The following is a 55533-nucleotide window of genomic DNA, read 5'->3' as shown; positions in this document are numbered from 1 at the left end:
GGGCGCAACAGGCCAAGGAGCGGGAGACGGCGGGCGCGAGGTGGAAGGAGAACGATCTCGTCTTCGCCTCCCTGGTCGGCACTCCCCTGGACTCCCACAACGTACGGCGGGCGTTCCGGAAGATTGTGAAAGACGCCGGGCTGCCCGCGAAGGACTGGACACCTCGGGAGATGCGGCACAGCTTCGTCTCGCTGCTGTCCGACTCCGGCGTGCCCCTGGAGGACATCGCGCGACTCGTCGGCCACAGTGGGACGGCGGTGACGGAGGCGGTCTACCGCAAACAGATCCGCCCGGTCCTGCTCGGCGGCGCGGAAGCAATGGACCGGATCTTTACGTGACGGGAGCGATAGTCACTCAGTTAGTCACTCAGAATGCAGAAAGGGCGTCTCCCTTTCGGGTGACACCCTTGCCGACCAGCGAAAACCTGGTCGGGACGACAGGATTTGAACCTGCGACCCCTTGACCCCCAGTCAAGTGCGCTACCAAGCTGCGCTACGTCCCGGTTGTCCGGCGCCCTCTCGGGCGGGACGTCATAACCTTAGCGCAGATCGAACGGGCCTGTGCACGCCAGGACGTTCGCCGGGCATATGTGATCATCGAAGGACAGGGTGCACGTGGGACGTAAAGCGTTGATCGACCAGGATGAGCTGCGACGACTTGTCCGGGAAGGACTGTCCAACGCCGAACTGGCCATGCGGTTCGGGGTGAGCGAGTCCGGAATCCTTCAGGCCAAGAGGGCCGCGGGGCTCTCCAAGCCGATGCTCGATCACTCACGGGCGCTCCCGTGGAAGCTGGACCGCTCGCACGGCCAGTCCGGCCCGGCGACGAATCTACGCAATCTGTCCTCTGTCGCGCAGGGGCGCTCGATCCCCGCGGAGAAGCTCAACACCGCGCTCCGCTGGGCCGACCGGCTGGTCTCCGGCGGGTTGGACATCGCCTACGAACCGGGCCGGGGGTTCCGGGAGGTCCCGGTCTCCGCCGGGCAGTCGCTCGTCGAGGCGGTCCTGCTCGAAGCCCGTAGAGCGCTGGGTGCGACGAGCCGTCCGGGGGATCAAACCGAAGGCCAGTGATTACCTGATAAAGATTAACAAAACGCCGATCCAGTTTTTTTCAATGGTGGATCACTGACATGCGTAACCGGTTTCGAGGCTTGTTCCCAGGGCAGCGCACGGGAACAACCGCTTATACAACCGGAGGCAGACATGTCCACCGTGATCTGGGTGGTCGTCGTTGCGGTCGCGGTGGTGGCGATCATCGCAGTCGGCTACGCCGTACTGCAACAGCAACGCCGGCACCGGCTCCGCGATCGATTCGGCCCCGAGTACGAACGCACTCTGCAAGAACGCGAAACACGGCAGGAAGCCGAGCAGGAGCTCCTCGCCCGTGAGGAACGTGTCAATTCTCTCGACATCCGCTCGCTCGATCCCGAGACGCGTGACACCTATGCCAAGAAGTGGCTGGAGGTTCAGGAGCGTTTCGTCGACGCCCCCGGCTTCGCGGTGACCGAGGCGGACCACCTGGTGACCTCCGTGATGGCGGAGCGAGGCTATCCGACCGAGAACTTCGAGCAGCGTGTCTCGGACCTGTCTGTCGTGCACGGCCGCACGCTCGACCACTACCGCCAGGCTCACGAGATCAGCAGCCGCGCCGCGCACAAGGAGGCCTCCACCGAGGAGCTCCGGCAGGCCATGGTCCACTACCGCGTCCTGTTCGAGGAGCTGCTGACGGGTAACCAGGGCACGGCCAACGGCGACCACCCTTCGCGGCACACCGGTCCGCGCTACGAGGAGACGAGCGGACCGGCCCCCACGACCCCCGAGGACGGTGACCCGATATGACTGACCGGAACGACGACCGGCCCGGCCCGACGCACGCCACGGGCGTGCCCGCCACCGACGGATCCCTTTTCGACCACGACACCGAGCAGCTCCGTACGGCCCTGCGCGACTACCGGGCGATGCTGGAGCAGCTCCTGGACCCGTCTAACGGGACGAGGTGACCCATGCTCGCGATCGCTGCCGCAGTCGTCTTCGGCCTCGGTCTTCTGCTTGACCTCATCAACACCCGGATCGGCGGCATCACCGGCACGACCTTCCTGCTCCTCGGCCTGCTCCTCCTGGCGCTGCACCAGGCCGGAGTCGGCACGGCGGGGGTCCGGAGCGGAGGCGGAGGAGGCAACTGGCGCCGTAGGCGCTGAGGCTTTCACGGAGCCGGATGCGAACGGAGAAGGGGGCGCCGCCCGCGGGGACGGCGCCCCCTTTTCGGGCGCGTGACAGCTGGAGTGTCCGGAAGGAGCGGGAACCTCCATCCGTGAGAGGCACGGCCCGGATCACCGAGTGGAGGCGAAGGTGGAATCTGTCCGGACGGCGATCTCGAACTCCTCACGGGGACGGGTTACCGCCCCGAGCGAGATGATCTCCCTGCGGAAGAACAGGGCGAAGGTCCAGTCGGTCAGCACCCGCATCTTCTTGTTGAAGGTCGGCACCCGCGACAGGTGGTAGGTCCGGTGCATGAACCAGGCCGGCAGGCCGCGGAGCTTGCGACCATAGATATGTGCGACGCCCTTGTGCAGTCCCAGGGTGGCCACAGAGCCGGCGTAGGCGTGCCGGTACGGGCTGAGCTTCCCGCCCCGGAGCGTGGCGACCAGGTTGTCGGCCAGTTTGCGGGCCTGCCGTACGGCGTTCTGGGCGTTGGGCGCGCACATCTCCCCCGGCTTGGTGAGATCGGGTACGGCGGCGCAGTCCCCCGCGGTGAAGACGTTGGGGAAGCCCTCGACGGCCAGTTCTGCGGTCGCCCTCACCCGGCTCTTGCCGTCCAGGGGGAGACCGCTGGCGTGCACGAGCGGGCTTGGCTTGACTCCGGCGGTCCACACCAGGGTGTCGGCGTCGAACTCGGTGCCGTCGTCGAGCACGATGTGGCCCTCCACGGCGGAGTTCAGCCGGGTGCCCAGCCGCACGTCGATCCCCCGTCTGCGGAGCTGTGCCACCGTCCAGCGGCCCATCTCGGGGCCGACCTCGGGAAGGATGCGATCGGTGGCCTCGATCAGGAACCAGCGCATGTCACCGGGGTCCACAGTCGGGTAGTAGCGGCACACGTCGCGGGCCATGTCCTCCAGTTCGGCCATCGCCTCGACACCGGCGTAGCCCGCGCCGACGAACACGAAGGTCAGCGCCCTGGCGCGGACGGTCCTGTCGGTGGTGGACTCGGCCAGGTCGAACTGGCCCAGCACGTGGTCGCGGAGGTGGATGGCCTCCTCGACGCTCTTGAAACCGATGCCGCGCTCGGCCAGGCCCGGGATGGGCAGGGTCCGGGAGATGGAGCCGGGCGCGAAGACCAGGAGGTCGTATGCCAGGGTGCGGCCGGGGCCCTCGTGCGGGCAGAGATCGACGGTCCGCGCGACGGGGTTGACGCCGACCACCCAGCCGTTGAGGATCGCGCACTTGTTCAGCACCCGGCGCAGGGACACGACGACGTGCCTGGCTTCGACACTGCCCGCCGCCGCCTCGGGAAGGAACGGCTGGTAGGTCATGTAGGAGTCGACGTTGACGACGGTGATGCGGGCCTCGTCACGCCGGAGCTTGCGCTGAAGCCGCAGGGCGACATACATGCCGACGTAGCCGCCGCCGACGATCAATATGCGGGCAGATGTAGTCATAAACCGGCTCGTACCCATAAAAGGCAGATAGGACCTTTATGGGCGCTATGTCCGAAGAAGCTGGTTCAGACTTTGAAGAACATGGTGATGAACGTTCCCGCGGCCCCGGTCTCGACCGTGATGTCCGAACTGATCATCCGGGCCACCCAGAGCCCCATGCCGCTGGTGGCATAGGGCGCGGGCGGCGTCTGGCCGGGGATCTCGGCGGGGGTCCACCGTCCCTGGTCATGGATCTCCACGACCAGGTTGCGGCCGACGGCCCATATCCGTAACACGGCCTTGGCGCTGGTGTGGCCGTGGGTGACGGCGTTGGTGGCGACCTCGTTCACCGCCACCAGGAAGTCGGTCAGGCTCTCGGGGGCCATCCCGCCTCGCACGGCCCAGACGGCGGCGAAATCACGTACGTCGGGCAGGTCGGGGAGGCAGAAGGCGAGCTCCGCCACGGCCGCTCCGGCGGGGATCGGCAGAGAACGGTCGCCGCTCGCCAGGAAACGAGCCGGACGAACACCGTCCTCGTTCACGCGAGATCCGCCTCCTATGTCCCATCGCACCGCCGCCCTCGGCGTCTGGAGGTCATTCAAACGCGCCCTCTGCCCCTCCTGCCGTCGCCGACTGGGGTGCCCAGTGAGGACCGGTGTATTCAGCATTCGGCCACGAGTTCCGCACGGAGCCGGTCCAGCACCTTCCGCAGGATACGGGATACGTGCATCTGTGAGATTCCGAACTCGGCTGCGATCTCGGCCTGGGTCATGTTGCCGAAGAAACGCAGGAGCAGGATGTTCTTCTCGCGCGCCGGCAGCTTGTCGATCAGCGGCTTGACCGCCTCGCGGTCCACGAGCACGCCCAGGGCGTCGTCCTCGTCGGGGATGACGTCGCCCAGCGCGGCCGCGTCGTCGTCGGCGCCGAGCGGCGCGTCGAGCGAGAGCGCACTGTAGGCGGCCGAGGCGTCGAGGGTGAGCAGGACGTCCTCTTCGGAGATGTTCATCTTGACGGCGAGCTCGGCGACCGTCGGCGCGCGGCCGAGGTCCTGGCTGAGATCGGCGACCAGCCGGTTCAGCTCGGCCCTGCGCTCCTGGTAGACGCGGGGGACCCGGATGGCCCAGGTGCGGTCACGGAAGTGACGCTTGACCTCACCGGTCATGGTGACCACGGCATAGCCCCGGAATGCGTGGCCGAGGGTGGGGTCGAATCCGTTGATGGCTTTCATCAGCCCGACATAGGCTGCCTGGAGGAGGTCCTCCAGCGGCTCGCCCCGGTAGCGGTAGCGACGGGCGATCTCCATGGCGAGGGTCCGGTGCATCTCGACGATCCGCTCGCGCAGACGCTCGGCGCGGTAATCGGAGACCTCGGGCAGAACCATCTCGGCGAGGAGTTCCTCGGCGGTCATGTCGGCGAGTTCGAGGGCCTGAACAGACATTGCTGCTCCCTGGTATGACTGTCGGACGGCGCCGCCAGCATGGAACAGCATCCGGGCAGACGGCATCGCCTCGACCAATTTTCGAGGCGAGGCCCTCTGCTGGACCTCGGTTCTAGTACTACCCCGATTCCGGGAGTATTGCTCGCCCCCAGGTAACAGTAGGGTTGCTAATCAGACGTCGAGGAGGACCTGGGTGACGGTGTCGGAGAACGGCGAGAGAGCGGCGGCGCTGACTCTGACGTCGGCGCTGGTGGGTGGGATCAACGTGGTCCGGGTGACGGGCCTGCTGGACGCGACGACCAGGGACCAGTTCGCCGACTACCTGGCGGCCGAGATGGACGAGCACGGCCCCGACATGGCACTGGACCTGGGCGGGGTGGCCTTCATGGACTCCCGCGCGCTGGGGCTCATCGTCCATCACTGGCAGCTCAGCGCCAACGCCGACGCGAAGTTCGCCCTCATCGGGGTGGAATACGCCAAGACCAAGGTGATGTGGATCACCGGCCTCGCCCAGCGGTTGCCGCTCTACGACACGATCGAAGACGCCCTCGCCGCCTTCGGCTAGCCGGCCCCTCTCCCGCGTCACAGCCCCCGGGCACGGTTCCACGGGCTCGGCGACGCGCCCTCAGCCGGTTTTCCCGCCCTGGTTGCGCTGGTGTTCGTCCACCAGCAGCCGGGCCAGATCGGCTACCTTCACCTGATGATGCTGGGAAACCCTGCGCAGCTCGTCGAAGGCGGCCTCGGCCGAGCAGCCGCTGGACTTCATGATGATGCCCTTGGCCTGGTCGATGATCGCCCTGCCGGCCAGCGCCTCCTGCATCTGGGCGGCGTCGGTCCTGACCTCGTCGTAGTCCCACATGTTGGCCAGTGCCACGGTCACCTGCTCGGCCAGCATGTCGGCCAGCGGGGGGACGTTCCGGGCCGCGAATGCGCCGGGACGCACGCCGTACAGCCCGAGGACCAGGACGGCGCGCTCGACGGTGATCGGCATGGCCAGGACCGAGCGGATCCCGCAGCGGACCGCCATACCGATATAGCCCGGCCAGCGGGACTCGTGCAGCACATCCTGGACGATCACGGGGTGGCCGGTGGCACGGGCCTCGGTGGAGGGCCCCTCCCCCAGGTCGCCCTCGCTGTCGACGAGCACGATGAGCTCGCTGTGCGAGGCGGAGACGACCAGCCGCTCATCGCGCCAGAGCTCGGCGGAGCCGCCCGCACAGCCTGGCACGTCGCCCGCGAGCGTGGTGGTGAGGTCACGCAGCACGCTCTCGCTCGATGTCTCCTCGCCGACCCTGCCGAGCGCCGCGAGATCCCGGGCGAGAACGGGAGTGACCATCTCCATGTCAGGAAACCCCTTTCTGATTTCGCTAACTTAATCACTATCTGACCACGCATCGATTCGATCCACCGGGTGGCGTACCGTCTACGGCGGGACCAGCCTTACCCCGGCCGCTGACGAGGACGGACATTGACCGACGCCATTGGCCTCCAGGCCCTGGAGCAAGCGCTGGACGCGCTCACGACCAGGGTCTCCTCCCTGTGCGAGGCGAGGTCCGCCTACCCCGCGGACCCCCGGTCCACACTCGACGCGGCGCTGGCAGAGCTCGACACCGCCCGCGAACTGCTCGACGCGTCCCTGCGTGAGCTGCGTAAGACGCCCAAGCGGTCCGGTGAGCGGGAGAGCGGTTCGCAGCGGGAGCTCAAACTCCTGCGGCAGGTGTTCCGGACCTTTCCCGTCCCCGTTGTGGTGCTGGACGCCTCCGGTGTGGTCAGGCGTATCAGCCTGGAGACCTCCCAGATGCTGGGCAGCCCGGCCGGCTACCTGATCGGCCGCTCGTTCCCGCTGCTCGTCGACGTCTCCCGGCGCGCGGCGTTCCGCTCACACCTGACGGCCGTGCAGCAGGGCGGCCAGACCACGACGTTCCAGACTCGGCTGGCCCACCAGGGCCGTGCCCACACGGTGCAGCTCGCGGTCACCCGGCTGACGATGCCGGGCGAGCCGCAGGAGATGACGGCCATCGTGATCCTCCCGCTGGAGGCTCAGGTGGCCGGGGCGAGCTCAGGACCGGTCGACCGGTCGGACGCCTCCCTGGTCATGGCCGCGGCGCGGCGCCAGGAACTGCTGGCCCGCATGACCCGCCTGCTGCTGGACGAGGAGAGTTTGCGCCAGCCGGTGACCGTCACCCGGGCCGCCCGGCTGCTGGCGGCCGAGAGCGCCGACTGGGTGATCGCCGACGTGATCCGGGACGGCGTGCCCCGGCGGGCCTGCGTGCTGGGCCCGGGTGACAAGCCGGTGACCAATCTGGTCCGTGTGATCGAGGAGATGACCCCCCTGGCCGCACCGGCCGTCGCCCGCGTGCTGACCGGCGGGTCGGGCGTGCTCCACGAGATGCTGGAGGAGGAGACGCTGCTCGGCGAGGTTCCCGGCGGGCCGCCGCTGCTCCGGGTCATGGGCGCCGCCTCGGTGCTGATCGTGCCGATCCAGGGTGAGTCGGGCGCGCTGGGCGCCCTCACTCTCGTGCGGCTACGCGACCGCAAGCCGTTCTCCCTCGCCGACCTCGGCCTGATGGAGGAGATCGGCGCCCACCTCGGGCTCGCCCTGCGTGCCCGGCGCGGCTTCCAGACGCGTTCCCAGGCCGCTGACGCGCTGCGCACCAGCGTGGTGCCGCGGAGCCTGCCCGACATCCCCGGGTTCGAGGCGGCGGCGATCTACCACGCGGGTTCCAGCCCGGTCGGAGCCGAGTTCTACGACGTCTTCCCCGTGCGGGACGGGTGGGGATTCGCCCTCGGGGGTGCCGCGGGCAAGGGCGAGGAGGCCGCCTCGATCAGCGCCATGGTCCGCAACGGGCTGCGCGTCATCAGCGTCTGGGAGTCCGATCCGGGCGAGGCGCTGCGCAAGCTGAATCACGCGCTGACCGCGCAGAACAGCGGCATGTTCGTGATGGCGGTGGCCGGATTCGTCCGGGGACGCAAGATCAGGCTGGCCAGCGCGGGGCACCATCCCGCGGCGCTCCTGCAGCCCGACGGCAGGGTGAGGTTCACCGCCGGCGGCGGCGTGCCGCTCGGCATCGCCTCCGAGGCCGAGATGTTCACCGAGGAGCTCACGCTGACCTCGGGCCAGACCCTGGTCTTCTACTCGGACGGGCTGGTCGCCTCGCAGAACGAGCAGGGCGAGCCGTACGGCGAGAACCGTCTGGCGGACGTGCTGGCACGCTGCGTGGCGCAGTCGCCCGCGACGGTGGTCAAAACCGTGGAGGAGGACCGGCACGCGTTTTCCGGTGGACGAGTATGGGACGAGATCGTGATACTCGCTCTGCATGTCGTATAGCTTGGCGGTCGTGCCGCCGCCCTCGCGGCCCTGTCACGCTACGTGTGCCGTGTCCGGCGAGGGCGTGTGCTCGTGTCCAGCGGAACAGGACGAAGGATGACAGTGGCCCTGAATCGGCGCTCCTCCGCGACCTCCCTTCACCAGGCGGCGGTCTACGACTCCGATCAGCGGTTTCTGGCGATGGCACTGCCGTTCGTCCGGGACGGGCTCGCCAAGGGCGACCCGGTGATGGTCGCGACGACCTCGGCCAACCTCGATCTCCTCGGGGGCGCCCTGGGCCGGGACGGCCTTCAGGTGGACTACGCGGAGAGTGGCTTTCTGGGCCGCCGGACGGTGGAACGTACCACCGCCTTCCACCGCTACTGGCGGCGACGCGGCCTGGAGACGCGGGGCGACGGGCATGTCCGGGTCATCGCCGAGCCGGTGTGGACCGGCCGGGCGGTTCACGAGACCCGGGCCTGGCAGCGCATGGAGTCAAGCCTGAACCTGCTGCTCAGCGAGACCAACGTGTGGATGATCTGCCCCTACGACGCACGGATCCTTAATCCGGATGTGGTGACGGCCGCACGGCGGACCCACCCGACGACGTCGGCGGACGGCCGTACCGCGGTGGCCAGCGCGGAGTACACCGATCCGGTGGACTTCATCCGCGAGTGCGACTCCGCTCCGCTCCTCGCGCCCCCGCAGGACGTGCGGAGCGCCTTGGCGGAGACCTTTCCGGCGCTGCGCCAGTTCGTCACCGGCCAGGCTTCCCTGCTGGGGCTCAGCCAGGATCGGGCGACCCTGCTCTCAGTCGCCGCGGGCAAGGTCGCCGAGCTGCTGGAGCTGCCCGTCACCGTCCAGGTGTGGGCACGGTTGGGCGCGATCACCTGCCACCTCCACCGCCGGGGCGGCGGCATCGCCAACCCCGTCGCCGGTTTCCTCCCGCCGGGCTCCATGGCGGGGCCGGGCGACGAGCTGTGGATCGCCCGGCAGCTGTGCGACCGGCTGGACATCCACCATGACCTGGACGGATGCGCGGTCCAGCTCCATGTGCCCAGCGCACGCGCGGAGGAGATGCGGCAGAGCCGCAAATACTGAAGTTTACCTTCGCGGGGAATCCGGGTATGGTTTTGCTCATACAGATGTGTGCCTAAGACGCAGGCACCCCTGAAGGAATCACAGGCTTCTTAGCCTATCTCCTCCCAGAGGTGTGCCGTGAACATTGCATTCGTCTCTTCTGACACTCTGTCCTTCTCGCAGAGCGTGTCTGACATCGCCGCCCAGCGGGCCCACCTTCTCGCCATCGCCCGCGAGCTGGGCCGGGAGCACAAGGTCACCATCTACGCCCGCAGGCACTCCGACTCGGACAAGCCGCGGGTCCGGGTGTCCCAGGGTGTCACCCTGGAGAATCTGCCCGTCGGCCCCGCGCGCGACCTTCCGGAGGAGAGCGTGCTCCCCTACATCTCCGCCCTCGGCGACCAGCTGATGCACCGCTGGAGGCAGGACCGGCCCGACGTCATCCACGCCCACTCCTGGACCGGCGGGCTGGCCGCCATCGCGGGGGCCGACGGCCTCGGCGTGCCGGTCACCCAGAGCTTCGGCAGCGGGCAGAGCCGCGACGCCAAGAAGGTCCGGGTGCAGCGCGCGATCGGCCGCCGCGCCAGCGCGGTGATCGCCGGGTGCGGGGACGAGGAGTCCTCGCTGATCCGGCTGGGCGTGCCGCGCCGCAACATCTCCGTGATCCCGTGCGGCATCGACATCGAGCGTTTCCGGCGCCAGGGGCCGGCCGCGGCGCGCGGCACGCGGCCGCGACTGCTCCACGTCGGACCGCTGACCCAGGACAGGGGCGTCCACACCGCCGTCCGCGCGCTGGAGGGCATTCCCGACGCCGAGCTGTTCATCGCCGGCGGACCGGAGACAGGAGACCTCGCCCACGACGCCGAGGCGCACCGCGTCATGCTGCTGGCCAAGGAAGTCGGTGTGGAGGACCGGATCACCATGCTCGGCCAGATCCCCCACACCTCGGTGGCCAAGCTGATGCGCAGCGCCGACCTGGTCCTCTCGCTGCCCCACGAGGCCGCGACCGGCGTCGTCGCGCTGGAGGCCATGGCGTGCGGCGTGCCCGTCATCGCCTCGGCGGTGGGCGCGCACCTCGACTCCATCGTGGACGGGGTAACCGGCCTGCTGGTGCCGGCCGACCGCCCCGCGCAGACCTCCCGGCTCATCCGCGAGCTGCTCGCCGACCCGACCCGGCGCACCTCGATCGGCTTCGCCGGCGCCGACCGCGCCCGGTCTCGCTACTCCTGGGAGCGGATCGGTCAGGAGTTCGTCCAGGTCTACGAGCACGCGCTCGCCACGCAGCACTGACCTGACATCGCCTACCGGGGCCCCCATTCGGGGCCCCGGTCTCCGTCTGGCCCCCGGGCGGAAATCGGCTTGATGACAGCGATCGAATACACATACATTTAACCGCATGTTGATTCATCCGTGGGATTCCACGACCGAGGACGAGGCACTGGACTTCGTCCGGGCGAACGAGTTCGGTCACCTGATCGCCGCCGGAAGAGACCGCGAGATCCCCGTCGTGGTGCCCACCCAGTTCGTGCTGGCCGACGACCGCACGATCCTGCTCCACCTGGCCAGGCCCAACCCGATCTGGACCGCCATGAAGGAGAACCCCACCGTGCTGCTCTCCCTCGCGGGAGACTGGGCATACGTCCCCGGAGCGTGGAAGGCCCTGCCCGGTGTGGAGGATCCCCGCATGGGTGTCCCGACCACCTACTACGCCGCGGTCCAGCTCGTCTGCCGCGCCGAGGTGGTCACCGACCCCGACGGAAAGGCGGAGATCCTCCGGGCGCAGATCGCCCGCCTGGAGGTCGACGGCGATCTGGCGGATCCGGCCGAGCACGCACGGCTCCTGCCCGGCATCCAGGGCCTCCGCCTGAGGATTGAGCGGGTCAGCGGCAAGTTCAAGTACGGCGGCAACGCCGACGAGCCGCACCGGCGGCACATCGCCGGGCAACTGGCCGAACGCGGAGGTCCCGGCGACGCCGCCGCCCGGCGGCACCTCCTGCGCGCGCTCGACGGGTGACTCCTGGCAGCCCGCAGGCCGGAGTTCCGGCCCGTGAGACACCCCCAGGAAGGCATGAGGACGGCCGGGGCACTGTGCGGTCGCGAGTCCCTAAAGCAGGCGGGCCGCCTTGAGGCTGAGGTGGACCAGCAACCGGTCCTCACCGTCGGCCAGATCACGGCCGGTGAGCCGCTCGGCCTTGCCCAGCCGGTAGTAGAGCGTCTGACGGTGCACGCCGAGCGCCGCCGCGGCCTCCTGAACGTGGCCGGCGTGGTCGAGGTAGCCCTCCACGGTCCTGACCAGTTCCGTGTCCTCGGCCAGCCGCCCGGTCTCCCCGGCCAGCTCGCGCAGGTCGGCCGCCGGCAGCCGGGCGAGCGTCCGGTAGACGCCCAGGCCTGACCAGGCCGCGACGGGCGCGAGCGCAGGCACCTTACCGGCCACCCTGAGTGCCTGCACGGCCTCCCGCCAGCTCCGCCAGGCCTGCGCGGGATCGGCTCGGGCGTCACCGATCCCGGCGGCCGTGCCGTACATCGCCTGGATACGGCCGGCCATCTCGTCGGCCTGGCCCGCCGGGACGAGCAGCGCCACCAAGGGCTCCCCCCGGACCAGGAGGCCGGGGTCGGCGAGCACGCCGCGCGGGAGCGTCCAGAGCGCGGCCACCCGGTCCAGCGAGCTCCGGACGGCGATCGCCGTCACCGGGCCGCGCACGTCGAGCTGGGAGACCGCCCAGGAGCGCTCGTCGGCGTCGGAGGAGAACAGCTCTCGCAGGTTCCTGCCCAGGTCCTGGCGGCGGCGGGCCTCCTGGGCGAGCGCCGCGGCGGCCCGGGAGACCAGATCCGCCACCGAGGCGAGCGCGCCGGCGGTGAGGGTGCCGTCATCCAGCAGCCACAGGTAGCCGTAGGTCACCTCCTGATGCCGCAGCGGCACGCACACGCGGGCGAGCACCCCCAGCTCGGCGTCCGCGGGGATGCGGACCGGGCCGCGCGCGGTCGCGATGCCGTAGCCCTCGAAGTAGGCCCGTACCTCCTCCGTCGCACGGCGGCGCAGGATCGACTCCCGGCGCACCACGTCGATGTCACCGCTCTGCGCGGCATAGGCCAGGAGCTGGAACGACCGATCCTCCAGCGTGGCGGAGGCGCCGAGTCTGGCGGCGATCTCATCGACTGTCTCCTGTAGCACCCTCCCATTGTTGTGCATCTGTATGAACGCGAGGGTCAACGATCGTGGCAGATGCATATGAGACCTACCTGAACTGGGGATTTAATCTGAGTACATGCTCGGTTCTCTTCTTCTCGCCGGCTCACGGGTGCCGCTGGTACGGCGTACGGTGTCCGGTGTCCCGCTGACGCGCAAGGTCGTCGACCGCTTCGTCGCGGGCGAGAGCACCCGGGACGCGGTCGAGGCCATCCGCCGGCTGACCGACGCCGGTCTCGCCGTCACCATCGACCATCTGGGCGAGGAGACCAAGGACGCCCACGCGGCCGCCCAGACGGCCGAGGCCTACGTCACGCTGCTCGGCGCGCTGCGCGAGCTGGGGCTCGGCGACCGTGCCGAGGTGTCGGTGAAGCTCTCAGCGGTCGGCCAGGCGCTCGGCGAGGAGGGCGACAAGATCGCCCTGGAGAACGCCCGGCAGATCTCCGAGGCCGCCCACGACTGTGGGGCGAACGTGACCTTCGACATGGAGGACCACACGACGGTCGACTCCACGCTCGGCATCCTGCGGGCGGTGCGCGAGGACTTCCCGTCCACCGGCGTGGCACTCCAGGCCTACCTGTTCCGCACCGAGGCGGACTGCCGCGACCTGTCACACGAGGGTTCACGGGTCCGCCTGGTCAAGGGCGCCTACGCCGAGCCCGCCTCGGTGGCCCACCAGAACAAGGCCGAGGTCGACCGGGCCTACGTCCGTTGCCTGCGGATCCTCATGGCGGGCAAGGGTTACCCCATGCTGGGGACGCACGACGACCGGCTGATCTCGATCACCGAGCTCCTCGCCGACCGTTTCGGCCGCTCCCGGGGCGACTACGAATACCAGATGCTCTACGGGATCCGCACCGACAAGCAGCAGGCCCTGGTCGGCGCCGGTCACACCATGCGGATCTACGTCCCTTACGGCGACGACTGGTACGGCTACTTCATGCGCCGCCTCGCCGAGCGCCCGGCCAACATCGCCTTCTTTCTTCGTGCCCTTGGAGGCAAGTGATGGATGCCATCTCCAACGTCCCGGTCCCGGCCAACGAGCCGACCCTCGGCTACGCACCCGGCAGCGCCGAGCGCCTCGCACTCGAAAACCGCGTCAAGGAACTGGCCGGAGCCCAGCTCGACCTGACCATGACGATCGGCGGCGAGCAGCGGATGGGAGGCGGCGCCTCCATCGACGTGGTCCAGCCGCACAACCACGCCTCCGTGCTCGGCCGTACGGCTGACGCCACCGCCGACGACGTGCGGGCCGCGATCGACTCCGCGCTGAAGGCCGCCCCCGCCTGGCAGGCGCTGCCCTTCGACGAGCGTGCCGCGATCTTCCTGCGGGCCGCCGACCTGCTGGCGGGGCCGTACCGGCAGACGCTGAACGGCGCCACGGTCCTGGGCCAGTCGAAGTCGGCGCAGCAGGCGGAGATCGACTCGGCCTGTGAGCTGATCGACTTCCTCCGTTTCAACGTGGCCTACGCGCGCCAGATCTACAGCGAGCAGCCGGTGTCGTCGCCCGGTGTGTGGAACCGGATGGAGTACCGCCCGCTGGAGGGCTTCGTTCTGGCGATCACGCCGTTCAACTTCACCGCCATCGCCGGCAACCTGCCCTCGGCACCTGCCCTGATGGGCAACGTCGTCGTCTGGAAGCCCTCCCCCACCCAGCAGTTCGCCGCGCACTTCACCATGCGCCTGCTGGAGGAGGCCGGGCTGCCGCCGGGCGTCATCAACCTGGTGACCGGCAACGGCGCCGCCGTCTCGGAGGTCGCCACGACCCACCCGCGGCTGGCCGGCATCCACTTCACCGGCTCCACCCCGACCTTCCAGCACCTGTGGTCCACGGTCGGCGCCAACATCGCCTCCTACCGGTCCTACCCGCGCCTGGTCGGCGAGACCGGCGGCAAGGACTTCGTGCTGGCCCACCCCTCGGCCGACCCGGCGGTGCTGTCCACCGCGCTGATCCGCGGCGCGTTCGAGTACCAGGGGCAGAAGTGCTCGGCGGCGTCCCGCGCCTACGTGCCCCGCTCGGTCTGGTCGCTGATCCGTGACGACCTCGTCGCCACGGCCGAGTCGCTGACCGTCGGCGACGTCGCCGCCGACCTGTCCACCTTCATGGGCGCGGTCATCGACGACCGGGCGTTCGCCAAGCACAAGGCGGCCATCGACCGGGCCCGCTCACTCGACTCGATCAATGTGCTGACCGGCTCCTACGACGACTCCACCGGCTACTTCGTGAAGCCGACCATCCTGGAGTCGGCGGACCCGACCGACGAGATCTTCGCCAAGGAGTACTTCGGGCCGATCCTCGGCGTGCACGTCTACGACGACGCGGACTTCGACGCCGTGCTCGACCAGATGGAGAACGTCTCCCCGTACGCGCTGACCGGCTCGGTCATCGCCCAGGACCGCTACGCGATCGCCTCGGCGTCCGAGCGGCTGCGCTTCGCGGCGGGCAACTTCTACGTCAACGACAAGCCCACCGGCGCCGTCGTCGGCCAGCAGCCCTTCGGCGGAGCCCGCTCCTCGGGCACCAACGACAAGGCCGGCTCGATCTTCAACCTGATCCGCTGGGTGAACGCCCGCACGATCAAGGAGACGTTCGTCCCGCCGACCGACCACCGCTACCCGCACATGGGCTGACATCCCGCGGACCGGCCGGCAGCAGCCCAGTCTCGATAAGCTCGGCTACCCGAGCGGCCGATAACGGCGACTGAAAACGGCGACGTCCGGGACTCATGAATCCGAGTCCCGGACGTCGCCGTTTTCTCCCCTGACTGATCTTGACCGTGCCCAGGGATCGGCCCTCGGTGCCAGCGTTTCCGCCCACACTCCAGACACCTCGGCCCACCGGCGACCAGAAGCGGCCGAACCCCAACGCACCCCGCCACCCGCGACCGCACCAGGCCGAGCCCCTCCCCCCGCTCGTCCGGCGTGGCAGGCACCGGCACGGCCAACGCCGGATCGTGGCCCCGCTCTGTACCCGCAGGACAGAGGCTCCGCCGATGGTCGAAAGGCTCACGGTGCCTCCAGCACCTGGGCAGCCGCCGGCGGCCTCGCACACGCTACGGTCCGTACGCCCGCCTACGGCGGGAACCGAAGCGGGCCTGCGGCGTACGTGGAGGGCATCTCGATCATCGCTTGTGGCTGGCTTGGTCATACCGCCCGGTGGTAGGTGCTGTCGGGCTTGATGCGGGCGGTGCTCGTTGTAGTGATCGCGGTAGTCGGACAGGAGCGCAAGCGCGTGTGCCTCGTTGTAGACGAGCACGTGATCGAGGAGTTCCCGCCGCAGTGTCCCGATGACCCGCTCGCAGATCGAATTCGCCTTCGGTGCTCGAGGCGGGGTCACGGTAGCCCAGTCGAGACAGCTCCTCCTGAATCCTGCGGTGCCCCCAGCGCGGATTCTCCTCGGCCAACCGCAGCACCAATCCACAGTCGAAAAGATCATCTACCTATGATCCCTGGACAGGAAGCCTGTCCTTACCCGACAGCCCATCACCAGCGAGATCGTGTTTTCGAGCGGCACAGGCCTTCGCCTCCTCGCCGGCGCCGTCTCCGAGGATCTGCGTCACCGGATCGGTCGGGGTGAGCTTGATCAGCCCGAACACGACGCCCGCGGGGTCGAGCGTGGGATGCCGGGGTCAGTCTGCGGACAGGTCCATGAGCTGCTCGATCTTTCGCTGGGCGACCAGGTCGAGACTCTGGTCGAGGTCGTCACCATAGGTACGCAGGGCCACCTCGAGGTGAGCGGCCATGGCGTCGCCCGCGGCCTTCGGGTCGCGGGCCGTAATCGCGTCGAGGATCTCCTGGTGGTACGGCACGCCCTCGCGGGAGACCGAAGGATCGCCCAGGCTGCGGAGCATGAGCTCGAAGGTGAGCGTGGCGATCGAGCCGAACATGGCCTCGATCACCGGGTTGCGCGACGCCGCCGCGACCGCGGCGTGGAAGGCGACGTCGGCTCTGGCTCGGGAGACCAGGTCGCGAGCCTCGTCGAAGCGCAGCAGCATCTCCTCGATGACACGCAGGTCCTCGGGGGTCGCGTGCTGGGCGGCGAGTGCGGCGGTCTCGCGCTCAAGCATCATCCGGGCGCTGATCACGTCACGTGAGGTCGGCTTGCGCTGCCGGTACAGCGCGTCGAGCGGGCGGACCGCGTCGGTGATCCGCACGTCGCGGACGAAGCTGCCCCGGCCCGGGACGACCTCGATGACGCCCTGCTGCTCCAGCCCCCGGAGCACCTCCCTGATCATCGGGCGGCTCACGCCGAACCGCTGGGAGAGCACCCGTTCCGACTCCAGCTTCGATCCGGCCGGGTACTGCCCGGACAGGAGTTCCAGCTCGAGCCGCCTGGCCACGGCCTCCTTGGTTGGGGGACGCCTGTCGCGCGCGGAGGCGTCTTCGCTTGCCATCATCCCTGCCACGCTACCTTCAAGATCGAGGGACCGACACCCTCCGGTGAAATCCGATCATTCCTGGTTGAACAACGAACAGCCACCGTCGGCCAGCAGCGTTGTGCCGGTGATGTAGTCGGAGTCCGGCGAACACAGGAACGCCGCCGCCTTGGCCACCTGCTGCGCGGTCTGCGGCGCCCTGAGGGGGATCGCCGTGCTCGCCCGCGCGGCGTAGGCCGGCTCGTTCTCGAACTGCCACTTGGCCATGCCCGCGGCCACGATCCCGGGTGCGAGAGCGTTGACCAGGATGCCGTGCGGCGCCAGCTCCTTGGCCATCGAACGGGCCAGCATCGCCACCCCTGCCTTGGACGCGCTGTAGGCCGCGATCTCCGGCCATGGGACCGTGCCCACCCAGGACCCGGTCAGGACGATGCGGCCCCCGCCGCCCTGGGTGACCATGCGCCGGGCGGCGGCCTGGGCGGTGTGGAAGGTGCCGGTGAGGTTGATGCCCAGGTGGCGATCCCACTGCTCGGCGGTGATCTCCAGGAAGGGGGCGGATTCGACGATCCCCGCGTTGGCGATCGCGATGTCCAGCTTGCCGAGTCGCTCCAGCGCCGCGTCCAGAGCCGGCCGGTCCCGTACGTCGGCTCGCACGTAGCCCACCTCGCCGTACGCGGAGGCCGTGGTGATCCACTCCTGTGCCTCGTCCGGGGACTTCACGTCGAGCAGCGTGACATGGGCGCCCCGGCGGGTCAGCTCAGCGGCCATGGCGGCGCCGATGTCGCCGGCACCGCCTGTGACCAGTGCGTTTCTTCCCTCCAGGTCCGGCATGGAGATCCCCCTCAGATGCGGTTAGGCCGGTAAGACCAGTGACACCCTACTGCGTGGGCTTCGCCGCCGCGACCCGAGTGACCGTTGCCGATTCGAGATGCGGGAAAGGGTTGACGAATTACCCTTCGAAGTACAAATCTCGCTTGGCATAACCGGTCTTACCAGTCAAGCCAACCCGCGGGTTCGGAAGGGAGAGAGCATGCCACTGTTCGAGGCCGTAGGCGTACGCAAACGCTTCGGCGGGGTCGAGGCCCTGCGCGGCGTCGACTTCAGCGTCGAACCCGGCGAGGTGGTCGGCCTCATGGGCGACAACGGCGCCGGTAAGTCGACGCTGATGAAGGTGATCTGCGGTGCGTACCGGCCCGACGAGGGAGAGATCCGGATGGCCGGCCGTCCGCAGGTCTTCCGTAGCCCCCGTGACGCCGCGGCCTGCGGCATCGCGGTCGTCTACCAGAACCTCGGCCTGGTCGACCAGCGTAGCGTCGCCGCCAACGTGTTCCTCGGGCAGGAGCCGCGCAGGTTCGGCCTGGTCGACACCCGCAGGATGCGGGCCGAGGCGCGAGAGGTGCTCACCACCCTGCGCATCCGCATCCCGTCCGTACGGATGCCCGTGGCCGGGCTGTCCGGAGGGCAGCGCCAGTGCATCGCCATCGCCAGAGCCGTGCACCAGGGCGGTGAGCTCGTACTGCTGGACGAGCCGACCGCGGCGCTCGGACCCGAGCAGCAGCAGAACGTGCTCTCGCTCATCCGTGACCTGCGGGAACGGGGCAAGGCCGTCGTCGTCGTCTCGCACAACGTCGACCACGTCCTGGAGGTCGCCGACCGGGTCGTGGTGATGCGCGGCGGCCTGGTGTCGGGCATGCGCGATGTCGCGACCACCACGGCGGCCGAGGTCGTCGGACTCATCCTCGGCAACGCGCCCGCGGCTGCTCACGACGGCGCCCCTCACCCCTCCGGAGAACTCGCATGACCATCCAGCAGCAGATCGCGAACGCCTACCGGGTGGACGACTCCGGGGGAAGCCTGGTCCGCAGGCTGCTCGGTGCCAGGGAGTTCGGCGTGCTGGCTGCCACCGTGGTGATCTTCCTGGTCTGCGCCGTGGGAGCCGAGGGCTTCCTCGCCGCCGACAACCTGCTGTCCGTCGCCCAGCAGATCGCCATCCTCGGCATCGTCGCCACCGGCATGACCTTCCTGATCGTCGTCGGCGAGATCGACCTGTCGGTGGGGTCGCTGCACGGATTCCTCGCGGTGGAGCTGGCCTGGCTGGTGACGAAGGTGGGCGTGCCCGTCGGGGCCGCGGCCCCGCTGGCCATCCTCACTGGTGTGACGATCGGTGTGATCAACGGTCTGATCACCACCCGGTTCAAGATTCCCTCGTTCGTGGTCACGCTGGCCGCGCTGGCGGCACTGCGCGGCGCCGCGCTGCTGCTGTCCGACGGCGTGCCGATCCGTGGCTCGCGCAACGAGGCGTTCACCGATCTGTTCGCGGGCAGCCCGCTGCCCAACCTCGCCGCGCAGACGCTGTGGATGGCCGCCGTGGTCGCCATCGGAGCCTCCGTCATGACCAGGACCAAGTTCGGCTACGACGTCTACAGCGTGGGCGGCAACCCGTCCGCCGCCGCCGGGGCGGGCATCGCCAGCGACCGCGTCAAGGTCATGTGCTTCGCCCTCACCGGAGGGCTGGCCGGCCTGGCCTCGGTCATCCTGGTCGCCTGGCTGGGCAGCGCCAACCCCCTCACCGGCAACGGCTTCGAGCTCGGCGTCATCGCCGCGGTCGTCGTGGGCGGCGCCGGTCTGGCCGGCGGTACGGGCAGCGTCCTCGGCACCTTCCTCGGCGCGGTGATCACCGGTGTGATCACCAACGCGCTCGTCCTCTTCGGTGTGGACGGCAACTGGCAGCAGGTCGCCACCGGCCTGCTGATCCTGGGGGCCGTCATGCTCAACCACCTCGTCGCCAGGCGTTCGGCACACGGCCTGAACGCCTGACCCCCCATCCGAACAGGAGAGAACATGGCAACGAACAGCCCGATGTCGCGCAGGGGCCTGCTGCTCAGCGGCTCCCTGGCCACCGCCGGCATCCTGGCCGCCGGGTGCAGCAGCGAGAAGGAGCCGTCCGCCGCCGCCTCGTCCGGTGGCCGCGCCGCCGACGGCCCGCAGAAGGGCAAGAAGGTGATCTTCGTCGTGCACGACAAGAACCCCTTCTTCGCCCCGGTGCAGCGCGGCTTCGAGGACTTCGGCGCGATCATGGGATGGCAGACCCAGTTCATCGGCCCGCCCGCGCAGGACGTACAGAAGACCGTCGAGCTCCAGGCGAGCGCGCTGAGCGCCAAGCCCGACGGTGTGATCTTCACCCGGATCGACGAGACCTCCTTCGACGCCAACATCAAGCGGGCGACCTCCTCCGGGGTGAAGGTGATCCTGTCCAACGTGGCCAGCGACGGCTACGAGAAGCTCGGCGTCGGCTTCGTCGGCCAGAACTTCGTCAACGCGGGCGACGCATGCGGCCGAGAGATCGCCAAGTCCGCCAAGGAGCGCACCGGCAAGTCCGGTGGCGTCATCGTGTGCGGCAACTTCGGGCCCGGCAGCACCGCCCTCGAGCAGCGTATCCAGGGGATCAAGCAGGGGATCGAGGCGTACAACAAGGAGAACGGCACCTCCTTCACCGCCGAGGTCCTCATCACCAGCACCGATGAGTCCAAGGCCGTCGCCGCCATCGACGCCAAGTACGCCTCGAAGAAGGGCGAGATCGTCGGCTGGGCGATGGCGGCCTTCGACCACCAGTACGTGTCCACCTGGGCGAAGAGCAAGAACCTCGTCGGCAAGTTCGCCGTCGGAGGCTTCGACCTGATCCAGCCGGTCCTGGACGGCATCAAGGACAAGTCGATCGACTTCTCCCTGGGGCAGAACCCGTATGCGCAGGGCTGGATCGCCGCGGCCCTGCTCGCCGAGGAGTTCGACCCCGGCTACCCGGCCAGGATGTACGACACCGGCGCGGAGGTCGTCAACGCCGCCAACGTCGACGCGGTCGCCGCGCGTGAGGCCCGTTTCGCCTGACCCCGTACGCCCGCGCGTCCCGTGTCCCCCGTAGTTCAGCAACCCTTCGGAAGATCTGGATGAAGATCACTGCTCTTGAGACAATCCGTCCGGCCATCCAGCCCAACCTGCTGTTCGTCCGCCTGCACACCGATGCGGGACTGGTCGGCCTGGGCGAGGCGTTCTTCGGCGCCCGTACGGTGGAGGCCTACCTGCACGAAAGCGTCGCTCCCGTCCTGCTCGGGATGACCGATCCCACGCCGGAGCGGGCCGCGCGAGCGCTGGCCACCTACGTCGGATTCCAGGGAGCGGGGGCCGAGACGCGCGGCAACGGTGCGATCGACATCGCCCTGTGGGATCTGCTGGGGCACGTCTCGGGGCTGCCGCTGGTCAGCCTGCTCGGCGGAGCCGTACGTGACACGATCGGCATCTACAACACGTGCGCCGGACCCGGTTACGTCGGCACGTCCACCCGGCAGGAGTCCGGCAACTGGGGGGTGAGCGCCGCCGAGCGCTACGAGGACCTGCACGCCTTCCTCAATGAGCCCGCGCGGCTGGCCCGCGAGTTGTGGGACGAGGGCATCCGGGGCATGAAGATCTGGCCCTTCGACACCGCCGCCGAGCGGACCGGCGGCACCGACATCTCCCCGGCCGAGCTGGACCGGGCTCTCTCGACGGTCGCCGCGGTCCGCGACGAGGTCGGCCTGGACATGAAACTGATGATCGAGCTGCACGGCCTGTGGAACAGGCCCGCCGCCGAAAAGATCATCTCGGCGCTCGCGCCGTACCGGCCGTACTGGGTGGAGGACCCGCTGCGCTCGGACGCGGCCGACGCGTTCGGCAAACTGGCCAAGGTCGACGGCGTGCCGATCGCCACGGGAGAGACCTGCGTGGGACGGCGCGGCTTCAAGCCGCTGCTCGACTCCGGCGGCGTCGACATCCTGACCCTGGACGTCCAGTGGACCGGCGGGCTGACCGAGGCGCGCAAGGTCGCCTCGCTGGCCGACGCCTACGGCGTGCCCGTCGCCCCGCACGACTGCACCGGCCCGGCCACCCTGGCGAGCTGCGTGCACTTCGCATGCAGCCAGCCGAACGGGCTCATCCAGGAGACGGTCAGGGCGTTCCTGCGTACCTGGTACGACGAGCTGGTCACCGGCCTGCCGGAGATCCAGGACGGGCAGGTACGGCCGGGCAGGGCTCCCGGGCACGGGGTCACCCTGCGCGACGGGGTCGCCGAGCGGGACGACGTGGAACGGCGGGTGTCCCGGCTGTGAGAGCGGCCCGCTGGCACGCGCGCCGAGACGTGCGCGTGGAGGAGGTGCCCGACCCCGTTCCGGCGGCCGGGGAGGTGCTGGTCCGCGTCGAGCTGTGCGGAATCTGCGGCACCGACGTGGAGGAGTACCGGGGGGGGCCGCTCGCCATCGACGTGGACAGGCCCCACCCGCTGACCGGCACCCGGGTGCCGTTGGCACTCGGACACGAGGTGGTCGGCGTCATCGCCGGGCACGGTCCGGGAACCGACGCGACCCGGCTGCCCGTCGGCACCCGGGTCATCCCCGACGTCGTACTCGGCTGCGGCACGTGCTGGTGGTGCCGCAGGCACCAGGAGGGGGTGTGCGCGCGGCAGGCGGTACGAGGCCTCAACCTCGACGGAGGGCTGGCCGAGTACATGGTCGCCGACGCGGCCACCTGCGTACCCGTCCCCGACCACGTCCCGCCGCGGCTGGCGGTGCTCGCCGAGCCCGCCGCCGTCGCGGTACGCGCGCTGCGCAAGGCCGGTGACGTGACCGGCGGCACCGCGCTGGTGCTAGGCGCGGGCGCCATCGGACTGCTGCTGACCCGGGTGGCGGTGGCCGCCGGGATCCAGGTCGTGACGAGCGAGACCGCCGATTTCCGCCGGGCGGCGGCTCGCCACGCCGGGGCGGTGGCGGTCCGGCCGGAGGAGACGGCCGCCGCGATCGACCGTCTGACCGAGGGTAGGGGTGCGGATGTGGTGTTCGAGTGCACCGGCCTGCCGGCCCTGCTGCCGGAAGCGATCCGGCACTGCCGGGCCCGCGGCACCGTGGTGATCGTCGGGTTCTCCGGCCGGGACGCCGCGGTGCCGCTCGCCGACGTGGTGCTCAAGGAGAAGCGCCTGGTCGGTACGGCAGCGCACCTTTGGGACGAGGATGTCACCGCTGGAGTACGGCTGCTCGCGTCCGGGGTGATCGACCCGGCCCTCGTACCGGTGCGCGTGGCGTCGCTGGACGAGGTGCCCGCGCTGCTCGCCGTACCCGATCAGGGTGTCGTGAAGGTCGCGATCGATCCGCGCGGCCAGGAGGAGGTCTGATGGTCAGCGAACTCGACGGCGAACTCGTGCTGCGGAGCAGTGCGGACGTGGGGGAGGGGCCGGCCTGGGACGCCGCTCGACGGCGGCTCGTCTGGGTGGACGTCACCGGATGCGCGGTCCACACGTTCGACCCCGTCGGCGGTGTGGACCAGGTCGTGGACGTGGGCGTGCACGTCGGCGCGGCGGTGCCCGCGGGCGACGACGGCCTGATTCTCGCGGTACGCGACGGGCTGGCGATGCTGTCACCCGCCGGCGACGTCCGCATGGTCGCCGAGGTGGAGGCCGACCGTCCGGGCAACCGGATGAACGACGCCAAATGCGACCCGTCCGGGCGACTCTGGGCGGGCACCATGCCGTACGAGGCCGAACCTGGCGCCGCCGCCCTCTACCGCTACGACGGCCGGAGCGTCGTGCGCGTCCTGACCGGGGTCACGCTGTCCAACGGTCTGGGGTGGAGCCCCGACGGGACCGTGATGTACCACATCGACAGCGGAACCCAGCGGGTCGACGCCTACGACTTCGACCCCGCGACGGGCGAGTTGGGTTCGCGCCGCGTGGTCGTGACCGCCGACCCCGCCGAGGGGATGCCGGACGGCATGACGGTCGACGACGACGGCTGCCTGTGGGTGGCGATGTGGGGCGGCGGCATGGTCCGCCGCTACACCCCCGACGGCGTCCTGGACCGGATCGTCCGCCTCCCCGTCACCCAGGTGACCAGCTGCGCGTTCGGCGGCCCCGGCGGTGACGTGCTGTACGTGACCTCCGCCGCCTACCGGCTCACCCCCGGTGAGCTGGCCGCCCAGCCGCTGGCCGGGTCGATCTTCGCAGTCGAGCCCGGAACCACCGGCCGTCCCGCCACACCCTTCCATGGAGCTGACCGATGACGCATATCGTGCGCTACGCAAGAGACGGCGAGATCCGGGCGGGGGTGCGGGCGGACGACGGCCTGGTCCATCCGCTGCCGCTGCCACTGGCCGAGCTGTTGCGCCTGAGCCTGTCCGACCTGCGTGAGCTCGTCGAGCGGGCCGTGAACGAACCCCCGGAAGGCCCGGCCGAGCCGCTCGCGCCGGTCGAGGGCCGGATGGAGGTATGGGCCGCCGGCGTCACCTACCGTCGCTCCCGCCAGGCGCGGATGGCCGAGAGCGCCGCCGCCGCGGACGTCTACGAGCGGGTGTACGACGCGCCACGGCCCGAGCTGTTCTTCAAGTCCGTCGCCTGGCGGGTCGTCGGCGACGGCGGCACGGTCGCGGTACGGGCCGACTCCACGGTCGACGTGCCCGAGCCCGAGCTGGCCCTGGTGCTCAACACGCACGGCGAGATCGTCGGGTACACGGTGTGCGACGACATGAGCTCACGCACCATCGAGGGCGAGAACCCGCTGTACCTTCCCCAGGCCAAGATCTATCTCGGCGGCTGCGCAGTCGGCCCGGCCATCCGCCCGGTGTGGGAGGTCGCCGACCCCTACGCGCTGCCGATCCGCATGACGATCCGTCGCGATGGCGCCGTCGCCTGGTCCGGTGAGACCGAGACCTCGCAGCTGAACCGGCGGCTCGACGACCTGGCCGGATATCTGTTCGCCGCCGACGTCTTCCCGGACGGCGCCGTGCTGGCGACCGGCACCTGCCTGGTGCCGGACCTTCCCTTCACGCTCGCCGGAGGAGACGTCGTAGAGATCGAGATCGGTGAGATCGGAACCCTGACCAACAGCGTGGTCCGCGGCCTGGCGCCCATGCTGGAGTCGCTGAAAGGAACGCTGCGATGAACCACGCCACCCCAGACGTCGTCTCCGTCGACCCACGCACCGGTGAGGCCGTCGAGGTGGTCGGCGCCGAGTCCACGCCGGCCGAGGTGGCGGCGCGCTGCGCGGCCGCCGACTCGGCCGTACCGGCGCTGGCCGCTCTGGGCGTCGCGGGCCGGGCGGCGCTGTTGCGCGACATGGCCGCTGAGCTGGAGAAGGACGGCGAGACGATCCTGGCGCTCGCCGACCGGGAGAGCGCGCTGGGCCTGCCACGGCTCACCGGGGAGCTCGCCCGCACCTGCGCCCAGCTCAGGTTCCTCGCCGACGTCGTCACTGAAGGAAGCCACCTCGGGGTCGTGATCGACCATCCCGACCCGGCTGCCGTACCGCCGCGCCCGGACCTGCGGCGGATGACGGTCCCGCGCGGCCCGGTCGCCGTTTTCGGCGCCAGCAACTTCCCGCTCGCCTTCAGTGTTCCGGGCGGCGACACCGCCTCCGCGCTGGCGGCTGGCTGCCCCGTCGTGGTGAAGGCCCACCCGGCCCACCCGGCGACCTCGCTGGCGACCTACGGCGCGCTGCGCAGGGCCGCCGTCCTCGCCGGGGTTCCCGACGCGGTGAGCCTGGTGCACGGGCGGGCCGCCGGAGTGGCGCTGGTCACCGACCAGCACATCGCGGCCGTCGCCTTCACCGGCTCGGTGCGCGGCGGGCGGGCACTGTTCGACCTGGCCGCCGCCCGCCCGGAGCCCATCCCGTTCTTCGGAGAGCTCGGCAGCGTCAATCCGCTGGTCGTCACCCCGACCGCGGCCGCGGAACGCGGTGCGTCGATCGCTGAAGGGCTGCTGGGCTCCTTCACGCTCGGGATGGGCCAGTTCTGCACCAAACCGGGACTCGCGTTCGTTCCCGCCGGTGAGCACGGGACGGCGCTGCAGGAGGCGCTCGCCGCACGCGGCACCGACGCGCCGGCCGGCACGCTGCTCACCAGGAACATCCTGGCGGCGTACGCCGAAGGCGTGCGGGAGCTCGCCGCGCAGCCGGGCATACGGGTCCTGGCCGGAGCCGAGCCACGAGACCTCGCCGGCAGGGCGACGCCCACCGTGCTGTGGGTGCCCGGCGCGATGTTCAGCGAGGCGCTGACCGAGGAGTGCTTCGGCCCGGTGACCGTGCTGGTGGAGTACGCCACGGAAGAGGAACTCCTCGCCCTGCTCGACCGTCTCCCCGGAAGCCTCACCGCGACGCTGCACATGGGAGAGGGCGAGGAGGATCTCCCGCGTCGTGTGATCGACGTCGTCACCCGGCGCACCGGACGGGTGGTGTGCGACGGTTATCCGACCGGGGTCGCGGTGAGCTGGGCGATGAACCATTCGGGACCGTACCCGGCGGCGACCGACTCCGCGCACACCTCGGTCGGCGCCGCCGCCGTACAGCGGTTCCTGCGCCCGATCGCCTACCAGGACACCCCGCAGCGTCTGCTCCCGCCCGAGTTGCGCGACGACAACCCCCTCGGCGTTCCCCGCCGCGTGGACGGAGTCCTCGCCGGGACGGCGATCTCGCCTACCGGCTGAGCCGCGTTAGGCTCCGGCCCACGGTTATCTCGCGGACGCCGTCCGCACCTGCGGGGCGGACGGCGTCGTGGTCACCCAGGGGACCGACACCATCGAGGAGACCGCGTATCTGCTCGACCTTCTCCATGCCGGGCAGACGCCGTCGGTGATCAGGTGGTGTTTCGAGCCCGTATTGGCGCGGTCGACCGGGCTCGGACCGGTTTTGGGCCGCCCTTGAGCGCCCGCACACGGGAGCTGTCGATCACCGCCTTGGACCAGTCCAGCTGATCGGCGGTGTGCAACTCGGCCAGCAACATCTGGTGCAGCCGGTCCCAGACCCCGGCCTGGTGCCAGTCGCGTAACCGGCGCCAGCACGTCATGCCCGAACCGAACCCGAGTTCCTGTGGCAGGAACTCCCACGGGATCGCGGTGTAGAGCACGAACAAGATCCCGCACAGCGCCTTGCGGTCATCGAGCCGCTTACGCCCGGGGTGCCGGTAACGGCGCCCCACCTTCGGCAGCAACGGCTCGATCCGCTCCCACAGCTCGTCCGAAACGATCCAGGGCAGTTGTTCGCCCTTCCTCATACAACGCACAACGCGTACACGACAGAATTCATTCTGTTAGGACTTCTTAGGTGTGTCTTTTCATGTAGGCGCCGCCCTCATCGTCCTCAGCGGCCGCCAGGAACGCCATCCCGTCCCATGGCCCGTCCATCAACGTCACCTGCCGCTGCTCCATTCAGCGATCCTCTCGCCTTCTCCGGCCACCACACCTTCAGCGCGGCATGCGGTTCCGGCTCCCATCGAACCTCACCGGCAAGGACACGTTTCCCTTCCCACATCCCATGGACTTAGTAGGAAAAATTAGGAAAGCTCTTCGAGCATGCTCATGATCACACAGTCGGACATCGAGCGGCTGCTCACTCCGGCCGACTACATCGACCTCATCGAGGACGCCTTCGCCGCCTACGCCCGTGGCGACACCCTGCCCAGCCGCCTGGCGCACCTGGACAGCCCGCCCGGCGAGTTCCACATCAAGGCCAGCGGGCTCGGCGGCGTGGTCGGCGTCAAGATCGGCGCCTGCTTCTACGACCGGCCCGCCACGCTGGGCCTGCCGAGCATCGTCGGTGTCATCGCCCTGTTCGACGGCTCGAACGGCCAGCCACTGCTGTTCCTCGAATCGGCCACGGTCACCCGGCTGCGTACGGCCGCGGCGACCGCGGTGGCCGTACGCCATCTGGCGCTCCCCCATGCATCCACGCTGGCCGTACTCGGCACCGGTGCTCAGGCCGCCAGCCACATCGAGGCGATCCGCGCGGTCCGCCCGATCGAGCGGGTCATCGTATGGGGACGCGACCAGGCCAAAGCCGGACGTTTCGCGGCCGATCACGGAGCGCACCTCGCCACGACGCCCGCGGAGGCCGCGCGGCAGGCCGGCATCGTCGTCACTCTGACCCCCGCCACTCAGCCCTACCTGGGCCTGCGGGACGTACAGCCGGGCACCCTGGTGGCAGCCGTCGGCTCGGATGCCCCCGCCAAACGCGAACTCCACGACGACCTGCTGGCGGGCGCTGCCCTGATCACCGACGTGACCCATCAGTGCGCCGAGGTCGGCGAGTTGCACCACCGCCCCGAGACCCCGGTCAGAGCCGAACTCGGCGAGATCGTGCTCGGCGCCACGCCGGGCCGCAGGAACGCCGACGAGATCGTGGTCTACGACTCCACGGGCACCGCGATCCAGGACGTGACCGCCGCACAGGCGCTCTACGCCGCCGCGGTCAAGAACGGTGCCGGTCAGCCACTCCCCCTGTGGGAGTGACCACGGCCCACGCAGAAGCGGTCCGGCTCCCCGGCTTCCGGCCGGTCAGCCGGCCGCCATGCGTCATGTCTCCGGCTACGAAGGCAACGTAGCGGCGAAGTGTCCGCGCAGCTTGCTGACACGGCATGAGACCGGGCCCGTTGAGGCCGTGCTGGTGCCGGACCACTCACAGTGTCCCGGTGGGTGGTTCGCTCACCCGGTTGCGATCCGGGCGCCGCCGCGGACCGTCGGAGCGGCAGGCTGCGCCGGGACGAGACCGCCGGTCGAAAACGTCTGCGGCTGTTCAGGCTGTTGGGCGTGCAGGTTCTCGGCGAGCGCGGTGATCCGCCGCAGCGGGCCCAGGTCCAGCGGCGGCAGCGGCTGGGAGCCGGTCAGGGTGCTGGCGGCGGCGCAGATGGCCGTCTGCAGCGGGGAGTCCTCCATGACCTCGTCGTGCAGGACATGGCCGTCGTGTTCGACGGTGATGCGGTGGTGGTTGCGGTCCAACTGCCACCCGCCCGCAGTGGTGACTGGGGCGAGGTGCACGGTGACGTGGGTGCGGCCGGCGTGGACGGTGAGGGCACGGGCATGCCGATACTGGTCGGTGATCATGACGCGGGCGTTCGGGTGCTCATGACGCGGGCGTTCGGGTGCTCATCGAGCAGGCGGGTGAACGCGTCGATCTCATGCCCTTGACAGGCGGGCTTCTCCAGCAGGACCCGCTCGGCCGGGTCCTGAGTGAGAATCGACTGCAGTACCGGCAGGTGGTCAGCGGTGGGGCAGCACACCGACCACAGTCCGATGCCGGCCGCGACCGCTGCGGGCAGGTCGTCGACGCCGTGGCGGAAACTCCGGTACGTCTTCGGCAGGTCCTGGTGCTTGGGGTCCAGAATCGTCAGCTGGGCGCCGGCGTCGGTGAGGAGCTGGGCGTGCAGGCGGCCGGCGGCGCCGTATCCGACCACGCACGCCGCCATGCCTGCCAGACCCGTGGGTCCGGTCGAGGCGGCCCGGGCGGGCACACCGGCGGCCAGGTAGGTGTCGTGGTAGTCGTCGTACAGGCCGGACGCGGCGATGACGTCGTCGACGAGGTCGGCGTGCACACCGGCCGGGGTGGTGTCGGCTTGGGCGCAGAAGGCTTTCGCCGCGATGAGCGTCCCGGCCCGGTAGGCGTCGTAGCCCTGGTTGGGGATGGCGTCGGACTCGAACAGGTTCAGGGAGCGGCCGTCGCCGAGGATCGTCACCTGGGCGCCGCCCCGCAGGCGGTAGCGGCGGCCGACGCCGGGAATCTCCTCCACCGTGTCGGCGAGCTCCGGATCGGATGCGAGGAGCGCGAAGTCGCGGGTGGCGTACGGGGCCAGCACGACACCGTCGGGCAGCAGCGGCACCGTCTCCGCGGTGAGGGCGTCCTTGCCGGTGGTGCCGACCACCACGAAGGGCCGCACCGCCTGCAGCGCGTCAGCGGCGGCGCGGTAGGTGGGGTAGCCGGCCTCAGCGGCGGCGATCAGGGCGAGCAGGCCGCCGTCGTCGATGACCAGCACGGGCCGTTCGGCCTCGTGGGCGGCGTCGATGAACGCGTCCACCCCGGCCATGGCATGGGCGAGGTCGTCGGCGTACGTCTCGGGCGCGTTGATCGTGGTGTTGTCCAGCAGTCCGCTGGCGCACCCCTGGGCGAGCAGCGTCGCGTGGACGCGGTCACGGTTGCGGGTGCGGTCGCCCTTCGCCAGGGACGTAGATCCACTGCGGGGGGACACCTGCCTCCTGCAGTGCCATGAGGAAGGCGAGGCTGTTCTCCACGTAATGATCACGGAAGATCACCGCCCATCTGGCGAGGTGCCCGTCCGGGGTGGCGTGGCGGGCCAGCAACGGCATGGACGCGGTGATCTGCGCCAGCTCAGCCGAGTCGTAGCAGCGCATCCGCGCGTGCAGCCACGCCTGCAGGTCCCCGGCGGCCTCCTCCCCGCCGGACCACACGTCGAGGAGGATCTCCGAACACTCCTCGGGCAGCACGTGGCTGAGGGTGTCGGGGCGTTCCGGGGCGTAGGGGTGCCAGCGCACGGGTATGCGAGAGGACGGTGTCCACGGTCACGGGAATCTCCCTTGAAGAGTGTCGGGGGGCGGGGGGTTGTCGGGGGCGGGTGGTTGAGCCGGCCGGGTCAGGCGTTGGCCAGCCCGGTCAGCAGCGTGTCGGTCGCGGTGAGCTTGGCCAGCAGGACGCACACGGTGCGGTGCCGTATCAGCCAGAACTCGTCCAGGTCGTCTTGGAACAGGCCCGGCTTGAGGTAGTGCTGCCGGACGCCGTACAGGCTTTTCAGCATCTGCAGCAGGGCGACCCGCCCGCAGGCGCGCACGTCGACGGCAGCGACGTCGGGGTGCGCTTGCCGGTAGGCGCGGATCAGGGTGGCGGCGGCGCCGAGCCAGTCCGCATCACCGGTCACCGTGTTGGGGTAGAACGCCATCCGGCCCAGGTCATAGGCCACCAGGAACGGGTCCGGGGGCCGGAAGTCCAGCACCGCCGACAGGGTCTCCCCCGTGAAGAGCAGGTTCACCGGGGAGTAGTCGCCGTGCAGGACCTGCACGGTCAGCTCCGCGGGCAGGCCGGCCAGCAGTTCGGGAACCAGGGTCAGCTGGTCGCGGCGCTCCAGCAGGGTGCGCTGCGCCTCGACGTCGAACGCGTCACCGGCACCGGCACCGGCGCTGATGCGCCCGGCGATGATCTCCAGGAGCTGGTCGATCGTCGCGGTGAGGTCTTCCACGTCGATGTCGCGCCACCGCTGCGTCGCTGACTCCTGCGCCAGGGGGGTCGCGGGCAGGCCGGCGAACAGGGCGTGGATGCGGCCCAGTTCGGTACCGGCCTCGGCGAGCTGGGGCTGCGACAGCAGGGTGACGACACCGCCGGGCCTCCACTCCCACACCGACACAGCCAGCGGAGTGCCGGCGTCGATGACGTCCCCGTCCTGGTTGGGCAGCACTTGCGGCCCGGGGATGCCCGCCTCCACCGCGCGGGCCGACAATGCGATGGCTGCCTCCTCGGCCTGCAGGTCAGTGCCGGCCGGGTAGTTCTTGACGAACGCCTCCTGCCCGTCGTCGCAGACGGCCCGGTAGTTGACGGTGCCCTGCCCGATGGGCAGCTGCTCGATGGTTCGCGCCGTCAGCCCGTAGCGGCCGGCCAGGATGGCGGCGACCCGGTCGCCCCGCTCGGCGGCCGACCGGTTGGTTGTGATGTCAGGCACGTTGGGTCTCCTTGCTTTCGGTGAGTTGGTCGAACATGCGCCGGTAGGTCGCAGCGATGGCCCGCCAGCGGGCTGCACCATCCACCGCCGCCCGGCGGGTGCGAGGCCGGGGTACGGCTTCGGCGACGGCCAGCACCTGGCCGGGGCCGTCCCCGGCGGGGTAGAGCAGCGCCGGGTGCCCGGCGGTCATCTCATCGATGGCGGGCAGGTCCGGGGCGATGACCGGGGGGGCCGAACGCCAGCGCGGTACCGACCGAGCCCGGGTACAGAACCTGGGTGAAGAACTCCCACGGCCCGTCGACCCGGTACGGGCACAGCGCGGCATCGGCTGCCCGGTACAGACCGTACACGTGCTCGGGCGGGATCCGGTGCGGATACACCCGCGCCCTGCCGCCGCCCGGTTGCGCTGCGGCTTCGAGTTCAGCGGCCAGCGTTTCGTCGCGGCACGGTCCGGCGACCAGCAGCCGTGCGTGCCGGGTGTGGCCGGTGAACGCGCCCACCACGGCGGGCAGGTCTTTGTAGGCGGTGAGGTTCCCCACGACCAGCACCGTGTAGGGCGCGGCGCGCAACCAGCCGGTCAGGTCGCCCACCGCCTCCGGCTCCGGGCCGAAGGTGGTGGGGGCGCTCAGCCCTGACCAACCGGCCACGATGACGGGCGCCTTCGTCAGCCGGGACAGGTAGACGGCGTCGGAGCAGGTGTGTGTCAGGACCGTGTCGGCCACGCCGAGCACGCCGAGCGCGGCATGCCAGTCGGCGCTACTGGGCGGCCCGCCATCGATGGGCAGCAGGTTATGCACCGTCCACACGATCCGCCACCCGCCGTCGCGCAACCCTGCCAGCCGCTCCACCAGGTTTTTCGCGGCGGTGAGCGTGCGTTCCCCGTCCGGGCCCCGGTACAGGCGCTTCAGCCGGTGTACGTTGATCACCCCCGGTTGGGTGGGGCGGGCCAGACACGCGGACGGGCTACGGTCGGCTCCGGTCCACTCCAGGGCGACCTCCAGGCGCTGCCCGGCGTCGATCCGGGCGGCAGCCGGCGAGGCGACCAGGGCATGCCCGGCCGTGTCCAGTCCGGCGCCCGTGTCGGACAGGTGCACCGCTTTGGCCTGGTCGAGGACGCACCCCAACCAGGCGGGGGCCCTGGAGCCTGCGGGGATGGCGGCGGCGAGCTGCGCCGTATCAGCCAGCAGCCACACCGCCGGGCAGGCGTCGACCAACTCGACCAGCGGCACGAAGGCGTCCGGCTCCATCCACCCTGGGTGGTGCAGTTCCACCAGCAGCGGCACCGCGCTGTTCGCCAGCACGGGCAGACGTGCCGCGCCGGCCGGTTCCCGCCCGGTCAAAGGGGTGCGGGCCAGCAGCCGCACCCATTCGGCGCCGAGGAGAGCCGCGGACTCAGCGAGGCGAACCACCTTCTGGGCTGCCCGGGCGCGGGCGGAGACATCGTCGGTCAGCAGGTCCGCGAGGTCCGCGTCCGCGGTGACCCCGGTGATCGGCACCCCCGTGTCCACAGCCGCTTTGCGCCACTGCCACACGACCTTCGTGGACTGGGCAGCCAGGTCGACGCCGCGAGGCCCGCCGCGCAGGTGCACGAACGGCACACCGTACGACGCGGCCCAGCCCAGCAGGCCCGGCACCTCCAGGCCACGCACCGAGATGCTGTACAAACCGATCGGGGTGATCACGACGACTCCCACGAGAAGATCACAACAGGTTCGGCGGGGCGAGGCCCGCCCAGGCACGCGTACAGGCCCGTTGCGAGCTCACCGGGCACGATCCGGCACCAGGCGTCGACCAGGTCCGGGGCGAGGCGGTTCAGCCAGGCCGCCGACGCGGTGTAGGCGTCCCGGTATCGGGGGGTCGCCACCGCGATGAGCTCATGTATGCCGACGACCGTCCATCCGGCCCGGTGCAGCGACAGCGGCGGCAGGACCGACCCCGGGTCGGGTGTGCCGAGCAGGCCGAGCAGGCCGCCCAGCGTGAGGAGCCGCGCGGCTTGCCGCGGAGCGCCGACCGCGTCCACGACCAGGCCGGCGCTGCCCCGCTCCACCGTCGTGACGCACTCCACTCCGGGTACAAGGCTGATCGGCGCCTGCGGCCGGGACGTCAACACCCGCACCCGGCAGGCGCCTCGGCGGCGCAACTCCAGGGCGCAGCCCAACGCGACAGGCCCGGAGCCGACCACCACGACGTCATCCAGCGAGGCGCGGACAGGCAACCGGTCCAGACCCAGGACCGCCATCTGCTGGAAACGCGCCACCGCCGCCGCCTGCACGCGGGTGCCGGGCGGCGCGGTGACCGTGCCGCCGCTGGAGACGTCGAACGACGCGCCGCGCGGAACCGCAGCCAGCACCCACCCGGCGGAATGGTCACCGCCGAGCGTCATGTAGCCGGCGTCGCGGGAACCATCAGGGCCTTCGGTGGCGTGCAGGTGGCGGCGCTCAGTGCCGGGGCTGAGCACGCTGAACCGTGCCCGCAACATGCCCGCCGGGACCGCTGAGGCGGGCTGCAGGTGGGCTTGCCCGCCGGTCAGGCGGATCCGCGGCCCCGCATACCGGCACGCCAGCGGGCGAGCAGCCTCAACGCTCATGGAGGCCCTCCAGGTAGGCGGGCAGCTCAGCCAGGTGGGAGATCACACCGATAGCCGGGTCCAACCCGGCCGGGCGGCCTTCAGCGCTGATCAGCGCGGCACGCATACCATGGGTGCGCGGGCCGACGGCGTCCTTCGCCGGGGTGTCCCCGACGAACAGGATCTCCGCCGCGGGGCGGCCAGCGGCTTCGATCACGGCGGCGTAGAACCGCGCGGCAGGTTTACGGACGCCCACCGTGCTGGACAGCACCAGAGCGTCGAAGCAGTCGGCGATGCCCGAGTCCCGCAGCGTACGGCGGCGCACACTCTCCGGGCGCTGGGTGTCGCACGCCAGCACGCACACCAGCCCGCTGTCGTGCAGTTCCCGCAGCGTCTGCGCGGCCCGCGCGTCGATCTCAGCGTCCGGGACGGCGGTGAACACCGCCCGGGCGGCAGCCGCCGGGTCCTCCAGCGTCGTCCCGCACGACCACCCCCGCAACGGTGGAATGACCGCCCTCCTGCAGCGGGTCGCCGCAGGCGCCGGGGACATGCGGCGCGACCTGCGGCCACGCCGCGATCAGGCCGTCGCCGGAGACGACCGCCAGGACGCGGCCAGCGCTGCGCACCGCCACGATCCGCCGGGTGTCCGCTGTAGTCCCCGTCACCGCTTCACCCCCGGCAGCCACACCGACAGCGCCTCCCACACCGGAGCCTGAGGCAGTGCCCGCAGGTCGTCCAGGGTCAGCCGTGCGCCAGCAGCACCGCCCAACATCGTGTCCCAGCCGAGGTCCGGCCGGTCGACGCGGACCAGCGACGGGCCGCCGGTCAGGCCGAGCAGGTCGGTGGAGTACAGCCGCTGCGCCGGAACGTCCGCCGCCCTCGTCATCACAGCGTCCACCTCGGCCGCCTCCAGCGGGGTAGCCCACGCCACCCGGCCCGCCGCACCGCCCGGGTCGAGGTCGGCTGTCACGTGCACGACGACGCCCAGCGGTGTGGGCGGCGCGCACCCCAAGACGGCGCGGTGCTCATGCGGGGTGAACAGGACCCGCTGCCGTGTCCCCTCCACCGACTGCTCCCGCTCCGGCCCGGCCCCCTCCGGGGCGGTCAGCCCCACGGGGGGCGCGGCCCGCGTCGGCCAGCCCGCCACGATCCCGCCCGGCCCGACCATCACCAGGTCATCGGCCATGAACTGCGCGCACGCCCGGTACGCCAGCGTCGACTTACCGCCTCCCTGACCGGCGATGAACAGCACCGCCGCACCGTCGACCACGACCGCGGACGCGTGCAACAGCCGCCAGCCTCCGGCGAGCATGCGGGAGGAGAAGAACAGCCGGGCCACCCAGTCCAGCCAGCTCCGGCCCGGCCCAGCCTCGGGGACAACGACCCGGGTCGTACGCCACGCCCGGTCGACTTCCAGCAGCGCGGCCGCACTGCCCGACCGGTAGCGGCCCAGCAGGCGAAGCAGCCCGTCCGACGCGTCGACCACCGCGAGCTGAGGCCCCCCGCAAGGGGAAACCAGGACAGGCCGGTCGGTGAACAACGCGTCGACGTCATCCGCGCAGGGAAGCTCGTCCTGCTCATCCCGCTGGACGCGCACCGTCCAGCCGGCGCCCACGGCGACCGCGTCGACCGTGCACGGCGGCGCCATCACCGCCAGGACACCCGCCAGCAGATCCGGATCTCCGGACACGCGCAACCGCCACGAGTCCAGCACGAGATCCGCCGCCCGCTCCGGCCCGGCTCCGCTGCTCCCAACCTCCGATGCCATCACGCGCCCACCCCCAACCGCAAGACGAGGCCACTGACCTGACGTTTCGTCACGGGAAACTCCTTCTTCGCCTGGTGCGAGGGAAGAGGCACGGCCACCATCAACCGCTCCTGTCGCACCTCGCACCCACCTGGTTACGGTCTGATCTCAGAGAACCGGGTGTCAGGAGCGAGGGACAGAACATCGCCGTAGCCTCGCGGTAGTCTCCCCTCCCCCTAAGGGGCACGACATGAGCAGCGATCAGCCTCTGTTCCACCACCCGCTGGCCTACATACGGGATCAACACGGCTGGACCCACACCGACGTCGCCAAGCTGGTGCAACGCCGTTCGGGTTTGAACATGGCCGGCCACCGGCAGAAGGTCTACAGGTGGGAGCACGGCAAGGCCGTGCCCGAACTCAAAGCACAACTCGCCATTGCCGAAGAGGTCGGCATCGACGAGCAGACGGTGTTGAATCATCCTTGGCCGTCCTGGCTGGGGTTCGCGCCATGGCGGTACGGCCTCGCGTTCGCAAGTACCGTGTGTCGGAGGCCTCCTCGGCTCGCGGCTGTCCTGCCGGCTCGACCAGGTCCCGACGGACCGAGTCGCCCGCACCCTGCCCGCGTGGTCGGTCACCAGCAAGGCCACCGTCGCCGTGCTGACCGCCCTGTGGGGCCTGCTGGCCAGCATCACCAGCCCCCGCACCGCGGTCGCGATCGCCGGCCCGCTCATCCTGATCACCCCACTCCTGCTGCCCCGACCCGACCGCGGTACTAATCCGTCGCGCTGGCGAGCCGGGCTGCCAGCGTCCTGACGTGCTCGACAAGCTCCGGGGGTTCGTGCACCTGGAAGTCGAACCCTTTGGTTGTCACGTAGATGGCCAACTCGTCCAGCGAGTTGGACCCGGCCCGCAGGGTGCAGCTGTGCTCGTCGATCGGCTCCAGCGCTCCGGTGGTGGGGGCGATCCGCTCCGCCGCGGTCTCGGCGCTGACGTGCAGGGTGAACCGGGCCTGGTAGCGGTAGGCCGATGTGGAGATCGCCCGCGAGGTGTAGCCGCTGATATCGGGGTCTGGTGGGGTGCGCGGGGTGAACCGGGGGCCGGTGGGCGTGCGCGGGTCGAGGCGGTCCACGCGGTAGGTGCGCCAGTCCTGGCGGTCGACGTCCCAGCCGATGAGGTACCAGCGCCGGCCCGCGTGCACCAGCCGGTGCGGCTCGGTCGTGCGGATGCTGCTGGTTCCGTCGTGGGTGCGGTAGTCGAAGCGCAGGCGCAGCGAGTCGCGGCAGGCGGCGGCGATGGCGGTGAGGGTGCTCGGGTCGACGGTGGGGCCGGTGTTGGCCATCGGCACCGTCACCGACTGCAGGGCGTTGATCCGGTGGCGCAGCCGGGACGGCAGTACCTGTTCGACCTTGGCCAGGGCCCGCACTGAGGTCTCCTCGATGCCGGTGATCGAACCGCCAGCGGCCGTGCGCAGGCCCATCGCGACCGCGACGGCTTCGTCGTCGTCGAGCAGCAGCGGCGGCAGGTCCGCGCCGGCGCCCAGCCGGTAGCCGGCGGTGCCCGCGGTGGCCAGCACGGGGTAGCCCAGGCCGCGCAGCCGGTCGATGTCGCGGCGCACGGTTCGTGGAGTGATCTCCAGTCGCTCGGCCAGTTCGGCGCCGGACCAGTCGCGTCGGGTCTGCAGGAGCGAGAGCAGTCGCAGCAGCCGTGTCGAGGTTTCCCACATGGTTCGAAGTCTGCCATTGACCTAGGACCGAGTCTGACCTAACCGGCTCCTAGAGTTATCGGCATGGAGAACAACAGCGAAATCCGGCCCTTCACCATCGACATTCCCCAGGCTGACCTGGACGACCTGCGGGACCGGCTCGCTAGGACCCGGTGGGCCGCGGACCTGCCTGATGCCGGCTGGAGCCGCGGGGTGCCGGTGAGCTACCTCAAGGGGCTGGCCGAGTACTGGCGTGATGGCTACGACTGGCGCGTCTACGAGCGGGAGCTGAACAAGTACCCGCAGTTCACCACCGAGATCGACGGGCAGAACATCCACTTCCTGCACGTGCGCTCGCCCGAACCGGACGCGCTGCCGCTGATCCTGACCCACGGCTGGCCCGGCTCGATCGTGGAGTTCCTGAACGTCATCGGCCCGCTGACCGACCCCAGGGCACATGGCGGAGACCCGGCGGACGCGTTCCACCTGGTGATCCCGTCGATCCCCGGCAGCGGGTTCTCCGGGCCGACCGGCGAGGCCGGCTGGGACACCAACCGGGTGACCAGGGCGTTCGCTGAGCTGATGAACCGGCTCGGCTACGACCGCTACGGCGCGCAGGGCGGCGACACCGGCGCGGTCATCTCCCCGGGGCTCGGCCGGCTCAACCCTGACAAGGTCGTCGGCGTGCACGCGAACGGGCTCTCCGCGTTCACCGAGGTCAACCGGGACGAGGTGGGGGAGCTGACCGAGGCCGAGCGGGCGCGGCTGGAGCGCCTGCAGTACCTGAAGACTGAGCAGTCCGGCTACATGATGATCCAGATCACCCGGCCGCAGACCCTGGCGCACGGGCTGCACGACTCCCCGGTCGGGCAGTTGGCCTGGATCGTGGAGAAGTTCAAGGAGTGGACCGATCCGGCCGCCGAACTGCCCGAGGACGCGGTGGACCGGGATCTGTTGCTCACCAACGTGATGCTGTATTGGCTGACCGGCACCGCCGGGTCCTCGGCCAACAGCTACTACGAGACCGCGCATGCCGGAGCCTGGGGCGCGAGTGAGCGTTCCACGGTGCCGACCGGGGTCGCGGTGTTCCCCATGGATGTGTCGATCCGGCGCACTGTCGAGCTCGAACACACTGTCGTGCACTGGTCCGAATTCGGCCGCGGCGGCCACTTCGCCGCCATGGAGGCCCCCGACCTTCTCGTCGGTGACGTCCGGGAGTTCTTCAGCAAGCTGCGCTGAAACCACCGCGGCGCCGACCTCGATCAGGTTGGCGCCGCGGTGGTGTTCGGCGCTCGGGCTCAGCGAACGACCAGGATCGACATGGTCAGCGGCTCCTGGGCCGCGGCGGCCCTGGCCCGCAGCACCGCCCGTGACGGCCACCAGCTCTTGTCGCCAAGCAGGGTCATCAGCTCTGGCAGGATCATGATCCGGATGACCACCGCGTCCAGCAGGACCGCGACGGCAAGGCCGAATCCGGTCTACTTCATCTCCACCAGGCTGACGAACATGAGCCTGATGCCGACCGGGGTCTACTCCGCGCCGCCCGGCATCCGCCGGTTCGCCGAGCAGCACGACAAGATCATCCACTGGCCGGAGAACAACCCAGCGGCTACTTCGTCGCGATGGAGGTCGTCGATGCGATAGCCGCCGACCTGCGCGCGTTCTTCGTCAAGCTCCGCTGACGCGGACTGCCTTCTGTTCCGGTGCCGGCACCGGCATCACCAGACTCCGATCGACGACATACCGGGAGATGTGCCCGATGACCAACCGTTCCGCCGCCGTGCCGCGGCTGTCCTGGGCCGACGTATGTGGCCGGCGGCTCGACCGGCACGGACTGTTCGCCCCGGTGCGCGACGGCCGACCAGCCGACGCCGTCGCCGCCATGTGCGGCGCGCATGCCCAGGTACTGTCCGCCGCCGAAGTGTCCATCGGGCTCCGCGTCGCCGGTGCCACGCGGACCACTGTCCGGGACGCGCTGTGGAGCGAACGCAGTTTGGTGAAGACGTACGGGCCGCGCGGCACCGTACACCTGCTGCCGACAGTTGACCTGCCACTGTGGACCGGCGCGCTCAGCGCGGTACCCCCGGCGACGAACCCCATGCCCGCCAACGTGCGACTGACCCCCGAACAGACCGACGAGGTCGTCGCGGCGATCGCGGCGACACTAGCCGACGCCGAACTCACCATCGACGAACTCGGCGCGGAGGTGGCCGTCCGTACCGGGCCCTGGGCCACTGACCCGGTGGTGCCCGCATTCCAGGGCATGTGGCCACGCTGGCGGCAAGCCATGCACCTCGCCGCACACCGCGGCGCGCTGTGTTTCGGCCCGAACCGCGGGCGAAACGTCACCTTTACCAGCCCGCAGCGGTGGCTGCACGGATTCCAGCCGGCCGCGGCATCCGACGCGCTCGCCGGCCTTGTCCGCCGCTACCTGCACGCCTACGGCCCGGCCACGCCGCAGCACTTCGCGCAATGGCTGTCCGCCCCGCGCGGTTGGGCGACCAAACTGTTCGACTCCCTCGCGGGTGAACTGGAACAGGTCGAGGTCGGTGGCGCCCGCGCATGGGTTGCCTCCGGTGACACTGCCGCGGCATCCCTGCCACCGTGCGGCGTGCGGCTGCTGCCGTACTTCGACCACTACACCGTTGGCAGCCATCCCCGGGAGCTGCTCTTCCCGGGACCAGCCGCACGACGCGCGCTCGCCGGCGGCCAGGCCGGCAACTTTCCAGTACTGCTGATCGACGGCATGGTCGCAGGCGTCTGGCATCAGCGCCGCTCCGGACGCAAGCTGGACATCACGGTCGAGCCGTTGACCCTGCTCACCCCCTCCCAACGTCGGGACCTCGACGACCAAGTGGGGCGCATCGGAGAGATCCTGGAGGGAGAACCGCGGTTGACCATCGGCACGGTGACCGTTGGGGGCCATGCATAGGTCATTCAGCAGAGCATTCCGCCTCGCGACCGCCATACCTGAGCGAGTGTTGTGTAACTGGTTGACTACCTGAGGTTGCCCGGCCCTGGAAGCCTTGCGTGTCAAGGGAATTCAGCGTGTCGATCGTGCAGGGAAAGGGTCATCCCCGCCAAGATCGCGTGTTTGTGGACAACATGAATACTGGCGGGGATGACGCCCGCCGAGCCTACCCGTGCGCACTGACCGACGCGATGTGGCAGGTCGTATCCGCTCACCTGCCGGTACGGGATACGACCAAGGGTGGACGACCGTTGAAGCACGGCCACCGGCTTATCATCGACACAATTCTGTACGTACTGGTCTCCGGCTGCGCCTGGCGTCTGGTCCCGCACGATCTGGCCCCGTGGCACGCCGTCTACCGGTGGTTCCGGTACTGGAGCGCGTTGGGGGTGTGGGACGACATCCACGACGTGTTACGTGACCAGGTGCGCCAGGCCGACGGCCGCGACCCGGCCCCCACCGCGGCGGTGCTGGACTCTCAGTCGGCCAAATCCGCCTGCGGCGGCGAGCAGATCGGATACGACGCGGGAAAGAGAGTGCGAGGCCGCAAGCGGCATCTGCTGGTCGACACGAACGGGCTGCTGCTGGTCTGCATGGTGCACTCCGCCTCGGTGCAGGACCGCGCCGGGGCCAGGCTGGTGCTGCACTCCATCGACCAGCAGTACCCCACCATCGGGCTGATCTGGGTCGACGGCGGGTACGCCAACAGCGTCGACGCCAGCCTCATCGACTGGGCCGACCACGAACTGGGCATCAAGCTGGAAGTCGTCAAACGCAACGACGACATCAAAGGCTTCCAACTACTGCCGCGCAGATGGGTCGTGGAGAGGACCTTGTGCGCCACGAGGCGCTCGTGCGCCGTGAGGCGCTGGGAATCGAAGGAGGTGTGAGACCTCCTCGCTGGGCTGTCGCAGCAGCCTGGTGGGAGCTGAGCGCAGTCCGATCCGGGAGACGCCGGGGAGGGCGGGAAGCAGCGCTGACAAAGCCGGGGCGGTTCGGCACTGCCAGACGGGCCGGGTCCGGCGAGCGAGATCAGACGGTATACGAACAGGAATCAGTGACAAAGCTCCGTAAGCGTGGCACCGGCTCAAATCTGGTGGATATGGGCCGGGATGCAGTGCACGGCTTTCCGTTGGAGGGCCGACTCCGAAGCCGGCTTAGCGTGCCGGTGGGGAGGCCATGGTGAAGGCCTGCGGCGTAACCATGGCGATGCTGCCGGGGCAAAGCTGGATGCCAAGCTGATCGATCGATTCGCAGTGAACACGGGAACCGTTCCGCATCGTTCCCGCCGTCTGGAACCCATCTGGGTCGGCGGGATAGGCCCGTCGTCGGTCGAAGGCGCGGAACGGGGCGGAGGCCCCGTAGTAGTTCGAGCACGCGAGAGGCGTGCACATGGCGAAGGGGGCCAGCAAGTCAGCAGTGGACGTCAGGGAATGTCAGGAGGTCGCCGGTGAATACCGACGAACTGGAATACGCCATGCATATGGCGGAGCGCCGGGTACTGGGGATCCAAACCAAGCTGCACCGCTGGGCCAGTGATGATCCTCATCGCCGGTTCGATGATCTGTTCAATCTCGTCACCGATCCCGCGTTCTTGCTGGTCGCGTGGGTTCGGGTGCGGGGTAACAAAGGAGCTCGTACGGCCGGGGTGGACGGCGAGACCGCCCACTATATTCAGGCTGTGCGCGGGCTGGAGGGGTTTCTCGCGGAGCTACGGGATGATCTCAAAGCCCGTACGTTCCGTCCTCTGCCGGTCCGGCAGCGAGCGATTCCCAAGGCGGGCGGTAAGGTCCGCTACCTGGGGATCGCGACGATCCGGGACCGGGTGGTCCAGGCTTCTTTAAAACTGGTGTTGGAGCCGATTTTCGAGGCGGATTTCCTCCCGTGCTCCTACGGGTTCCGTCCGAACCGTCGGGCTCATGACGCGGTGGCTGAGGTGCACCATTTCACTTCCCGTTCTTATGAGTGGATCGTGGAAGGGGACATCAAAGCCTGCTTCGACGAAATTTCGCATTCGGCGCTCATGGATCGGGTGCGCGATCGCGTTGGAGACAAACGTGTCTTGGCCTTGGTGAAGGCGTTCCTTAAGGCGGGCATTCTCACCGAGAATGGCACGCTGGCGGATACCAACGCTGGTTCCCCGCAAGGGTCGATTCTCTCCCCGTTGCTGAGCAACGTGGCCCTGTCGGTCCTGGACGAGTTCATCGCCCAGGGTCCGGGAGGACCGGGAGCCAGCCCATATGAACGGGCCAAGCGACGCCGTCAAGGTCTGCCCAACTATCGGCTCTGCCGTTACGCGGACGACTGTGCGCCACGAACGCTGATGGAGGTTGTGATGTAGAAGATCGCGAGCTTCGGATGCGGTGCTGTGCTGGTGATGGAGGTAGGTCCTCCGGGATCGCTCACGCAGGGGGAGGTCCCAAACCACCGCGAGTTGCTGCGGCTCAATGGCCGTGGTGGTGAGCGTCGCGGAAAAGGCGCACGAGATGCGTCAGGTGTGAGCCGAGAAGGCGAACGAGAGTGAACCACTGATGAAACGTCGAAAGCGTAGCGGCGTCATCGAAACCGGGGTCCAGTTGTTGCCCCGGGATGAGCCTGGCGGGTGCCTGCTTGCTGGCCAGGTGGTGACCGGCGTCAAGGTGGCGCGAGTTCGGCTTGGGCGCCAGTACGGAACGTGGGAACCTGCCGTCTCAGCGGTGTCGGGCGCGTGTTGGAGCGTCCGGCCGAAGGGAGTACCCCAAGCAGCGGACACTGCAAGGGGCCGAGTACCGGGGCGAGGCGGAGGGACGGACCGGCTCGTAGTAGTGCAGAAGCGCCGTAATGGGCGTGGAGCGAAGGGGCCGGGTCGCCCGGAGTCGCTTGGTGGTCAACCGGCTGGTCATCCGATCGGGCCGGGAGGAGCCAGGTGAGCGAACTCAGGCAGCAGGACAAGCCGTTTCAGATCGACAAGTGGAAGGTCTGGGAAGCGTTTCAGAGAGTCAAGGCCAACAAGGGGGCGGCGGGGGTCGATGAGGAGTCGATCGCGCAGTTCGAGGCCGATCGGGACCGGAATCTGTATCGGATCTGGAACCGGTTGTCCTCAGGCTCGTACTTCCCGCCGCCGGTGAAAGCGGTGGAGATCCCCAAGCCGCAAGGGCGAGGGGTGCGGGTGCTGGGCGTGCCGACCGTGGCCGACCGGGTGGCCCAGACGGTGGTGCGGATGTATCTGGAGCCGAAGGTCGAACCGATCTTCCATCCGGATTCCTACGGCTATCGGCCGGGCAAGTCGGCGCTGGATGCGGTTGGGGCGTGCCGGGTGCGGTGCTGGCGGAAGGATTGGGTGATCGACATGGACATCCGGGCCTTCTTCGACACCGTGCCGCATGACCTGGTGCTCAAGGCCGTCGCCAAGCACCTTTCACCGGATCAGCGGTGGATCCTGTTGTATGTCCAGCGGTGGTTGACCGCTCCGATGCAACGGCAGGATGGCACCCTGGTCGCCCGAGATCGCGGGACCCCGCAGGGGTCGGCGATTTCACCTTTGCTGGCTAACCTGTTCATGCATTACGCGTTCGACGCCTGGCTGGCCCGGGAATTTCCGGCGCTTGGGTTCGAGCGTTACTGCGATGACGCGGTGGTGCACTGCGGCAGCCGCCGGCAGGCCGAATACGTGCGAGACGCGATTGCAATGCGTCTGGCGCAGGTCGGCCTGGAGTTGCATCCGGACAAGACATGCATCATCTACTGCAAGGACGCCGACCGGACGGGCTCGCACGAGCACACCCGGTTCACGTTCTTGGGCTATGAGTTCCGGCCCCGGCTGGCCAAGAACAAGCACGGCAAGCACTTCGTGTCGTTCTTGCCCGCGGTCAGCACGCAGGCGATGAAGGCGATGGGAGCGGTGATCCGCTCCTGGCATCTGTCCCGGCGCAGTGACAAGTCTCTGGACGACCTTGCCCGCATGTTCAACAGCATCGTGCAGGGGTGGATCAACTATTACGGGCGCTTCTACCGGTCCCGGTTGCTCTCCTTCCTCCGGCATCTCAACAAGCTCCTGGTGGGCTGGGCGTGCCGGAAATACAAACGGCTCAAACGCCGGGAACGGCGCGCGATGGCCTGGCTGGCCGAGATCGCCCGGCGATCTCCCCGCCTGTTCGCGCACTGGCGTCTCGGCGCTCGTCCTGACGGCTGGGCGATGGGAGCCGGATAAGCCGAGAGGTTTAAGTCCGGTTCTGCGAGAGGCCGGGGGTGCGATTCCCCCGGCCTACTCTCCACCTTCTCGGGTTCACCGGGCCCAAGGCCGAAGCCGAGGAGATCAAACAGCGTCTGGCGGCGTTCCTGCGCGAGGACCTCAAGCTGGAACTGTCCCACGACAAGACGCCGATCACCCACGCCCGTACCCGGGCGGCACGGTTCCTCGGCTATGAGATCAACGTTCGGCACAACAGCAGCAAGGCCACCCGGGGCCGCAGAGCGGTCAACGGAGGGATCGGGCTGCGCGTGCCGCTGGACGTGGTCAAGGCCAAATGCGTCCCCTACCTTGCCCGGGGCAAACCCGAACGGCAAGCGGCCCTGATCAACAGCGACGACCACACCATCGTCGCCACGTTTGGAGCCATCTATCGGGGGATCGTCCAGTACTACCTGCTGGCCGGGGACGTTCACCGGCTGCATCGTCTGCACTGGGTCATGAGCACCTCGATGCTCAAGACCCTGGCAGGCAAGCACCGTTCGACGGTGTCGAAGATGGCGGCCAAACATAAAGCCAAGATCGAGACGCCTCACGGGCTGCGGACCTGTTTCGAAGCCCGTATCGAACGAGACGGCAGGAAACCACTGAGCTAATTCCATCTTGTTTCCGCAGGTGGAAGCGGATGGCCTGGCTGGGATTGGCGTGATCTCTGCTGGTGGATGGTGGTGATCATCGCCGTTGATCGTCCGCCACGGACAAATGCGGACCTTCCGTGATTCGACTGCGACGACACGACCCGGATCGTTATCGTCCGTGTCCGGATGCTTTCACCAGGTAACAGACGTGTCGCTGCCGGAGGACGCCCGTGTCGCAGAGGCTGCTGGAGGAGATCACCGCGCGACTGGTCTCCACGACCGCGCACGCCGAACGGCTCCGTACCCAGCTGACCGAAGCCGAAGACGACCTGGACCGGCTGAGGGTGGCCGAGCAGGTCGTCAAGGAGATCCTCGCCGAAGTCCCCGCTGCGGAGCAGGCGTGCGGTGCCGGCCAAGACCCGGCCGATATGCCGACACCGGTGTACCGGGTGGCACTGACGGCGGCCCGGGCCGCGGCCCAGGCAGAACGGGGCGTGGAGTTTCTGTCCGGCGGCCGGTTGATCCCCTTCCGACACGAAGCCGATGACGCCGGGGACCTGCCCGCCGACTATCAGGCGCTGCTGGCCGCGGTAGACGCCGCCGGCGGCCCGGTGATCTGCAAGGCGATCTGCGAGCAGCTCGGACTGCCGGTCGCCTCAGGGCAGGTGGAGGGGGTCCGGGCCAAGCTGAAACGGCTGGCCGAGCGAGGCCGGCTGCGCAAGACCCCCAGCGGCGCGTTCGCCCCGTCGTCCTGACCAACGCGGCCCCGATACCGGGGTCGCTATCCCTGACCAGCCCCTGACCAGGGCATCGCCGGGCGAACAGCCTGAGCGCGCCCCCAGCCGGGGGCATGGCGGTTTGTGACAACAACCAACACCACGGCCGAGGACGCGCCGTCCCCTGTCTACCGCTGCCTGCTGCCGCTGTCCACCCGAACCCTCACCTTCGTCGCCGACCTGCTGCGCGGCCATCTGAAGGTGATCGGCTCACGGTGGCGGAAACTGTCCCCGGGCCAGATCGCCACCATCGTGGTCGCCTTCCTCCGCCACGATCACCGCCTGGCCGACCTGGCCGGCGCCAACCACGTCTCGGCCTCCACCGTGCGCCGCTGGATGCTGGAGGTCATCGACCTGCTGGCCACCCGCGCGCCCCGCCTGGACCGCGTCCTGAAGAAGCTCGCCAAGTCCGGGGGTGAAGTGGTGCTGCTGGATGGCACCCTGGTGCGCACCCGCCGCCGCACCGGCGCCGACAACCGCAAGAACTACTCGGGGAAACACAAGGTCCATGGGGTGTTGGTGCTGGCCCTGACCGACCGCAAGGGCAACCTGCTGTGGATCTCGGCCGCCCGGCCTGGCCGCTCCAGCGAGATCACTACCGCCCGTCACAACCGGCTCACCGAGCAGCTCCGCAGGGCCGGGCTGGGCGCCATCGCCGATCTCGGCTTCGTCGGCCTGGACGACAACCCCGACGACCCGGTCATCATCACCGGCCGCAAAGCCGCCCGCAACCGCCCCCTGACCACGGCCGAAAAGCAGGCCAACCAGCTGATCAGTGCCGAACGCGCCCCCGTCGAACACGGCTTCGCCGCCCTGAAGAACCGGCGCATCCTGATCAAGGTCCGCATGCGCGCCACCCACGCCACCACCCTGCTGCGCGCCCTGATGGTCCTGGCCACCACCGAGCACACCCGATGACAGACGATCACCCGGCATGATCACCACCCGCGACCAGCGCGAGTACACCCTCACTCGATCACACCAGGCGCCTGACCAGCACCTTCAGGATGAAACGATCTCACTGGTCGCGCGGTTCGGTGGGATTCCGCTCCAGCGGCAGAGAATGGCGGCCATCATCGACCGTCAGCCGGTCCGGGTGGACTATCCGCGCAAGGAGCTGATCAAACGACTCCTGGCCGATACCTGCGAACTCTGCCAGCGAACGGACAACATCCAAGTGCACCACGTCCGCAAGCTCGCCGATCTCGCCAGACCCGGACAGCACCAGCCCGTCTGGATGCGAGCCATGGCCAAGCGGCGCCGCAAATCCCTGGTGGTCTGCGACGCCTGCCACGCCCACATCCACGCCGGGCAGTCCGCCGCACCACTCACGCAGTAGTCACTGGAGAGCCGGATGACCGGGAAACCGTCATGTCCGGTTCGGAGGGAGGCCGAGCGGAAAAGGGCCTGCTCAACAGGAACCTCGCCGCTCGGCCGACCCAACCGCCTGGCTGGCCCGCTACCGCCGACTGTGCCGGGACTACGAACGCACCACCGCCCACGCCGAAGACCTCATCAAGATCGCGATGATCCGGCTCATGGCCGCCCGCCTGGCCGGTCAGCAAACCCGCTACCACGACATCCGACAAGCAGCCGCATAACCGAACGCTGTCACCCAGTTACACAACACTCTCTGAGACGGCGAAACAGATCATGGCGGGGTGCATGGGAGCAGACACCGACCGGCGATCTTTCCTCCTGATGTCCGGGAACGAAACCGCTGAGCTGGCCGGCGCCTGGGCGGCCGTCCCCGCAGAGAAGATCACCAATGCCAGTGACGGCGGCACCGTCGGCGGCGACTACTGCCTGAACCTCGCCCAAGCCGACCTGCAGCTGATATCCCGGCTGCTGCAGGGCGGCCGCTACCATTCAGCGGTCGAGCGGCGCCTGTACGGCGCGGCCGGCGAACTGCTGCGCTTCGCTGGCCGGTGCGCGTTCGACGGTGACCGGCACGCCGCCGCGGGACGCTACTGGCACGCCGGGCTGCGCACCTCCGCCACCGGAGGCGACACCCTGACCGGCGCCTACATCCTGTCGCTCATGGCGATGCAGCACACCTACGCCGGCGACGGCCGTACCGCGATCAACCTGCTGGAGGCCGCCCGGGAACGCATCGGCTCTGGGGCGTCCCGCACCGTGCACGCCATGCTCGACGCGTGGCAGGTCCGCGCCCACGCCGTCGCCGGCGAGTCCCGCCAGGCCGTCGACGTGCTGTTCCGCGCCGATGACCACTGGGGGCGCCGCGACGCCGACGAAGATCCGCCGTGGATCTACTGGATGCGTCAGCCGTCCCACACGATCGAGGTCGGCGCGGGCTTCGTGCAGCTCGGCCGCCCGGACATCGCGGTGCGGCTGCTGGAGGAAGGCATGGCCGGGCGGGGCATCGACTACACCCGCGACACCGTGCTCGGCCTAACCGCCATCGCCGACGCCCAGTTCGACCAGGACGACCTGGACGGTGCCGTCTACACAGCGCGCCGCGCCGTCGAACTCGTCACCGGCGTCGACTCCAGTCGCGTCGCCGACCAACTCCATGCCTTCGCCCAGCGGCTACCCGCGGGGGAGCCGCTGGCCGAGGAGTTCCGCACCTACCTGGGCATCTTGCCCTCTCCTACCTGATATGCCGCTCCCGGGCCAACAGCCGCTACGCCTACGGCATCCGGAACGCCTGAAATCGGGCTCAAGCTTGGCCTGCAGCTTGGGCTCGGCTGGCGGACATGAGTCCCGCGTGTCCCCGCAGTGTCACTCGTACAGATCACGCATCGTACGGTCGTAGTCCGCCCGCGGGGCCAAGCCGACCTCGGCACGTCGTTCGTCGAGGTGATCAGGATCCTCGGTTGGCCGGGGCCCGAACACCCCGTTCTGCATGCAGTACTGGGTGCCGTACACCTGGGGTCGGCCTTCGGCCACGCGGACGCGGTCGATGAGATACGCCAAGTTGGACGGCTTGGCCTGACCCGCGTCAACAGCAGCTCGGAGGAGCGGCAGGCAGCTGCGCTGAAACTCCAGATCCAGGTCAGCGTGCTGGATCAGCACCCACGCAGCGTGAGCGGCTTCTTCACCGACCATGTCGTTGCCCGGCCAACCGCGCTCGGCGATCACGCCCTTCAAGAATGCGGTGTTGTCGGTATCGACGGCATCCCACTCCTCGTCGATCTCCCGAGGCAGCGGGACGCCGAGGGGTGCCACAGTTCGCACAGCCTGGTCACGATCCATGCGACATAGCAACTCATCCCGAAGCTCAGCATCAAGCAAGACGCTCTCCTTCCGCTTCACGGGTCAGAAGACTGCGTCATCCTCACAACGTAGGCGTACAACCACGCTGCACCCTACGGCGTTATGAGCCCGTGGCCTGGTCCGCCATTCGGAGAAGCGCGGCAGCGTCGACCTTGCGGTGAATCGCGGCAAGGTCGACACCCATAGCCGCAGCAAGGTCAGCCGGCGACCAGCGCCGCTCACCCGGCGGGATCACACCTTCCCGATTTAAGGTCTCGGCGATCTCCTCAACCGTCCGGCCAGCGTCGAGGAGTTCAACCATCTTGCGCAGGAGCCCGAATAGAAGCCGTATCGCGAAGATCTAGATCCAGCCCTCGAGACCGGCCATGAAATTCTCGAACAAGTGGCGATGGATCGTGTGCTCGGCGCCCTTCACCACGCGCACCTCGAAGCCCCTGTAGACCAGGGTTTCGGCGAACTCCTCGGAGACCAGCTCGCTCGGGTCGGCCAGTTGGACCAATGACGGCACCACCGGCTCCGGCGTGAAGTCCGAGCCGGCAACCGAGTCCAGCGCCATCGCGGTCGCCGGGTCCCACTTGGCCAGCATCTCGATCTCGAGCGCGCATTCCTCGGCGGACCAGCCGGGGTGGCCCTGCCGCACCATTTCCACGGTCTGGTCCTTGGCCACGGCCATCATCCCGCCAAGATCAAGTCCGTCGATCTTGGGGATGCGAAACGCCGGGTCGGCGTAGACCGCCCTGCCCGGCCTGAGCCGCTCGACCGCGACCGACAAGGTGAGGCCGCCAAGTGAATGACCGATGGCCAGGTCGGGGTCGGCCGGGACCGACTCCAGCACGCTCGACGCGTACACCTCGGGGGTGTACTCCTCCGCGCGGGGGCTGTCGCCATGCCCGGGCAGGTCCACCGCGATGACCCGGTAACCGCGCTCGGCCAGCGCCGGGCCGACCCTCCACCAACAGCGGGAGTCGGCCATGATGCCGTGGATCAGCACGGCGACCCGGTCACCGGCGCCCCATTCGCGATAGTGCAGCATCGAATTACCTCACAGACGTGATCGACGGGTACGGCGACCCCGCCGACGAGAGCTGGCGCCCCCGCGGGCAGCTCCGGCGGCCGACGGATCGTTTATACGTATAAGCAGTTGATAGCATAACCCCAGAAGATCGACAAGGACAGGGCTCTGGTCTTTATCGACTCGCTATGATCCAGAATGGACCTGATGTCCGCTAAGCCACCCACCAGTCTCGACGTCGCCCGTGAGGCAGGGGTCTCTCAGGCGACGGTGTCGTACGTCCTCAACAACCGCGAGGACGCGCGGGTCAGCGACGAGACACGGGCGCGCGTCAAAGAGGCCGCCAACAGGCTCGGGTACGTGCCGCACGCCGGAGCCCGGACACTCCGGACCGGACACAGCAGACTGGTGCTGGTGCCGCTGGTCAACATCCCGTACGGCCCGCTCGCCGTCGGCCTGATGGAGGAGCTGGACAGTGAGCTCGGCAGGCTGGGATACACCATGATCCAGTACGGCGCACGCCGCCTGAAAGGGGTGGCCGCCGCCCGCGCCTGGGCCGAGCTGCGCCCGGTCGCGGTCCTCGCCCCGGCCGAGCGGCTGACCCGGCAGGCCGTGGACGTACTGCACTCGGCGGGGATCAAGGCGGTGATCGGCATCGGCGTCGCGGGCTGGCCCTCCGAGATCGTCTCCACCATGACCATGGACCACGAAGGGATCGGGGCCACCGCCGCCGAACACATCCTCGCGCGCGGCAGCCATACCCTCACCGCGATCGTCCCGGCCGAGAAGGGCCTGCGCGACATGGGCCTGCGCCGAGCGGCGGGCGTGCAGCGGGTGGCCGCCGCCCACCGCGTGCCCTACAACCAAGTGGACCTGGCCTTCTCCGAGTCCGCGACCGCCGCGTGGCTGGACGCGTGGCAGGCCGCGGACACCACCGGACATGCGCGGACCAAGCACGGCGTGTTCACCTACAACGACGACTACGCCATGCTGCTGATGGCCGTGCTCGCCGACAACGGGATCTCCGTCCCCGGCGACGTGGCGGTCGTGGGCTGCGACGACCTGCCGCTGGCGAAGCTGCTGCGGCCCCGGCTGACCACTGTCCGTCTCGATGTCACCTCCGCTCCCGCCATGCTCGCTCAGACCCTGGACGAGATCGTCAGGACCGGTGGGACCGGGCAGCGCCTCCTCGCCCTGTGGCCCCACGCGCTGGTCGAGCGCGATTCCACTTAAGCGTCACCCAAGGGTGACGGGGGGACACCACCGGCCGTCGCGCGGGCCGCCGGCCAGAAAAGGCCGAAGACGTGCAGATGGAGGTCGGCAGAGAAGAGGCGGCCGTGGTCGCCTTCACGGCCTTCGATGCGGTCGACGAGCAGTTCCACCGCCGCCTGGGCGGTCTCGCCGGGCAGGAAGCCGAGCGTGCTGATCGGCGGATCGGTGTAGGAGGCCGCCGGATCTTCTGTGGCGCAGACGAGCAGCAGGTCGTCGGGGACGGAGCGGCCGAGCCTGCGGATCGTGTCCAGCAGGAGCGGCGGGCTGACCTCGACCAGGGTGACGAGCGCGTCGGGCGGGACCTGGGCGGCGAGCAGTTCCTTCACGGCGTCGGGCGTCTGCTGGACACCGGGGCTGGGAAGGCAGACGATTCGGGGTTCACGGCCCCGCTCGGCGCACCAGTCCGGGTAGACGCCGACGGACTTCTGGTGGAAGCAGGCCGTGGCCGTGACAACCGCGATCCGTTCCGCGCCGGCGTCCTCCAGGTGATCGAGAACCTGGCGCGCGGCACCGTCGTAATCGAAGTCGACCCAACGGCCGATCTCCCGTGCCCCGCTCCCAGCCTCCGCCAGGGCCCGCCGATCCGAGACCACGGGTACGCCCGCCGCGAGGAGTACTTCAAGGCGCACGGCCACCGCAGGCCGACCATCGCGGAGATGGCCGGCTACTACCGCGAGCGGAAGATGGCCGCGGTGGTGTTCACCGTTGACGCCGAGCACGCCACCGGCTACCCGCGCATCTCCAACGAGGAGGTGGCCGAAAGCTGCACCGAGCACGCCGACGTGCCGATCCCGTTCGCCGGCGTGGACCCCTGGAAGGGCAGGGCGGGCGCCCGCGAGGCGCGCCGGCTTGTCGAGGAGCACAGCGTGCGCGGCTTCAAGTTCCCCCCGAGCATCCAGGGCATCGCGCCCAACGGCCGGACGGCCTATCCGCTCTACGAGGTCATCGAGGAGCTCGGCGTCCCCGCGCTGTTCCACACCGGCCAGACCGGCATCGGCGTAGGAGCCGCCGGCGGAGGCGGCATCCGGCTGAAGTACGCCAACCCGATGCTGGTCGACGACGTCGCCCTCGTCCTCTACACCTCGGGCACGACGGGGCGTCCCAAGGGCGCGACGCTCACCCACGGCAACCTCATCCGTAACACCTTCAACGTCATCATCGGCGTCGACGTGGTGGACGACCTGCCGAGAACGGGTTCGGGAAAGCTTCGAAAGCCGGAGCTGCGCAACCGCGTCCCGCCCTAGCAGCGAGGCGGGGCGAGCTCAGCGGCCGTAGCGCCTGCCCGCCGGACGCGGCCCGGGTGCACGTCACCGTCATCGGCGGGCGCGCGGTTCCCGGGCCTCGTCACAGAACGCGGACCTGCGCTCACATGTGGGCGCCGCCGTCGATGCGGATCTCGGTGCCGGTGACGAACGCGCCGTCGTCGGAGACGAGCATGGCGACGACGCCGGCGACGTTCTCCGGGCCGGGCAGGCCGTCGCCGATGGCGGCGGTCAGCTTGACGAACAGGTTCCAGTCGGTGTCGGCGGGCACCAGCGAGCCGATGTTGTTGGTGATCCCGCTGCTGATGCCGCCCGGCACGATGTTGACTGCGCGCAGGCCCTGCTTGGCGTATTCGAGGGCGAGACTGTGGGTGAAGGAGGCGATGCCGCCCTTGCTGGCCGAGTAGGCGGCCATGAACGGGTGAGCGAAGAAGGCGGCGGTGGAGCTGAAGTTCACCACGACGCCGCGGCCGGATTCGAGCAGGGCGGGCAGCGCGGCGCGGGTCATCAGGAAGGTGCCGGTGAGGTTGACGCCGATGATCCGGTTCCACAGCTCCAGCGAGCAGTCGTGGGTGTGCGCGCCGCGCAGGATGGCCGCCGTGTTGACCAGGGCATCCAGGCCGCCCAGCCGAGCCACCGCCGATGAGACCACCTCGTTCACGGAGATCTCGTCGGCGATGTCGACGGAGGTGACGGTGAGCCGGTCGGCGGTGCCCTGCTCGGTGGCCAGGGCGAGCGTTTCCTTCAGGCCCTCCTCGGCGATGTCGGCGGCCACCACGCCGGCGCCCTCGGACAGGAGCCGCAGTGCGGTGGCCTGGCCGATGCCGGAGGCCGCGCCGGTGATCAGCACGCGGCGGTCGGTGAGTCTCAGCATAGGGGTGTTCACTCCGTTTCAGTCGATGGTGCAGGTCAGGGGAAGGTCCGCGGCGGAGCGTCCGATGCGCAGCAAGTGCGGGCCGCCGGACGGTGCCCAGCGACCGTCGATCCAGCGCGACAGCGCGCGGGGGGCCGGCTCGATGCGGACGGTGGCGCTGTGACCGGGGCCGGCCTCGACGGCGGCGAAACCCACCAGACGAAGCAGGCCGTCCGTTTCCAGGTACGCCTGGACGATCTCCCGGCCGGGGCGGTCGCCGGAGTTGCGCACCGTCACCTCGATGCCGCCTTCAATACCGCCTTCCACGGCGGCGGCCACGTAGTCCCAGGTGGTGTAGGACAGGCCGTGGCCGAACGGGAACAGCACCCCCTCCGGCCGGTAGGCGCGGTAGCCGATGCGGTCGCCTTCGGCATAGTTCAGGATCCCGTTGTCCGGCTGAGTCGACCGGATCGGGACGTCGGCCTCGGCGGCGGGGAAGGTCGTGGGCAGGCGGCCACCCGGTTCGGCGCCGAGCAGGATGTCGGCGACGGCGGCCGCGCCCTCCTGCCCGGGAAACCACGACCACAGCAGCGCGCCCGGCTCCTCGGCCCAGGGCATCAGCCACGGCGCCCCGGCGTTGACCACGACCACGGTGCGCAGGTTGGCCGCGCATACCCGCCGTACCAGCTCGTCCTGACGGCCGGGCAACGCCAGCCCGGTCCGGTCGAGGCCCTCGGTCTCGGTGTCGGCGTCGCTGCCGACCAGCACGATCGCCACGTCGGCGGCACGCGCGGCCCCGACGGCGGCGGCCAGTTCCTCCTCGTCGGTGCCGCGTGGCGGCTCGTAGCCGAGCCCGAGCAGGGTGACGGGGTAGGGAAGGTTGCGCTGCGGGCTGAGCAGCACCTCGATGTCCACCTGCCCGGCGTCGGCGGTGAAGGCGAAGGTGTGCGAGGGTGGGCTGAGCAGCAGGGCGCCGATGTCGTCGCCGTCCTGGAGCTGCTCGTGGAACTGGTCGTCCTGGCCGGGGACGCTCAGGGTGTGCCGCCCGGTGCCCAGGACCGACAGCCGGTGGAGGCCGGGGGCGGTCAGGGTGAGGCGGGTGCGTACCGCCAGCTCGGTCACCTCGTCGGCCAGGATGATCGGGAACCACCAGGAGGCCGGGGTGCGGTGCTCGGCTGTCACGACGGTGCCGTCGGCCGCGCGGTACTCCAGCCGCACGCCCGGCTGCCCCGTCTCGGGGTCCACGGCCAGGTCAGCTGGCAGGGGCAGCAGCTTGGCGTGCGGAAAGACGCCTGCATGCACAGTGATCTCGGCGTCTTCGCCGAGCACCCGGCGCAGCCCTTCCAGCGGCGTGACTACGTGCTCGGGGGGGACGTGCGCGCTGCCGCCGCCCTGCGCGGCGAAGCGGACCGCGTTCGGCCCGATCAGCGCCACTCTGCGCAGCTGCTCGGGCCGCAGGGGCAGCAGGCCATCGTTGCGCAGCAGCACCGAGCCGCGGATCGCCAGCTCGCGCAGTCGGTCGCGGGCATCGTCCGGCACGGCGGGCGCCTGGACGGCCGGGACGCCGTCGAGCGCGCCGGTCCGTGCCGCGAGCCGCAGGATGCGCAGCACCTTGTCGTCCACGACCTCGACCGGGACATGACCGTCGTCGACCGCGGCGACCAGCGCCTCCCCCCACGGCCCGTCCGGTCCCGGCATGGCCAGGTCGAGCCCGGCCAGGGCGGTGGCCTCGGTGGAGCGGGCGGCCGTCCAGTCGGAGACCACCACGCCGTCGAACCCCCACTCCTGTTTGAGCACGTCGGT

At 69.6% G+C, this 55533-nt stretch carries 60 protein-coding genes, 1 tRNA gene and 1 pseudogene (2 of these 62 cut by a window edge); 34 read left to right on the top strand and 28 right to left on the bottom strand.

What is annotated here, in order from left to right:
* A protein-coding gene (locus tag FHR32_RS29660) for a tyrosine-type recombinase/integrase (protein ID WP_184757764.1) crosses the window boundary here: on the top strand, window positions 1-338 show its 3' end. 805 nt of this gene lie to the left of the window's left edge; 338 of the gene's 1143 nt are visible here — the last part of the coding sequence; its start codon lies beyond the left edge, outside the window; its stop codon occupies window positions 336-338.
* An 87-nt stretch (window positions 339-425) separates the two neighbouring features.
* Here FHR32_RS29660 and FHR32_RS29655 read toward each other — a convergent pair.
* Window positions 426-502 (bottom strand) — tRNA-Pro (locus tag FHR32_RS29655).
* A 112-nt stretch (window positions 503-614) separates the two neighbouring features.
* Between FHR32_RS29655 and FHR32_RS29650 the strand changes: the two genes are divergently transcribed.
* From FHR32_RS29650 to FHR32_RS29635, 4 genes are all read left to right on the top strand, one after another.
* Complete coding sequence (locus tag FHR32_RS29650; RefSeq protein ID WP_184757763.1) at window positions 615-1070, top strand: hypothetical protein; 456 nt, start codon at window positions 615-617, stop codon at window positions 1068-1070.
* 132 nt (window positions 1071-1202) lie between these two features.
* Window positions 1203-1838: a hypothetical protein gene (locus FHR32_RS29645; protein WP_221466268.1), complete on the top strand. Its 636-nt coding sequence runs from the start codon at window positions 1203-1205 to the stop codon at window positions 1836-1838.
* Entirely contained in the window at window positions 1835-1999 is a 165-nt protein-coding gene (locus tag FHR32_RS29640; protein WP_184757762.1) for a hypothetical protein, read from the top strand. Before FHR32_RS29645 ends, FHR32_RS29640 begins: the two co-directional genes overlap by 4 nt.
* Before the next feature lie 3 nt (window positions 2000-2002).
* Window positions 2003-2197 carry a hypothetical protein gene (locus FHR32_RS29635; RefSeq protein WP_012889802.1) on the top strand — a complete coding sequence of 65 codons (195 nt, stop codon included), beginning with the start codon at window positions 2003-2005 and terminating at the stop codon, window positions 2195-2197.
* Between the two features lie 132 nt (window positions 2198-2329).
* On the opposite strand, the gene FHR32_RS29630 is transcribed toward FHR32_RS29635, so the two are convergent.
* From FHR32_RS29630 to FHR32_RS29620, 3 genes are all read right to left on the bottom strand, one after another.
* Entirely contained in the window at window positions 2330-3655 is a 1326-nt protein-coding gene (locus tag FHR32_RS29630; RefSeq protein WP_184757761.1) for an NAD(P)/FAD-dependent oxidoreductase, read from the bottom strand.
* A 65-nt stretch (window positions 3656-3720) separates the two neighbouring features.
* The gene (locus tag FHR32_RS29625; protein ID WP_184757760.1) at window positions 3721-4176 is read right to left on the bottom strand and encodes an ATP-binding protein; all 456 of its coding nucleotides are present in this window, start codon (window positions 4174-4176) and stop codon (window positions 3721-3723) included.
* Between the two features lie 119 nt (window positions 4177-4295).
* Window positions 4296-5072: a SigB/SigF/SigG family RNA polymerase sigma factor gene (locus FHR32_RS29620; RefSeq protein WP_184757759.1), complete on the bottom strand. Its 777-nt coding sequence runs from the start codon at window positions 5070-5072 to the stop codon at window positions 4296-4298.
* A gap of 193 nt (window positions 5073-5265) precedes the next feature.
* On the opposite strand from FHR32_RS29620, the gene FHR32_RS29615 reads away from it, so the two are divergent.
* A complete protein-coding gene (locus tag FHR32_RS29615) occupies window positions 5266-5637 on the top strand; it encodes an STAS domain-containing protein (protein ID WP_184757758.1) in 372 nt (123 codons plus the stop codon).
* A gap of 60 nt (window positions 5638-5697) precedes the next feature.
* Here the strand turns inward: FHR32_RS29615 and FHR32_RS29610 are convergent, their stop codons facing one another.
* Window positions 5698-6414, bottom strand: a complete 717-nt coding sequence (locus FHR32_RS29610) for an ANTAR domain-containing response regulator (protein ID WP_184757757.1) — start codon at window positions 6412-6414, stop codon at window positions 5698-5700.
* A gap of 126 nt (window positions 6415-6540) precedes the next feature.
* On the opposite strand from FHR32_RS29610, the gene FHR32_RS29605 reads away from it, so the two are divergent.
* The 4 genes from FHR32_RS29605 to FHR32_RS29590 all read left to right on the top strand — a co-directional run bounded on the left by FHR32_RS29605 (window position 6541) and on the right by FHR32_RS29590 (window position 11473).
* Entirely contained in the window at window positions 6541-8400 is a 1860-nt protein-coding gene (locus tag FHR32_RS29605) for a SpoIIE family protein phosphatase (protein WP_184757756.1), read from the top strand.
* A gap of 96 nt (window positions 8401-8496) precedes the next feature.
* On the top strand, window positions 8497-9480 hold the full coding sequence (locus FHR32_RS29600) for an anti-sigma factor RsbA family regulatory protein (protein WP_184757755.1): 984 nt from the start codon (window positions 8497-8499) through the stop codon (window positions 9478-9480).
* 165 nt (window positions 9481-9645) lie between these two features.
* Window positions 9646-10749, top strand: a complete 1104-nt coding sequence (locus tag FHR32_RS29595) for a glycosyltransferase (protein ID WP_312882753.1) — start codon at window positions 9646-9648, stop codon at window positions 10747-10749.
* Between the two features lie 106 nt (window positions 10750-10855).
* Entirely contained in the window at window positions 10856-11473 is a 618-nt protein-coding gene (locus tag FHR32_RS29590; RefSeq protein ID WP_184757754.1) for an FMN-binding negative transcriptional regulator, read from the top strand.
* A 90-nt stretch (window positions 11474-11563) separates the two neighbouring features.
* Here the strand turns inward: FHR32_RS29590 and FHR32_RS29585 are convergent, their stop codons facing one another.
* Complete coding sequence (locus FHR32_RS29585; protein WP_312882752.1) at window positions 11564-12631, bottom strand: PucR family transcriptional regulator; 1068 nt, start codon at window positions 12629-12631, stop codon at window positions 11564-11566.
* Between the two features lie 94 nt (window positions 12632-12725).
* Here FHR32_RS29585 and FHR32_RS29580 point away from each other — a divergent pair, with 94 nt between their 5' ends.
* Both FHR32_RS29580 and pruA read left to right on the top strand, forming a co-directional pair.
* Window positions 12726-13652 (top strand): proline dehydrogenase family protein, encoded by a 927-nt coding sequence (locus FHR32_RS29580; protein ID WP_184757752.1) that lies wholly within the window; start codon window positions 12726-12728, stop codon window positions 13650-13652.
* Window positions 13652-15277, top strand: a complete 1626-nt coding sequence (gene pruA, locus FHR32_RS29575; protein ID WP_184757751.1) for an L-glutamate gamma-semialdehyde dehydrogenase — start codon at window positions 13652-13654, stop codon at window positions 15275-15277. Before FHR32_RS29580 ends, pruA begins: the two co-directional genes overlap by 1 nt.
* On the opposite strand, the gene FHR32_RS47380 is transcribed toward pruA, so the two are convergent.
* The 3 genes from FHR32_RS47380 to FHR32_RS29560 form a co-directional block, all read right to left on the bottom strand.
* Window positions 15225-16082 carry an integrase core domain-containing protein gene (locus FHR32_RS47380; RefSeq protein ID WP_184757750.1) on the bottom strand — a complete coding sequence of 286 codons (858 nt, stop codon included), beginning with the start codon at window positions 16080-16082 and terminating at the stop codon, window positions 15225-15227. The two genes, pruA and FHR32_RS47380, sit on opposite strands and share 53 nt — an antisense overlap.
* Before the next feature lie 193 nt (window positions 16083-16275).
* Window positions 16276-17043, bottom strand: coding sequence for a FadR/GntR family transcriptional regulator (locus tag FHR32_RS29565; RefSeq protein ID WP_221466266.1), 768 nt, complete (start codon window positions 17041-17043; stop codon window positions 16276-16278).
* 54 nt (window positions 17044-17097) lie between these two features.
* A complete protein-coding gene (locus tag FHR32_RS29560) occupies window positions 17098-17853 on the bottom strand; it encodes an SDR family NAD(P)-dependent oxidoreductase (protein ID WP_184757749.1) in 756 nt (251 codons plus the stop codon).
* A 199-nt stretch (window positions 17854-18052) separates the two neighbouring features.
* Here FHR32_RS29560 and FHR32_RS29555 point away from each other — a divergent pair, with 199 nt between their 5' ends.
* From FHR32_RS29555 to FHR32_RS29520, 8 genes are read left to right on the top strand one after another with little or no spacing between them, the layout of a single operon-like run.
* Window positions 18053-18823, top strand: a complete 771-nt coding sequence (locus FHR32_RS29555) for an ATP-binding cassette domain-containing protein (RefSeq protein ID WP_184757748.1) — start codon at window positions 18053-18055, stop codon at window positions 18821-18823.
* A complete protein-coding gene (locus FHR32_RS29550; RefSeq protein ID WP_184757747.1) occupies window positions 18820-19839 on the top strand; it encodes an ABC transporter permease in 1020 nt (339 codons plus the stop codon). Before FHR32_RS29555 ends, FHR32_RS29550 begins: the two co-directional genes overlap by 4 nt.
* Before the next feature lie 24 nt (window positions 19840-19863).
* Window positions 19864-20907: a substrate-binding domain-containing protein gene (locus FHR32_RS29545; RefSeq protein WP_184757746.1), complete on the top strand. Its 1044-nt coding sequence runs from the start codon at window positions 19864-19866 to the stop codon at window positions 20905-20907.
* A 59-nt stretch (window positions 20908-20966) separates the two neighbouring features.
* Window positions 20967-22160: a mandelate racemase/muconate lactonizing enzyme family protein gene (locus FHR32_RS29540; protein WP_184757745.1), complete on the top strand. Its 1194-nt coding sequence runs from the start codon at window positions 20967-20969 to the stop codon at window positions 22158-22160.
* The gene (locus FHR32_RS29535; protein WP_184757744.1) at window positions 22157-23215 is read left to right on the top strand and encodes an alcohol dehydrogenase catalytic domain-containing protein; all 1059 of its coding nucleotides are present in this window, start codon (window positions 22157-22159) and stop codon (window positions 23213-23215) included. The genes FHR32_RS29540 and FHR32_RS29535 overlap by 4 nt, the downstream gene beginning before the upstream one ends.
* Complete coding sequence (locus FHR32_RS29530; protein ID WP_184757743.1) at window positions 23215-24099, top strand: SMP-30/gluconolactonase/LRE family protein; 885 nt, start codon at window positions 23215-23217, stop codon at window positions 24097-24099. The genes FHR32_RS29535 and FHR32_RS29530 overlap by 1 nt, the downstream gene beginning before the upstream one ends.
* A complete protein-coding gene (locus FHR32_RS29525) occupies window positions 24096-24977 on the top strand; it encodes a fumarylacetoacetate hydrolase family protein (RefSeq protein WP_184757742.1) in 882 nt (293 codons plus the stop codon). The genes FHR32_RS29530 and FHR32_RS29525 overlap by 4 nt, the downstream gene beginning before the upstream one ends.
* Window positions 24974-26515 (top strand): aldehyde dehydrogenase (NADP(+)), encoded by a 1542-nt coding sequence (locus tag FHR32_RS29520; RefSeq protein WP_184757741.1) that lies wholly within the window; start codon window positions 24974-24976, stop codon window positions 26513-26515. The genes FHR32_RS29525 and FHR32_RS29520 overlap by 4 nt, the downstream gene beginning before the upstream one ends.
* Before the next feature lie 141 nt (window positions 26516-26656).
* Here the strand turns inward: FHR32_RS29520 and FHR32_RS29510 are convergent.
* Window positions 26657-27081 (bottom strand): annotated as a pseudogene (locus tag FHR32_RS29510) (IS5 family transposase); the annotation flags it as partial.
* A gap of 298 nt (window positions 27082-27379) precedes the next feature.
* On the opposite strand from FHR32_RS29510, the gene FHR32_RS29505 reads away from it, so the two are divergent.
* Window positions 27380-28315 carry an ornithine cyclodeaminase family protein gene (locus FHR32_RS29505; RefSeq protein ID WP_184757740.1) on the top strand — a complete coding sequence of 312 codons (936 nt, stop codon included), beginning with the start codon at window positions 27380-27382 and terminating at the stop codon, window positions 28313-28315.
* A 192-nt stretch (window positions 28316-28507) separates the two neighbouring features.
* Here the strand turns inward: FHR32_RS29505 and FHR32_RS29500 are convergent, their stop codons facing one another.
* The 11 genes from FHR32_RS29500 to FHR32_RS29450 form a co-directional block, all read right to left on the bottom strand.
* Window positions 28508-28906 carry a hypothetical protein gene (locus FHR32_RS29500; protein WP_184757739.1) on the bottom strand — a complete coding sequence of 133 codons (399 nt, stop codon included), beginning with the start codon at window positions 28904-28906 and terminating at the stop codon, window positions 28508-28510.
* Entirely contained in the window at window positions 28903-30045 is a 1143-nt protein-coding gene (locus FHR32_RS29495; RefSeq protein WP_184757738.1) for a Rossmann-fold NAD(P)-binding domain-containing protein, read from the bottom strand. Before FHR32_RS29495 ends, FHR32_RS29500 begins: the two co-directional genes overlap by 4 nt.
* Window positions 29987-30349: a hypothetical protein gene (locus FHR32_RS29490; RefSeq protein ID WP_184757737.1), complete on the bottom strand. Its 363-nt coding sequence runs from the start codon at window positions 30347-30349 to the stop codon at window positions 29987-29989. The genes FHR32_RS29495 and FHR32_RS29490 overlap by 59 nt, the downstream gene beginning before the upstream one ends.
* A gap of 98 nt (window positions 30350-30447) precedes the next feature.
* Window positions 30448-31524 carry a phosphotransferase enzyme family protein gene (locus tag FHR32_RS29485; protein WP_184757736.1) on the bottom strand — a complete coding sequence of 359 codons (1077 nt, stop codon included), beginning with the start codon at window positions 31522-31524 and terminating at the stop codon, window positions 30448-30450.
* Window positions 31517-31714, bottom strand: coding sequence for a hypothetical protein (locus FHR32_RS29480; protein ID WP_184757735.1), 198 nt, complete (start codon window positions 31712-31714; stop codon window positions 31517-31519). The genes FHR32_RS29485 and FHR32_RS29480 overlap by 8 nt, the downstream gene beginning before the upstream one ends.
* Window position 31715: 1 nt before the next feature.
* Window positions 31716-33218, bottom strand: coding sequence for a glycosyltransferase family protein (locus tag FHR32_RS29475; RefSeq protein WP_184757734.1), 1503 nt, complete (start codon window positions 33216-33218; stop codon window positions 31716-31718).
* On the bottom strand, window positions 33203-34111 hold the full coding sequence (locus FHR32_RS29470) for an NAD(P)/FAD-dependent oxidoreductase (protein ID WP_221466264.1): 909 nt from the start codon (window positions 34109-34111) through the stop codon (window positions 33203-33205). The genes FHR32_RS29475 and FHR32_RS29470 overlap by 16 nt, the downstream gene beginning before the upstream one ends.
* Entirely contained in the window at window positions 34101-34532 is a 432-nt protein-coding gene (locus tag FHR32_RS29465; protein ID WP_184757733.1) for an HAD family hydrolase, read from the bottom strand. Before FHR32_RS29465 ends, FHR32_RS29470 begins: the two co-directional genes overlap by 11 nt.
* Window positions 34507-34755, bottom strand: coding sequence for a hypothetical protein (locus FHR32_RS46815; protein ID WP_184757732.1), 249 nt, complete (start codon window positions 34753-34755; stop codon window positions 34507-34509). Before FHR32_RS46815 ends, FHR32_RS29465 begins: the two co-directional genes overlap by 26 nt.
* Window positions 34752-35858, bottom strand: coding sequence for a phosphoenolpyruvate carboxykinase (ATP) (locus tag FHR32_RS29455; protein ID WP_184757731.1), 1107 nt, complete (start codon window positions 35856-35858; stop codon window positions 34752-34754). Before FHR32_RS29455 ends, FHR32_RS46815 begins: the two co-directional genes overlap by 4 nt.
* Window positions 35859-36611: 753 nt before the next feature.
* Window positions 36612-37562 (bottom strand): helix-turn-helix transcriptional regulator, encoded by a 951-nt coding sequence (locus tag FHR32_RS29450; RefSeq protein WP_184757730.1) that lies wholly within the window; start codon window positions 37560-37562, stop codon window positions 36612-36614.
* A gap of 63 nt (window positions 37563-37625) precedes the next feature.
* Between FHR32_RS29450 and FHR32_RS29445 the strand changes: the two genes are divergently transcribed.
* Window positions 37626-38780 carry an epoxide hydrolase family protein gene (locus FHR32_RS29445; protein ID WP_184757729.1) on the top strand — a complete coding sequence of 385 codons (1155 nt, stop codon included), beginning with the start codon at window positions 37626-37628 and terminating at the stop codon, window positions 38778-38780.
* A gap of 59 nt (window positions 38781-38839) precedes the next feature.
* Here the strand turns inward: FHR32_RS29445 and FHR32_RS46180 are convergent, their stop codons facing one another.
* A complete protein-coding gene (locus FHR32_RS46180; protein ID WP_281391056.1) occupies window positions 38840-38965 on the bottom strand; it encodes a hypothetical protein in 126 nt (41 codons plus the stop codon).
* Window positions 38966-38972: 7 nt separating this feature from the next.
* Here FHR32_RS46180 and FHR32_RS29440 point away from each other — a divergent pair, with 7 nt between their 5' ends.
* The 10 genes from FHR32_RS29440 to FHR32_RS29390 all read left to right on the top strand — a co-directional run bounded on the left by FHR32_RS29440 (window position 38973) and on the right by FHR32_RS29390 (window position 48713).
* Window positions 38973-39185 carry a hypothetical protein gene (locus FHR32_RS29440; protein WP_184757910.1) on the top strand — a complete coding sequence of 71 codons (213 nt, stop codon included), beginning with the start codon at window positions 38973-38975 and terminating at the stop codon, window positions 39183-39185.
* A gap of 115 nt (window positions 39186-39300) precedes the next feature.
* Window positions 39301-40473, top strand: coding sequence for a winged helix DNA-binding domain-containing protein (locus FHR32_RS29435; protein ID WP_184757728.1), 1173 nt, complete (start codon window positions 39301-39303; stop codon window positions 40471-40473).
* A gap of 173 nt (window positions 40474-40646) precedes the next feature.
* Window positions 40647-41402 carry an IS5 family transposase gene (locus FHR32_RS29430; RefSeq protein ID WP_184757727.1) on the top strand — a complete coding sequence of 252 codons (756 nt, stop codon included), beginning with the start codon at window positions 40647-40649 and terminating at the stop codon, window positions 41400-41402.
* Window positions 41403-41962: 560 nt separating this feature from the next.
* Complete coding sequence (locus FHR32_RS29425) at window positions 41963-42853, top strand: reverse transcriptase domain-containing protein (RefSeq protein ID WP_184757726.1); 891 nt, start codon at window positions 41963-41965, stop codon at window positions 42851-42853.
* 564 nt (window positions 42854-43417) lie between these two features.
* Window positions 43418-44701: a group II intron reverse transcriptase/maturase gene (gene ltrA, locus FHR32_RS29420; RefSeq protein WP_184753221.1), complete on the top strand. Its 1284-nt coding sequence runs from the start codon at window positions 43418-43420 to the stop codon at window positions 44699-44701.
* A 38-nt stretch (window positions 44702-44739) separates the two neighbouring features.
* Window positions 44740-45336, top strand: a complete 597-nt coding sequence (locus FHR32_RS46810) for a group II intron reverse transcriptase/maturase (RefSeq protein WP_221466263.1) — start codon at window positions 44740-44742, stop codon at window positions 45334-45336.
* A 212-nt stretch (window positions 45337-45548) separates the two neighbouring features.
* On the top strand, window positions 45549-46073 hold the full coding sequence (locus tag FHR32_RS29410) for a hypothetical protein (RefSeq protein ID WP_184753094.1): 525 nt from the start codon (window positions 45549-45551) through the stop codon (window positions 46071-46073).
* Window positions 46074-46178: 105 nt separating this feature from the next.
* Window positions 46179-47012: a transposase family protein gene (locus tag FHR32_RS29405; protein ID WP_184753093.1), complete on the top strand. Its 834-nt coding sequence runs from the start codon at window positions 46179-46181 to the stop codon at window positions 47010-47012.
* 16 nt (window positions 47013-47028) lie between these two features.
* Window positions 47029-47433, top strand: coding sequence for an HNH endonuclease (locus FHR32_RS29400; protein WP_184757725.1), 405 nt, complete (start codon window positions 47029-47031; stop codon window positions 47431-47433).
* A gap of 362 nt (window positions 47434-47795) precedes the next feature.
* On the top strand, window positions 47796-48713 hold the full coding sequence (locus FHR32_RS29390) for an NsdA family TPR-like regulatory protein (RefSeq protein ID WP_184757724.1): 918 nt from the start codon (window positions 47796-47798) through the stop codon (window positions 48711-48713).
* Between the two features lie 123 nt (window positions 48714-48836).
* Here the strand turns inward: FHR32_RS29390 and FHR32_RS29385 are convergent, their stop codons facing one another.
* The 3 genes from FHR32_RS29385 to FHR32_RS29375 all read right to left on the bottom strand — a co-directional run bounded on the left by FHR32_RS29385 (window position 48837) and on the right by FHR32_RS29375 (window position 50364).
* On the bottom strand, window positions 48837-49349 hold the full coding sequence (locus FHR32_RS29385) for a DUF6624 domain-containing protein (RefSeq protein ID WP_221466262.1): 513 nt from the start codon (window positions 49347-49349) through the stop codon (window positions 48837-48839).
* 82 nt (window positions 49350-49431) lie between these two features.
* Window positions 49432-49632: a hypothetical protein gene (locus FHR32_RS29380; protein WP_184757723.1), complete on the bottom strand. Its 201-nt coding sequence runs from the start codon at window positions 49630-49632 to the stop codon at window positions 49432-49434.
* Between the two features lie 39 nt (window positions 49633-49671).
* Window positions 49672-50364, bottom strand: a complete 693-nt coding sequence (locus FHR32_RS29375) for an alpha/beta fold hydrolase (protein ID WP_184757722.1) — start codon at window positions 50362-50364, stop codon at window positions 49672-49674.
* A 186-nt stretch (window positions 50365-50550) separates the two neighbouring features.
* Between FHR32_RS29375 and FHR32_RS29370 the strand changes: the two genes are divergently transcribed.
* Window positions 50551-51576: a LacI family DNA-binding transcriptional regulator gene (locus FHR32_RS29370; protein ID WP_184757721.1), complete on the top strand. Its 1026-nt coding sequence runs from the start codon at window positions 50551-50553 to the stop codon at window positions 51574-51576.
* Here FHR32_RS29370 and FHR32_RS29365 read toward each other — a convergent pair.
* Complete coding sequence (locus FHR32_RS29365) at window positions 51573-52244, bottom strand: substrate-binding domain-containing protein (protein ID WP_312882751.1); 672 nt, start codon at window positions 52242-52244, stop codon at window positions 51573-51575. The genes FHR32_RS29370 and FHR32_RS29365 overlap by 4 nt on opposite strands.
* Before the next feature lie 27 nt (window positions 52245-52271).
* On the opposite strand from FHR32_RS29365, the gene FHR32_RS29360 reads away from it, so the two are divergent.
* Window positions 52272-52859 carry an amidohydrolase family protein gene (locus FHR32_RS29360; protein ID WP_184757719.1) on the top strand — a complete coding sequence of 196 codons (588 nt, stop codon included), beginning with the start codon at window positions 52272-52274 and terminating at the stop codon, window positions 52857-52859.
* A gap of 121 nt (window positions 52860-52980) precedes the next feature.
* Here the strand turns inward: FHR32_RS29360 and FHR32_RS29355 are convergent, their stop codons facing one another.
* Both FHR32_RS29355 and FHR32_RS29350 read right to left on the bottom strand, forming a co-directional pair.
* Complete coding sequence (locus FHR32_RS29355) at window positions 52981-53751, bottom strand: SDR family NAD(P)-dependent oxidoreductase (protein WP_184757718.1); 771 nt, start codon at window positions 53749-53751, stop codon at window positions 52981-52983.
* An 18-nt stretch (window positions 53752-53769) separates the two neighbouring features.
* Window positions 53770-55533: the 3' portion of a glycoside hydrolase family 3 protein gene (locus FHR32_RS29350; RefSeq protein WP_312882750.1), read on the bottom strand. Its footprint extends 573 nt past the window's final position; only the last 1764 of its 2337 coding nucleotides appear in the window; its start codon lies beyond the right edge, outside the window; the stop codon is at window positions 53770-53772.

The sequence above is a fragment of the Streptosporangium album genome, from assembly GCF_014203795.1.
Taxonomy (GTDB): Bacteria; Actinomycetota; Actinomycetes; order Streptosporangiales; family Streptosporangiaceae; genus Streptosporangium; species Streptosporangium album.
The sequence above is the reverse complement of the archived record's forward strand: the minus strand, read 5'-3'. Positions and strand labels throughout refer to the sequence as shown.

Coding starts and splice junctions, on each gene's coding strand:
- FHR32_RS29565 (WP_221466266.1), bottom strand. CDS start 17,043: ATGATGGCAAGCGAAGACGCCTCCGCGCGCGACAGGCGTCCCCCAACC.
- FHR32_RS29435 (WP_184757728.1), top strand. CDS start 39,301: ATGACCAACCGTTCCGCCGCCGTGCCGCGGCTGTCCTGGGCCGACGTA.
- FHR32_RS29480 (WP_184757735.1), bottom strand. CDS start 31,714: ATGACCGCCGGGCACCCGGCGCTGCTCTACCCCGCCGGGGACGGCCCC.
- FHR32_RS29455 (WP_184757731.1), bottom strand. CDS start 35,858: ATGGCATCGGAGGTTGGGAGCAGCGGAGCCGGGCCGGAGCGGGCGGCG.
- FHR32_RS29400 (WP_184757725.1), top strand. CDS start 47,029: ATGATCACCACCCGCGACCAGCGCGAGTACACCCTCACTCGATCACAC.
- FHR32_RS47380 (WP_184757750.1), bottom strand. CDS start 16,082: ATGATCTTTTCGACTGTGGATTGGTGCTGCGGTTGGCCGAGGAGAATC.
- FHR32_RS29645 (WP_221466268.1), top strand. CDS start 1,203: ATGTCCACCGTGATCTGGGTGGTCGTCGTTGCGGTCGCGGTGGTGGCG.
- FHR32_RS29635 (WP_012889802.1), top strand. CDS start 2,003: ATGCTCGCGATCGCTGCCGCAGTCGTCTTCGGCCTCGGTCTTCTGCTT.
- FHR32_RS29590 (WP_184757754.1), top strand. CDS start 10,856: ATGTTGATTCATCCGTGGGATTCCACGACCGAGGACGAGGCACTGGAC.
- FHR32_RS29445 (WP_184757729.1), top strand. CDS start 37,626: ATGGAGAACAACAGCGAAATCCGGCCCTTCACCATCGACATTCCCCAG.
- FHR32_RS29360 (WP_184757719.1), top strand. CDS start 52,272: ATGGCCGGCTACTACCGCGAGCGGAAGATGGCCGCGGTGGTGTTCACC.
- FHR32_RS29630 (WP_184757761.1), bottom strand. CDS start 3,655: ATGACTACATCTGCCCGCATATTGATCGTCGGCGGCGGCTACGTCGGC.
- FHR32_RS29520 (WP_184757741.1), top strand. CDS start 24,974: ATGAACCACGCCACCCCAGACGTCGTCTCCGTCGACCCACGCACCGGT.
- FHR32_RS29545 (WP_184757746.1), top strand. CDS start 19,864: ATGGCAACGAACAGCCCGATGTCGCGCAGGGGCCTGCTGCTCAGCGGC.
- FHR32_RS29390 (WP_184757724.1), top strand. CDS start 47,796: ATGTCCGGGAACGAAACCGCTGAGCTGGCCGGCGCCTGGGCGGCCGTC.
- FHR32_RS29540 (WP_184757745.1), top strand. CDS start 20,967: ATGAAGATCACTGCTCTTGAGACAATCCGTCCGGCCATCCAGCCCAAC.
- FHR32_RS29500 (WP_184757739.1), bottom strand. CDS start 28,906: ATGATCACCGACCAGTATCGGCATGCCCGTGCCCTCACCGTCCACGCC.
- FHR32_RS29370 (WP_184757721.1), top strand. CDS start 50,551: ATGTCCGCTAAGCCACCCACCAGTCTCGACGTCGCCCGTGAGGCAGGG.
- FHR32_RS46180 (WP_281391056.1), bottom strand. CDS start 38,965: ATGATCCTGCCAGAGCTGATGACCCTGCTTGGCGACAAGAGCTGGTGG.
- pruA (WP_184757751.1), top strand. CDS start 13,652: ATGGATGCCATCTCCAACGTCCCGGTCCCGGCCAACGAGCCGACCCTC.
- FHR32_RS29530 (WP_184757743.1), top strand. CDS start 23,215: ATGGTCAGCGAACTCGACGGCGAACTCGTGCTGCGGAGCAGTGCGGAC.
- FHR32_RS29550 (WP_184757747.1), top strand. CDS start 18,820: ATGACCATCCAGCAGCAGATCGCGAACGCCTACCGGGTGGACGACTCC.
- FHR32_RS29580 (WP_184757752.1), top strand. CDS start 12,726: ATGCTCGGTTCTCTTCTTCTCGCCGGCTCACGGGTGCCGCTGGTACGG.
- FHR32_RS29355 (WP_184757718.1), bottom strand. CDS start 53,751: ATGCTGAGACTCACCGACCGCCGCGTGCTGATCACCGGCGCGGCCTCC.
- FHR32_RS29600 (WP_184757755.1), top strand. CDS start 8,497: ATGACAGTGGCCCTGAATCGGCGCTCCTCCGCGACCTCCCTTCACCAG.
- FHR32_RS29610 (WP_184757757.1), bottom strand. CDS start 6,414: ATGGAGATGGTCACTCCCGTTCTCGCCCGGGATCTCGCGGCGCTCGGC.
- FHR32_RS29560 (WP_184757749.1), bottom strand. CDS start 17,853: ATGCCGGACCTGGAGGGAAGAAACGCACTGGTCACAGGCGGTGCCGGC.
- FHR32_RS29505 (WP_184757740.1), top strand. CDS start 27,380: ATGCTCATGATCACACAGTCGGACATCGAGCGGCTGCTCACTCCGGCC.
- FHR32_RS29450 (WP_184757730.1), bottom strand. CDS start 37,562: ATGTGGGAAACCTCGACACGGCTGCTGCGACTGCTCTCGCTCCTGCAG.
- FHR32_RS29525 (WP_184757742.1), top strand. CDS start 24,096: ATGACGCATATCGTGCGCTACGCAAGAGACGGCGAGATCCGGGCGGGG.
- FHR32_RS29555 (WP_184757748.1), top strand. CDS start 18,053: ATGCCACTGTTCGAGGCCGTAGGCGTACGCAAACGCTTCGGCGGGGTC.
- FHR32_RS29620 (WP_184757759.1), bottom strand. CDS start 5,072: ATGTCTGTTCAGGCCCTCGAACTCGCCGACATGACCGCCGAGGAACTC.
- FHR32_RS29470 (WP_221466264.1), bottom strand. CDS start 34,111: ATGAGCGTTGAGGCTGCTCGCCCGCTGGCGTGCCGGTATGCGGGGCCG.
- FHR32_RS29440 (WP_184757910.1), top strand. CDS start 38,973: ATGACCACCGCGTCCAGCAGGACCGCGACGGCAAGGCCGAATCCGGTC.
- FHR32_RS29430 (WP_184757727.1), top strand. CDS start 40,647: ATGAATACTGGCGGGGATGACGCCCGCCGAGCCTACCCGTGCGCACTG.
- FHR32_RS29640 (WP_184757762.1), top strand. CDS start 1,835: ATGACTGACCGGAACGACGACCGGCCCGGCCCGACGCACGCCACGGGC.
- FHR32_RS29380 (WP_184757723.1), bottom strand. CDS start 49,632: ATGGTTGAACTCCTCGACGCTGGCCGGACGGTTGAGGAGATCGCCGAG.
- FHR32_RS29375 (WP_184757722.1), bottom strand. CDS start 50,364: ATGCTGCACTATCGCGAATGGGGCGCCGGTGACCGGGTCGCCGTGCTG.